Source organism: Deinococcus budaensis (assembly GCF_014201885.1).
In the GTDB taxonomy this organism is placed as follows: Bacteria; Deinococcota; Deinococci; order Deinococcales; family Deinococcaceae; genus Deinococcus; species Deinococcus budaensis.
The window spans coordinates 1-55,118 of the sequence record NZ_JACHFN010000014.1; the positions used below are offsets into that span (position 1 = coordinate 1).

At 71.6% G+C, this 55,118-nt stretch carries 50 protein-coding genes, 2 tRNA genes and 1 rRNA gene (1 of these 53 running past the window's edge); 25 read left to right on the forward strand and 28 right to left on the reverse strand.

The genetic code is table 11. The features are described from left to right. Positions 1-92 (forward strand): 16S ribosomal RNA (locus HNQ09_RS15000); the annotation flags it as partial. Positions 93-241: 149 nt separating this feature from the next. Here the strand turns inward: HNQ09_RS15000 and HNQ09_RS15005 are convergent. The 6 genes from HNQ09_RS15005 to HNQ09_RS15030 all read right to left on the reverse strand — a co-directional run bounded on the left by HNQ09_RS15005 (position 242) and on the right by HNQ09_RS15030 (position 5,768). Further along, positions 242-745 carry a CarD family transcriptional regulator gene (locus HNQ09_RS15005; protein ID WP_184030963.1) on the reverse strand — a complete coding sequence of 168 codons (504 nt, stop codon included), beginning with the start codon at positions 743-745 and terminating at the stop codon, positions 242-244. A 290-nt stretch (positions 746-1,035) separates the two neighbouring features. Continuing rightward, positions 1,036-1,803, reverse strand: a complete 768-nt coding sequence (locus HNQ09_RS15010) for an ABC transporter permease subunit (RefSeq protein ID WP_184030965.1) — start codon at positions 1,801-1,803, stop codon at positions 1,036-1,038. Beyond that, positions 1,800-2,732: an ABC transporter ATP-binding protein gene (locus HNQ09_RS15015; protein ID WP_184030967.1), complete on the reverse strand. Its 933-nt coding sequence runs from the start codon at positions 2,730-2,732 to the stop codon at positions 1,800-1,802. The genes HNQ09_RS15010 and HNQ09_RS15015 overlap by 4 nt, the downstream gene beginning before the upstream one ends. Continuing rightward, entirely contained in the window at positions 2,729-3,922 is a 1,194-nt protein-coding gene (locus HNQ09_RS15020; RefSeq protein ID WP_184030969.1) for an ABC transporter permease, read from the reverse strand. The genes HNQ09_RS15015 and HNQ09_RS15020 overlap by 4 nt, the downstream gene beginning before the upstream one ends. A 79-nt stretch (positions 3,923-4,001) precedes the next feature. Then, the gene (locus HNQ09_RS15025; RefSeq protein ID WP_184031181.1) at positions 4,002-4,904 is read right to left on the reverse strand and encodes an ABC transporter substrate-binding protein; all 903 of its coding nucleotides are present in this window, start codon (positions 4,902-4,904) and stop codon (positions 4,002-4,004) included. A gap of 99 nt (positions 4,905-5,003) precedes the next feature. Further along, on the reverse strand, positions 5,004-5,768 hold the full coding sequence (locus HNQ09_RS15030; protein ID WP_184030971.1) for a HesA/MoeB/ThiF family protein: 765 nt from the start codon (positions 5,766-5,768) through the stop codon (positions 5,004-5,006). Positions 5,769-5,844: 76 nt separating this feature from the next. Here HNQ09_RS15030 and HNQ09_RS15035 point away from each other — a divergent pair, with 76 nt between their 5' ends. From HNQ09_RS15035 to HNQ09_RS15045, 3 genes are all read left to right on the forward strand, one after another. Then, on the forward strand, positions 5,845-6,411 hold the full coding sequence (locus HNQ09_RS15035) for a glycerol-3-phosphate acyltransferase (protein ID WP_246363407.1): 567 nt from the start codon (positions 5,845-5,847) through the stop codon (positions 6,409-6,411). After that, on the forward strand, positions 6,408-8,558 hold the full coding sequence (locus tag HNQ09_RS15040) for a hypothetical protein (RefSeq protein WP_343057849.1): 2,151 nt from the start codon (positions 6,408-6,410) through the stop codon (positions 8,556-8,558). The genes HNQ09_RS15035 and HNQ09_RS15040 overlap by 4 nt, the downstream gene beginning before the upstream one ends. 117 nt (positions 8,559-8,675) lie before the next feature. Further along, a complete protein-coding gene (locus HNQ09_RS15045) occupies positions 8,676-10,439 on the forward strand; it encodes a copper amine oxidase N-terminal domain-containing protein (RefSeq protein WP_246363408.1) in 1,764 nt (587 codons plus the stop codon). Between the two features lie 21 nt (positions 10,440-10,460). Here HNQ09_RS15045 and HNQ09_RS15050 read toward each other — a convergent pair whose 3' ends face one another. From HNQ09_RS15050 to HNQ09_RS15060, 3 genes are read right to left on the reverse strand one after another with little or no spacing between them, the layout of a single operon-like run. Continuing rightward, positions 10,461-11,327, reverse strand: coding sequence for a 4-(cytidine 5'-diphospho)-2-C-methyl-D-erythritol kinase (locus HNQ09_RS15050; protein ID WP_184030976.1), 867 nt, complete (start codon positions 11,325-11,327; stop codon positions 10,461-10,463). Further along, on the reverse strand, positions 11,324-11,977 hold the full coding sequence (gene ispD / locus HNQ09_RS15055) for a 2-C-methyl-D-erythritol 4-phosphate cytidylyltransferase (protein WP_184030978.1): 654 nt from the start codon (positions 11,975-11,977) through the stop codon (positions 11,324-11,326). The genes HNQ09_RS15050 and ispD overlap by 4 nt, the downstream gene beginning before the upstream one ends. After that, a complete protein-coding gene (locus tag HNQ09_RS15060) occupies positions 11,974-12,561 on the reverse strand; it encodes a UbiX family flavin prenyltransferase (RefSeq protein ID WP_184030980.1) in 588 nt (195 codons plus the stop codon). Before HNQ09_RS15060 ends, ispD begins: the two co-directional genes overlap by 4 nt. A gap of 70 nt (positions 12,562-12,631) precedes the next feature. On the opposite strand from HNQ09_RS15060, the gene HNQ09_RS15065 reads away from it, so the two are divergent. The 5 genes from HNQ09_RS15065 (at position 12,632) to rpoZ (ending at position 14,917) form a co-directional block, all read left to right on the forward strand. Then, the gene (locus tag HNQ09_RS15065) at positions 12,632-13,237 is read left to right on the forward strand and encodes a single-stranded DNA-binding protein (protein ID WP_184030982.1); all 606 of its coding nucleotides are present in this window, start codon (positions 12,632-12,634) and stop codon (positions 13,235-13,237) included. Positions 13,238-13,242: 5 nt separating this feature from the next. Next, the gene (locus HNQ09_RS15070; protein ID WP_184030984.1) at positions 13,243-14,004 is read left to right on the forward strand and encodes a metallophosphoesterase; all 762 of its coding nucleotides are present in this window, start codon (positions 13,243-13,245) and stop codon (positions 14,002-14,004) included. A gap of 156 nt (positions 14,005-14,160) precedes the next feature. Continuing rightward, a tRNA-Asp gene (locus HNQ09_RS15075) sits at positions 14,161-14,236 on the forward strand. A 21-nt stretch (positions 14,237-14,257) separates the two neighbouring features. Then, positions 14,258-14,333: transfer RNA gene (locus HNQ09_RS15080), tRNA-Phe, on the forward strand. A 284-nt stretch (positions 14,334-14,617) separates the two neighbouring features. Further along, positions 14,618-14,917 (forward strand): DNA-directed RNA polymerase subunit omega, encoded by a 300-nt coding sequence (gene rpoZ, locus HNQ09_RS15085; RefSeq protein WP_184030986.1) that lies wholly within the window; start codon positions 14,618-14,620, stop codon positions 14,915-14,917. An 85-nt stretch (positions 14,918-15,002) separates the two neighbouring features. On the opposite strand, the gene HNQ09_RS15090 is transcribed toward rpoZ, so the two are convergent. Further along, on the reverse strand, positions 15,003-16,817 hold the full coding sequence (locus tag HNQ09_RS15090; RefSeq protein ID WP_184030988.1) for an N-acetylmuramoyl-L-alanine amidase: 1,815 nt from the start codon (positions 16,815-16,817) through the stop codon (positions 15,003-15,005). 281 nt (positions 16,818-17,098) lie between these two features. Here HNQ09_RS15090 and dnaE point away from each other — a divergent pair, with 281 nt between their 5' ends. Both dnaE and HNQ09_RS15100 read left to right on the forward strand, forming a co-directional pair. Further along, positions 17,099-21,103 carry a DNA polymerase III subunit alpha gene (gene dnaE, locus HNQ09_RS15095; protein ID WP_184030990.1) on the forward strand — a complete coding sequence of 1,335 codons (4,005 nt, stop codon included), beginning with the start codon at positions 17,099-17,101 and terminating at the stop codon, positions 21,101-21,103. Positions 21,104-21,165: 62 nt separating this feature from the next. After that, positions 21,166-22,209, forward strand: coding sequence for an HNH endonuclease signature motif containing protein (locus HNQ09_RS15100; protein WP_184030992.1), 1,044 nt, complete (start codon positions 21,166-21,168; stop codon positions 22,207-22,209). A 41-nt stretch (positions 22,210-22,250) separates the two neighbouring features. Here HNQ09_RS15100 and HNQ09_RS15105 read toward each other — a convergent pair whose 3' ends face one another. The 8 genes from HNQ09_RS15105 to HNQ09_RS15140 form a co-directional block, all read right to left on the reverse strand. Then, positions 22,251-22,436, reverse strand: coding sequence for a hypothetical protein (locus tag HNQ09_RS15105; RefSeq protein ID WP_184030994.1), 186 nt, complete (start codon positions 22,434-22,436; stop codon positions 22,251-22,253). Positions 22,437-22,526: 90 nt separating this feature from the next. Further along, complete coding sequence (locus tag HNQ09_RS15110; protein ID WP_184030996.1) at positions 22,527-23,606, reverse strand: PilT/PilU family type 4a pilus ATPase; 1,080 nt, start codon at positions 23,604-23,606, stop codon at positions 22,527-22,529. A 33-nt stretch (positions 23,607-23,639) separates the two neighbouring features. After that, positions 23,640-24,128: a DUF488 domain-containing protein gene (locus HNQ09_RS15115; RefSeq protein ID WP_184030998.1), complete on the reverse strand. Its 489-nt coding sequence runs from the start codon at positions 24,126-24,128 to the stop codon at positions 23,640-23,642. A 63-nt stretch (positions 24,129-24,191) separates the two neighbouring features. After that, a complete protein-coding gene (locus HNQ09_RS15120; protein WP_184031001.1) occupies positions 24,192-24,776 on the reverse strand; it encodes a DinB family protein in 585 nt (194 codons plus the stop codon). Between the two features lie 4 nt (positions 24,777-24,780). Next, positions 24,781-25,380 carry a 5-formyltetrahydrofolate cyclo-ligase gene (locus HNQ09_RS15125; protein ID WP_184031003.1) on the reverse strand — a complete coding sequence of 200 codons (600 nt, stop codon included), beginning with the start codon at positions 25,378-25,380 and terminating at the stop codon, positions 24,781-24,783. A gap of 6 nt (positions 25,381-25,386) precedes the next feature. After that, positions 25,387-26,271 carry an acyltransferase gene (locus HNQ09_RS15130; RefSeq protein ID WP_184031005.1) on the reverse strand — a complete coding sequence of 295 codons (885 nt, stop codon included), beginning with the start codon at positions 26,269-26,271 and terminating at the stop codon, positions 25,387-25,389. 151 nt (positions 26,272-26,422) lie between these two features. Next, the gene (locus tag HNQ09_RS15135; protein WP_184031007.1) at positions 26,423-26,866 is read right to left on the reverse strand and encodes an isochorismatase family protein; all 444 of its coding nucleotides are present in this window, start codon (positions 26,864-26,866) and stop codon (positions 26,423-26,425) included. Between the two features lie 74 nt (positions 26,867-26,940). Further along, positions 26,941-27,729: an enoyl-ACP reductase FabI gene (locus tag HNQ09_RS15140; RefSeq protein WP_184031009.1), complete on the reverse strand. Its 789-nt coding sequence runs from the start codon at positions 27,727-27,729 to the stop codon at positions 26,941-26,943. A 131-nt stretch (positions 27,730-27,860) separates the two neighbouring features. Between HNQ09_RS15140 and pgeF the strand changes: the two genes are divergently transcribed. The 4 genes from pgeF to HNQ09_RS15160 all read left to right on the forward strand — a co-directional run bounded on the left by pgeF (position 27,861) and on the right by HNQ09_RS15160 (position 33,161). Then, positions 27,861-28,628, forward strand: coding sequence for a peptidoglycan editing factor PgeF (gene pgeF, locus HNQ09_RS15145; RefSeq protein ID WP_184031011.1), 768 nt, complete (start codon positions 27,861-27,863; stop codon positions 28,626-28,628). Beyond that, a complete protein-coding gene (locus HNQ09_RS15150) occupies positions 28,625-29,125 on the forward strand; it encodes a YqeG family HAD IIIA-type phosphatase (protein WP_184031013.1) in 501 nt (166 codons plus the stop codon). The genes pgeF and HNQ09_RS15150 overlap by 4 nt, the downstream gene beginning before the upstream one ends. A gap of 42 nt (positions 29,126-29,167) precedes the next feature. After that, positions 29,168-31,840, forward strand: a complete 2,673-nt coding sequence (locus tag HNQ09_RS15155) for an ATPase, T2SS/T4P/T4SS family (protein ID WP_184031015.1) — start codon at positions 29,168-29,170, stop codon at positions 31,838-31,840. Between the two features lie 91 nt (positions 31,841-31,931). Continuing rightward, on the forward strand, positions 31,932-33,161 hold the full coding sequence (locus tag HNQ09_RS15160; protein ID WP_184031018.1) for a type IV pilus twitching motility protein PilT: 1,230 nt from the start codon (positions 31,932-31,934) through the stop codon (positions 33,159-33,161). A 93-nt stretch (positions 33,162-33,254) separates the two neighbouring features. Here the strand turns inward: HNQ09_RS15160 and HNQ09_RS15165 are convergent, their stop codons facing one another. Next, positions 33,255-34,631: a DUF4403 family protein gene (locus HNQ09_RS15165; RefSeq protein WP_184031019.1), complete on the reverse strand. Its 1,377-nt coding sequence runs from the start codon at positions 34,629-34,631 to the stop codon at positions 33,255-33,257. Between the two features lie 108 nt (positions 34,632-34,739). Here HNQ09_RS15165 and HNQ09_RS15170 point away from each other — a divergent pair, with 108 nt between their 5' ends. Continuing rightward, positions 34,740-35,174 (forward strand): secondary thiamine-phosphate synthase enzyme YjbQ, encoded by a 435-nt coding sequence (locus tag HNQ09_RS15170; protein ID WP_184031021.1) that lies wholly within the window; start codon positions 34,740-34,742, stop codon positions 35,172-35,174. Here the strand turns inward: HNQ09_RS15170 and HNQ09_RS15175 are convergent. Genes HNQ09_RS15175 through HNQ09_RS15185 form a run of 3 tightly spaced genes read right to left on the reverse strand, consistent with a single transcriptional unit; the run spans position 35,171 to position 39,962 of the window. Further along, positions 35,171-36,634 (reverse strand): alpha/beta hydrolase, encoded by a 1,464-nt coding sequence (locus HNQ09_RS15175; protein WP_184031023.1) that lies wholly within the window; start codon positions 36,632-36,634, stop codon positions 35,171-35,173. The two genes, HNQ09_RS15170 and HNQ09_RS15175, sit on opposite strands and share 4 nt — an antisense overlap. Before the next feature lie 52 nt (positions 36,635-36,686). After that, entirely contained in the window at positions 36,687-39,047 is a 2,361-nt protein-coding gene (locus HNQ09_RS15180; RefSeq protein WP_184031025.1) for a penicillin acylase family protein, read from the reverse strand. A gap of 21 nt (positions 39,048-39,068) precedes the next feature. Then, positions 39,069-39,962, reverse strand: a complete 894-nt coding sequence (locus HNQ09_RS15185) for a DMT family transporter (protein WP_184031027.1) — start codon at positions 39,960-39,962, stop codon at positions 39,069-39,071. Positions 39,963-40,060: 98 nt separating this feature from the next. On the opposite strand from HNQ09_RS15185, the gene priA reads away from it, so the two are divergent. Together priA and HNQ09_RS15195 are read left to right on the forward strand one after the other, a co-directional pair. Further along, positions 40,061-42,577: a replication restart helicase PriA gene (gene priA, locus HNQ09_RS15190; RefSeq protein WP_343057851.1), complete on the forward strand. Its 2,517-nt coding sequence runs from the start codon at positions 40,061-40,063 to the stop codon at positions 42,575-42,577. Positions 42,578-42,663: 86 nt separating this feature from the next. Next, positions 42,664-43,398, forward strand: coding sequence for a metallophosphoesterase family protein (locus HNQ09_RS15195; protein ID WP_184031029.1), 735 nt, complete (start codon positions 42,664-42,666; stop codon positions 43,396-43,398). Between the two features lie 81 nt (positions 43,399-43,479). Here HNQ09_RS15195 and HNQ09_RS15200 read toward each other — a convergent pair whose 3' ends face one another. Together HNQ09_RS15200 and HNQ09_RS15205 are read right to left on the reverse strand one after the other, a co-directional pair. Next, positions 43,480-44,283 carry a VC0807 family protein gene (locus HNQ09_RS15200; protein WP_184031031.1) on the reverse strand — a complete coding sequence of 268 codons (804 nt, stop codon included), beginning with the start codon at positions 44,281-44,283 and terminating at the stop codon, positions 43,480-43,482. 84 nt (positions 44,284-44,367) lie between these two features. Further along, entirely contained in the window at positions 44,368-45,786 is a 1,419-nt protein-coding gene (locus HNQ09_RS15205) for a DR2241 family protein (RefSeq protein WP_184031032.1), read from the reverse strand. A gap of 177 nt (positions 45,787-45,963) precedes the next feature. On the opposite strand from HNQ09_RS15205, the gene HNQ09_RS15210 reads away from it, so the two are divergent. From HNQ09_RS15210 to HNQ09_RS15220, 3 genes are all read left to right on the forward strand, one after another. Then, complete coding sequence (locus tag HNQ09_RS15210; protein WP_184031034.1) at positions 45,964-46,389, forward strand: EF-hand domain-containing protein; 426 nt, start codon at positions 45,964-45,966, stop codon at positions 46,387-46,389. Positions 46,390-46,564: 175 nt separating this feature from the next. Beyond that, a complete protein-coding gene (locus HNQ09_RS15215) occupies positions 46,565-47,650 on the forward strand; it encodes a M20/M25/M40 family metallo-hydrolase (RefSeq protein ID WP_184031037.1) in 1,086 nt (361 codons plus the stop codon). Positions 47,651-47,774: 124 nt separating this feature from the next. Beyond that, positions 47,775-49,178 (forward strand): S41 family peptidase, encoded by a 1,404-nt coding sequence (locus tag HNQ09_RS15220; protein ID WP_184031040.1) that lies wholly within the window; start codon positions 47,775-47,777, stop codon positions 49,176-49,178. A 98-nt stretch (positions 49,179-49,276) separates the two neighbouring features. Here the strand turns inward: HNQ09_RS15220 and HNQ09_RS15225 are convergent, their stop codons facing one another. Then, the gene (locus HNQ09_RS15225) at positions 49,277-49,675 is read right to left on the reverse strand and encodes a hypothetical protein (RefSeq protein ID WP_184031043.1); all 399 of its coding nucleotides are present in this window, start codon (positions 49,673-49,675) and stop codon (positions 49,277-49,279) included. A 264-nt stretch (positions 49,676-49,939) separates the two neighbouring features. On the opposite strand from HNQ09_RS15225, the gene HNQ09_RS15230 reads away from it, so the two are divergent. Beyond that, complete coding sequence (locus HNQ09_RS15230) at positions 49,940-50,470, forward strand: DUF4142 domain-containing protein (protein WP_184031045.1); 531 nt, start codon at positions 49,940-49,942, stop codon at positions 50,468-50,470. Positions 50,471-50,700: 230 nt separating this feature from the next. Here HNQ09_RS15230 and HNQ09_RS15235 read toward each other — a convergent pair whose 3' ends face one another. Continuing rightward, complete coding sequence (locus HNQ09_RS15235) at positions 50,701-51,912, reverse strand: MFS transporter (protein WP_184031049.1); 1,212 nt, start codon at positions 51,910-51,912, stop codon at positions 50,701-50,703. A gap of 71 nt (positions 51,913-51,983) precedes the next feature. Here HNQ09_RS15235 and HNQ09_RS15240 point away from each other — a divergent pair, with 71 nt between their 5' ends. Beyond that, positions 51,984-52,883 carry an MBL fold metallo-hydrolase gene (locus tag HNQ09_RS15240; RefSeq protein WP_184031052.1) on the forward strand — a complete coding sequence of 300 codons (900 nt, stop codon included), beginning with the start codon at positions 51,984-51,986 and terminating at the stop codon, positions 52,881-52,883. Positions 52,884-52,912: 29 nt separating this feature from the next. On the opposite strand, the gene HNQ09_RS15245 is transcribed toward HNQ09_RS15240, so the two are convergent. Continuing rightward, the gene (locus HNQ09_RS15245) at positions 52,913-53,371 is read right to left on the reverse strand and encodes a DUF6328 family protein (protein ID WP_184031055.1); all 459 of its coding nucleotides are present in this window, start codon (positions 53,369-53,371) and stop codon (positions 52,913-52,915) included. 87 nt (positions 53,372-53,458) lie between these two features. On the opposite strand from HNQ09_RS15245, the gene HNQ09_RS15250 reads away from it, so the two are divergent. Continuing rightward, positions 53,459-54,094 carry a Dps family protein gene (locus HNQ09_RS15250; RefSeq protein ID WP_184031058.1) on the forward strand — a complete coding sequence of 212 codons (636 nt, stop codon included), beginning with the start codon at positions 53,459-53,461 and terminating at the stop codon, positions 54,092-54,094. 69 nt (positions 54,095-54,163) lie between these two features. Beyond that, on the forward strand, positions 54,164-54,658 hold the full coding sequence (locus HNQ09_RS15255; RefSeq protein ID WP_184031061.1) for a DUF4385 domain-containing protein: 495 nt from the start codon (positions 54,164-54,166) through the stop codon (positions 54,656-54,658). A 138-nt stretch (positions 54,659-54,796) separates the two neighbouring features. Here the strand turns inward: HNQ09_RS15255 and HNQ09_RS15260 are convergent, their stop codons facing one another. Further along, positions 54,797-55,118: the 3' portion of a hypothetical protein gene (locus tag HNQ09_RS15260; RefSeq protein WP_184031064.1), read on the reverse strand. 173 nt of this gene lie beyond the right edge of the window; only the last 322 of its 495 coding nucleotides appear in the window; the start codon falls outside the window, past its right edge; the stop codon is at positions 54,797-54,799.

The following is a 55,118-nucleotide window of genomic DNA, read 5'->3' on the forward strand; positions in this document are numbered from 1 at the left end:
CCGCAAGGCAGGCGTCTAGACTGTGGTTCATGACTGGGGTGAAGTCGTAACAAGGTAACTGTACCGGAAGGTGCGGTTGGATCACCTCCTTTCTACTCGCTCCGCACTTCTTCCCATCGCCGCTTCTGCGGCCCTGCACGCATCTGCCCTGCACCCCCCACCTCCGTGGGGGGTGCGCGCTTTGTTGCTCCGAAGCGCTGCGACGCGGGAGGCCGGGCTGACAGCCTCCCGCACCGTTGCTTCAGTTGGGTGTCTCGTCCCAGGCGTGGCCGAGCAGCTTTTGCACGTCCTGGGCGCATTGGTCTTCCAGTCCCCGGACCTCTTGCTCAAGCAGACGGATGGCGCGGCGAAAGGCCTGACGGTCCAGATCGGGCAGGCCGCGTTCGATGTTCCAGCGGCGCAGCTCGCAGGTCAGGGTCGCGAGTTCGTAGGGGTCGGCGCCAACCAGAATCTCGGTCACGCGGCGGTGCCGGGCGGCCCACTGGCGCGGCAGATTCAGCTCCTGACCCACTTGAAGCCGCTTGAGCAGGTGGGGCATATCTGCTGTGGTCAGGGCGGCGCGCATCCCGGCCCCCTCGGGAGCGGCCACCGGCACGAAAGCGCGGCTGGCCGTGTTGGGGAACTCGATCTGGTAGTAGGCGTGGCTTTCCCCGGCGACGGGGCGCTGACAGGTGCCGCACACCACGCCGATACCGTAGGGGGGAAGAACGACGCGGTCGCCAGGCTGGAAGGAAGAACTTTTCACCGGGATCACCTCTGCTGCCAGAACGGAAAGAGCGGTGGAAGCAAGCGTGGCCGCCTGATACGGCCTCGGGTGGGCGGGTCGCCCTGGGTCCGGAATCCGAGGCTCCGCCTCCGAACGCCAGCGGCCCAGCACAAGGCTGGGCCGCAGAGGTTCAGGAGGAGAGGGGCGGAAAAGCCCTGGCGAGACGGGGAGCCTGCTTGAAGCACCTGTTTCGCATGATTCTCACTTTAGCAGCCTTGTGTGAGTGCTGTATCTCAAGGGCGCTGCGGGTGACGGGGGGTCGCGCCGCCTCAGAGACCAGGGTCAGTGGGGGAGGCCGCGGGAGGCGTGGGCGCGGCCAATCCCAGCCACGCGTCCAGGCTGAGGGCCAGCAACGCGGACAGGACGGCCCCGGCCAGAACCAGGCCGGTGTTCTGCTGCGACAGGCCATTGATGATCGGCTCGCCCAGCCCCCCTGCCCCCAGCGCTGCCCCCACGGTTGCGGTGCCCACGTTGTAGACGGCGCTGGTCCGGACGCCTGCCAGCAAGGCCGGCCGGGCCAGCGGCAGCTCGATGCGGCGCAGCCGCTGGGACGGGGTCATGCCCATGCCGCGCGCCGCGTCCAGCACGCCCCGGTCCACGGCCAGCAGGCCCGCGATCCCGCTGCTGACAACCGGCACCAGCCCGTAGGCCAGCAGCCCGAGCAGCGTGGGGGGCCAGCCGAAGCCCAGCACCGGCACCGCGAGCGCGAGCACCGCGAAGGTCGGGACCGTCTGTCCCAGGCCCACCAGGCTCTCGGTGAGGTGGCGCAGCGCCTCGCGGCCGGGCCGCGTGACGGCGACGGCGAGCGGCACGCCCAGCAGCGCGGCGCCCAGCGTGGCGGCGGCCACCAGACCCAGGTGGATGAGCGTGAGGCGCCACAGCGGGGGGTCAAAGCCCAGCAGCTCGCCCGCCGACAGTGGCTGCACCAGCCGGGGCAGCACGCCGGGCAGCAGGCAGACCAGCAGCAGCAGCGGCCACAGCAGGGCCTCCCAGGCCCGGGCGCGGGGCAGGAGACGCCCGGACAGGCGGGCGGTCACGCTCCGGCCTCGGCGGCGCGCAGGTCGGCCCAGCTCAGGACTCCCAGGGGGACCCCCTCCCGCGTCACGGCCAGGCGGTCACGGCCCTCGCGCAGCATCACGCCCAGGGCGCTGCGGGCGTCGAGACTGGCCTCGATGGTGGGCAGGCCCGCCGGGTCGCCGGGCCGCGCGAACTCGGCGGCCTGGCGTCCAGCAAGCTGGCGCAGCGCCGCGTCCTCGCCCAGGAACTGGCGCACGAACCCGCTGGCCGGGCGGTGGATCAGGTCGCCCGGTGTGCCGAACTGCGCGAGGCGGCCTCCTTGCATCAGCGCGATCCGGTCTCCGAGCCGCAGCGCCTCGTCGATGTCGTGGGTGACCAGCACGACCGTCTTGCCCAGCCGCCGCTGGATTTCCCGGAAGGCGTCTTGCAGCGCGTCGCGGGCCAGGGGATCAAGCGCTCCGAACGGTTCGTCCATCAGCAAGACGGGCGGGTCGGCGGCCAGGGCGCGGGCCACCCCCACCCGCTGCGCCTGCCCGCCCGACAGCTCGCCCGGCCGCTTGGCGCGGTAGAGGGCTGGGTCGAGGCCCACCAGTTCCAGCAGCTCGTCCACCCGCCGGGCGGTGTCGCGGCGGCCTTTGCCCAGCAGTTCGGGGACGGTCGCCACGTTCTGCGCCACCGTCAGGTGCGGAAAGAGGCCGATCTGCTGAATCACGTACCCGATGCCGCGCCGCAGCGTCTCGGGCCGCAGCGCGCGGGTGTCCTGGCCGCCCAGCAGAATGCGGCCCGCGCTCGGCTCGGTCAGGCGGTTGATCATCCGCAGGGTGGTCGTCTTGCCGCAGCCTGAGGGGCCGAGCAGCGCCGTGACCGCGCCCTCGGGAAAGGTCAGGTTGAGGTCCTGCACGGCGTAGGCCTCGCCGTAGCGCTTGTCCAGCCCCTGAAGTTCGATCATGCGGCCCTCCCCAGCCAGCGGCCCAGCAGCGTCTCCAGCCGGCGCAGCGCCGCGTCCACGCCCAGCGCCAGCAGCGCGGCGGGCACGGCGCCCAGCAAAATGAGGTCGCTGGCCGCGCTTTGCAGCCCCTTGAAGATGTAGCTGCCCAACCCGCCCGCTCCGATCAGCGCGGCGACGGCAGCCACCCCCACCAGCAGCACCGCCGCCTGCCGCACCCCGCTGAGCCACACCGGCAGCGCCAGCGGAAGCTGCACCCGCCAGAACAGCTGCCTCCGGGTCATACCCATGCCGCGCGCGGCGTCGAGCGCTCCCGGCGCCACGCCGTGCAGGGCCACCACGCCGTTGCGGACCACCGGCAACAGCGCGTAGAGCGTCATGGCGGTGAGGGCGGGAGCAGTCCCGATACCGCCCAGGCCCGCCGCGCGCAGCGCCGGGAAGGCGTCCGCCAGCGCCGAGAGCGGCGCGATCAGCAGCCCCAGCAGCGCGAGGCTGGGCAAAGTCTGGACCGCCGAGGCCAGCCCCAGCACCGCTCCCGCGACCCGCCGGCGCCCGGCGGCCCACACCGCCAGCGGCACACCCAGCGCCAGCGCCAGCCCCAGGGCGCCCCCCACCAGCCGCAGATGCTGCCCGAGTTCCTGCGCCCAGCGCGGTCCCTCGTTGCGGCCCTCGACGAGGACCGACCAGCGGTCCAGCCCCCCGGCCAGGAACAGGGCGAGGACGGCGGGCACCCAGGCCCAGGCCAGCCAGCGCTCCCGGCGGGGTCCTGCCAGCAGGCCGGCGCCGTAGACCGCCACCCCCGCCCCCAGCAGCCACAGCCACAGGCCGCTCGCCGCGCTTGCCCGCGCGATGGGGGGGGCGGCGCTGCCCGCCAGCGCCGCTCCGGTGCGGTCTCCCAGCAGCCAGAATCCCGCGAACACGGCCAGCGACGCCGCCAGCCCGGTCAGGCGCGGCGCGAGGCGAAAGCTCAGCAGCGGCAGCAGGGCCAGACCCAGCGCCAGGGCCAGCAGCGCCGGGGGCAGCCGCAGGAACTCGCCCGGCGCGAGGCGGTTGGGCCGCAGCAGCACCCACGGCAGCGCGGTCCCGGCCAGCAGCGGCAGGGTGGCGAGCGCCATCACCGTGCCCAGGCCGCCGGGGAGGGGGGGCCGGGACGCGGGCAGCGGCGGGGGGACGGAAGCCGCCGTGGCCTCCATCCCCCGCTTTCCGGAAGCCTTCACCGGTCGGGCTTGTTCCAGCGCGGAAAGAAGCCCGCCGGGGAGCCGCCCGCCGCGCTCACCTGATCAGGCCCTTGCCCTTCAGGTAGCTCTGCGCCACGTCGCGGGCGGCGCGGCCTTCCAGGGCGACCTGGGCGTTGAGGCCCTGCAAGGTGGCCTGGGTCAGCGTGGCGAAAGTCTTGTTCAGCAGCGCCTCGATCTGCGGGTTGGCCTTCAGGACCGCGCTGCGGATGATCGGCGCAGGCTGGTAGACGGCCTGGGCACCCTTCGGGTCTTTCAGCGCGACGAGCTTGAGGGCCGCGAGGCTGCCGTCGGTGCCGTAGGCCATCGCCGCGTTCACGCCGCTGGTGCCGCTGGCGGCGGCCTGCTGGGTCTGCGGGGGGGTCGCGCCTGCCAGCACCAGCTTCTGGTCGGGGCGCAGCTTGAAGCCGTAGGCGGCCTCGAAGGCGGGCATGGTGTCGGGCCGGTTGAAGAACTCCGGGCTGCCCGCGATCTTGAACTTACCGCCGCCCCTCAGGTAGCGGGCGAGGTCGGCCACGCTGCCCAGCTTTTGCGCCTGCGCGAGGGCCTGCGGCACGGCGATCACCCAGGTGTTGTTCACCTGCGCGGGCCTCAGCCAAGTCACGCCGTTTTTCAGGTCGAGCTGCCGGGCGTAGCCGTAGATCTTGCCGGGGTTCCCGGCCTCCTTGGCGCTGATCTTGGCCGCCGGGAACAGGTAGACCGCGTTGCCGGTGTACTCGGGATACACGTCGATCTCGCCCGCCAGGATCGCCTTGCGGTTGACCCCGGTGTCGCCCAGGTTGGTCTTGTCGGTGACCTCCAGCCCCGCGTTGCGCAGGGTGAGGACGATCATCTGGCCCAGGATCTGCGCCTCAGGGTCGAGTTTGCTGCCCACCACGATGGGTTTGGCGGCGGCGCTGCCCAGCAGCACGGCCACGGAGAGGGTCAGGACCTTGTTCATGATGAGCTTCACCGTACGCGCCCCCTCCCGGGGGCCGGGTAGGGTAGGTCACAAAGTAGGCCTGCCGGGCCGGGCGGGTCCCCCCGGCGGCGCGCCCCTTCAGGGGGTTTCGCTGGCGCGGGCCGCGGCCGCCGCGCCCAGCCGGATCACCCGGACCCGGCCCGTCAGCGCGTCGAAGGTCCACAGGCGGCCCCGCAGCACCTCGCCCACGCCCCCCAGCAGCTTGAGGGCTTCGAGCGCCATCACGCTGCCGACCACGTTGGGCAGGGGTCCCAGCACGCCCGCCTCGTCGCATGATTGGGCCTCGCCAGGGTCGGGAAACACGTCGCGCAGCCCCAGCTCCGGCCCGAACACGCTCGCCAGGCCGGAGGTTCCGCTCGCCGCGCCCCAGACCCACTCGCGGCCCGCGCGGGTGCAGGCGTCCGCGATCAGGTACCGCGCCTCGAAGTTGTCGGTCGCGTCCACGACCAGGGTGGCGCGGGTGACCTGGGCGTCAGCATTGGCCGGGCCGAGCGCGGGGGCCGTCCTGACCCGCACCTGGGGATTGAGGCCCTGCGCCCGCGCCGCCGCCACCTCGGCCTTGAGGCGCCCCACATCCGCCGTGCCGAACAGCGTCTGGCGGTGCAGGTTGCTGAGGCCCACCGTGTCCCCGTCCGCGATCACCAGTTCGCCCACGCCCGCCCCGGCCAGCTGCGCGATCACCGGCCCGCCCAGCCCCCCCGCCCCCACCACCAGCACCGAGGCCGAGCGCAGCCGCTCCTGCGCGCCCGCCTCCTGCCACTCGGGCACCAGCAGGGGCCGCGAGTAGCGCCGCAGCTCCGCGCGCGACAGGGGGGACCGGGGGGGGAAAGCGCCGGGGGTCATGCGGGAAGTCTAAGGCGGGCCGGGGCACCCCGCCGCCCGCGCGCCGGACCTCCGGGCCTCTAGAATGCCCGCTGACATGGTCCTCGCCGTCTTCTTCGTCTCGTACCTGCTGGGGTCACTGGTGGGGGGGGTGCTGTATTCGCGCGCGCGCGGCGAGGACATCCGGACGCGCGACCTGCCGGGCGGCAGCGGGACCTACCGCCAGTACGGGCCGGGGGCGGCGCTAGCCGTGACGCTGTTCGACGTGCTCAAGGGGGTTGCCGCCGCGCTGCTGGCGGGCGCGCTGCTGCCGGGGCAAACCTGGGTCGCGGCGCTGGGGGTGGTGCTTGGGCACTGCTATCCGGTGTGGTTCCGCTTTCGGGGCGGGGGGGGGATCGCCCCGCTGCTGGGCGCGCTCTTGGTGGCCGCCCCCGTGACGCTGGCCGGCATGCTGCTCAGCGCCCTGCTGGTCATCCCGCTGTACCGCGCCCGGCTCCAGGCGCGGGTGGGCCTGAACGCTGTGCCGGTCGCCACCGCCGTGGCCGTGCCGCTGGGCGCGCTGCTGGCCCTGCGCTTTGGCGGCCTGCCCGACCTGCTGGCCGGGGGCGCGGCGATGGCCGTGCGGGCCGCGCACCTGCTCGCCCAGGGAAAGCGGACGGCGTGAGGCGCCTTGCCCTGGTGGGCGCTCTCCGGCGGTGGAAGAACGCCCCGCTGCTGGTGCTGCTCGCCGCGCTGGGCGCTGGCCTGGGCGGCGGGGCGCGCGCGGAGGCCGTGCTGGAAGGCCGCACCCTGCGCTACGAGGACGGCCCGGCGCTGCGCTGGGCGCGCGCCTACCCCGCCGGGCTGGGCGACCTGACCTTGCCGGTGCAGCTGGGCGGCAGCGTGTACCTGGGCGCCGGGCCGGTCGTGTACGCGCTGAGTGCGCGCGACGGGACGCTGCTGGCCCGCTACGATCTGCCCGCCCCGGTCGCCTCGCTTGATCCGGGCGGCGGCACCCTGCGGGCGAGCACACGTGGGGACGGGTACGTGGAGCGTTTCACGCTGGGGCGCGCGGAGGACGGGGGCCGGGTGCAGGAGCGGGTGGTCTTTCCACCCGACCCGGAGGTCACCGGCTGGCTGGCCCGCGCGGCGAGCCTGGTCCCCGACGAGGACCTGGCGCGGGCGGCGCGCGAAGATCCCCTCAACCCCTTCCTGGCGCTGCGCGAGGCGCGGGCGGCGGGGCGCGACCGCTACGCGGCCCTGGGGGCGGTGCGCCGCGCGCTGGGGGGCGAACTGCCCTTTGCGGCCTGGGTGCAGCTCGCCGCCGGGCTGGACACCCTGGGGTATCCGGCGGCGGCCGACGTGGCCCTCGACCGCGCCCGCCGCGACGCCGCCGCGCGCGGCTACGACCCCGAGATCCGGGTCAGCCGCGCCGCGCTGGGCGCCTACGGGAATCCCAGCGGCTACCTGGGCACCCTGCTCGACCAGGGCCGCCTGGGCCGCGCGGAAGCCTGGATGCGCTACCTGCGCGAGCTGCATCCCCGCTTCGAGGGCGGCCCGGCGCTGTACGCCCGCTACGCCGACGTGCTCGACGCCCAGGGCCGGGGCGGCGAGGCCGAGGAGTGGCGGCAGTTTGCCCGCGAGCTGCGCGCCGGAAGCCTCTACAACCTGGGGGCGGAGGGTCCGGCGCGGGTCCAGGCCACCTTGCGGGCGCTCACGTTGGCGCTGGCGCTGGCGCTGGGGGCCGCGCTGCTCACCCTGACGGCGCGGGCCTGGCGGGTGCAGGGCGAGGACACCCGGCGGCTGGGGGGCCGCTGGCGCTCCTGGGGCCGCAGGCCCCTGTTCCGGGTGCGCCGCAGCGCCGTGCTGTATGCCGGGTGGGGCGAGCGGCTGGGGCTGACCGCGCTCGCTGCCGGGCTGGTCGTCAGTCTGGCCGGCTGGAGCTGGGCCAACACCACCTCGGCGCGGCTGCGCGCCCCGGCGCTGAACATCGGCACCTACGGGGGCGGCTGGTCGGCGGCGCGGCTGGCCGACCTGGAACTGCGCGCCACTCCCGACACGGCGCTGCTGACCGGACTGGCCGCGCAGCTTGACGGAGACGCCGCTGCGGCCCGCGCCCGCTACGCCCGAGCGGCGGGGGACCCCTGCGCGCTGAACAACCTCGCCGTGATCGCCCAGGAACGCGGCGACGTGGCCCAGGCCCGCCAGAGCTACCGGGCCGCTCTGGCCGCGCGGCCCGACCTGGCCGCCGCCGCCTTCAACCTGGGTCTGAATCCCGCCTCGCCCGGCACGGCCTTTCAGCGCGCCTACCGCTCCGGCGAACCCCGGCTGTGCTACCCGGGCGACCGCAGCCTGGCCCGCGCGGTCAGCGGCGACCTCAGCGTGACGCTGGGCGGCTTGCTGCGCGATCCGCTCTCGGCCCTGACCCCCGGCCCGGGCCGCAGCGCCCGGCTGGGCTGGGCCTTTCTGGGGGCGCTGGCGCTGCTGGCCGCGCTGGCGCTGAGCCTGCTGATCCCGCGTCCGGCGGGGGCCGAGCGGCAGGGGCGCCCCGCCGCCTACCGCCTCGCCGCGCTGCTGCTGCCCGGCGCCGCCCTGCTGGAGGGCGCCTGGGGGGGCGTGCTGCTGCTCGCCTGGGCCGCCGCCCTGGCCGCCCTGGCGCCGCTGACCGGGCTGACCCGTTTCGCCCCGCCGTTCGGCCCCGCCGAGCCGGGAGTGCGCGCGGCGCTGCTCACGCTGCTGGCCCTGACCTACGCCCTGAACACCGCCGCTTTTGTCGGCGCGGAGCTGAGGCACGTCCGGCAGCGGCGGCGGGAGGCCCGCGAGGACACCTGACCGCGCCGCCTGCGCTCCCGCGCGCGGTACGGCGCTCCTCACCTTCCCTTCACCCGGGAGGTGGGCCGGGCCACTTTCCGGCAGACAGCGGTCAGCCCCGGCCCGCATACTGTCCGGATGCCTGCGAAGTTCCGTCTTTCTTTTCCCCCGGTCCAGCCGGGCGTGCGCCGAAGGTCGCGGGCGCTGCTCGCGGCGCTGGCGCTGGGCCTGAGCGCCCCTACGGCGGCCGCGCTGGGGGCCGTGCAGCTCACCGTGACCACCGACCAGCCCCTGGCCTACCGCAACGGGGTCGCGACGCCCTACCCCGCGCCGCCCCGGCTGGTGAACGGCAAGACCATGCTGCCGCTGCGCGAGACTGCCGCGCTGCTGAATCAGACCCTCTCGGAGGTGGGCGGGCAGTGGCAGCTTGGCCGCCTGACGGTAGACCCCGCGCGGGGCAGCGCCTTTCTGGCGGGGGCCGCCCAGCCGCAGGGCAACGTCGCCAGCGTGGGCAGCACCCTCTATGTCAGCGTGCGGCTGCTGGCCGACGCCCTGAACGCCACCCTCAGCGTGGAGGAGGGCGGGCGCACCCTCACCCTGACCGCGCTGCGTGAGGGCGGCAATCCGCTGGCCCCGCAGGCGCGTTTCTCGACCGACAAGGCGACCTACGCGCCGGGCGAGCGGGTGGTCTTCACCGACTATCCCTTCGACCCCGACGGCGCCGACATCGTGAGCCGCAAGTGGACCGGGCGGCAAGACGTGTACTTCCAGCCGGGCAACTACACGGTCACCCTGCAAGTCACCAACAGCCGGGGCCTCCAGAGCGCGCCGTTTACCCGCACCCTGCGGGTCGAGGGCGCGCCGGTCGATTCGCCGCTCAGCTACGCCCTGAAGTACGCCGAACCCGGCGACCGCTTTCCCGACCCCGCCGTGCTGACCTACCCGGTCGCCCCGGTGCAGGCGGTTCCCGGCCCCAGTTATCCGCTGCTGTTCAGTGACAGCCCGGAGGCGCCCACCCAGAGCGGCGTGCTGTACCAAGACAGTCTCGCGGGCCGGGCGCGGCTGCTGGCCTACCACCTCAACGCGCTCAGCAAGCCTGCGCGGCTGTACGTGCTGGCGCGCAACCTGGAAGCCCGCCCGGTGGAGGTCCGCACCGAGCGCTCGGGCGAGACGGCGCCCACCCGCATCGAGGGCCTGCTGGGACAGGTCACGCTGCTGGACTATTTCGCCAGCGCGGGGGGCGCGGTGCTGAACCTCGCGCCCGGCCAGAGCGCCGCCGTGTACGCCAGCCCCACCCTCAACCCGGGCAGCGGCGTGAACCTGATGCAGGACCTCATGGCCTCGGGGCGGGTCGAGCTGACCTTCCTGATGCTGGAAGAGGGCCTGCCGCCCACCGCCCAGGTCGCCCAGCAGCTGCCCTACCTGCCGATGGACGGCAAGCACCAGCGCGGCACGTTTCCCAATGCCGTGCGCTCCTTGCGGGTGAACCTGGGCAGCCTGCCCGCGCGGCTGGTGATCGGGGACGGCCAGCTTGACCCGGCGATGACGGGCGTGGACCGGCTGACGGGCTTGCCGCAGCGCCTGGTGGGCAACTACGGGGTGCTGTACGACCTGGAAGTCACCGGGGCCGCCGGAACCGCCGTCGCCTTTAGCCCGCGCGGGGGCCTGTACCGGGGCGCCATGCAGGTGCAGGACGGCCCGATCGAGCAGACCATCAAGCTGCCGCGCACCGGCAACGCCCTGACCCCCGACCAGCCGGTGCTGCTGTGGCGCGCCCAGAGTGACCGCCTGAACATCGACTTCGTGCCCGCCAGCGGCAGCAACTTGCCGGTCAGCCTGGTGTTCTACCGCGCCCGGCCGCAGACAGGCTTCGGGGGCCTCTACAAGACCTACCAGCCCTGAGGTAGGGCCGGGGGAGAGGGGTCAGAGCGTGTGCGTCGCCTCCACCCACCACGCCGGATAGCGGGCGCGCAGCAGGCGGGCGGCGTCGTGGGCCGCGTCGTCGCTGGGGGCCAGGGCGAAGCAGGTGGCGCCGCTGCCGCTCATCAGCGGGGAGCGCAGGCCCACTGAGGCCAGGGCGGCCAGCGCCTCGCGCACCGGGGCGTGGCGGGCGGTGACGGGGCCTTGCAGGGCGTTGAAGTAAGGCGCAGGGCCGCTTCCGGTCAGCCCCGCCAGAAGGCCGTCCACGTCCAGTTCGGGGGTGAATTCCTCCTCCTCGTCGAGCCAGGCGTAGGCGTCGCGGGCGCTGACCTCCACCCCCGGGTTGACCAGCACCAGGGCTGTGCGCGGCACCGGCAGCGGCGTGAGCACCTCCCCGACCCCCTGCGCCAGCGCCGCCCGCCCCAGCAGAAAAAAGGGCACGTCGGCGCCCAGCGTCAGGGCCAGCCGCGCGAGGTCCACCCCCGCCGGGTACAGCCGCGCCAGCGCCATCAGGGTGGTCGCGGCGTCGCTGCTGCCCCCGCCCAGGCCCGAGGCCAGCGGCAACCGCTTGTGCAGGGTGATCGCGGCGCCCCCCGGCGTCCCCGCCGCGTCCAGGTACGCCCGCGCCGCCCGGTAGACCAGATTGCGCCCGTCGGCGGGCAGCTCGGCCCCCTGCACCCGCAGGCTCAGGGCCGGGGCCGGGGTGATCTCCAGCTCGTCGCCCACCGCCAGCGGCACCATCACGGTGTGCAGCTCGTGGTAGCCCCCCTGGCGCAGGCCGCGCACGCTCAGGCCCAGGTTCACCTTGGCGGGCGCGAGATAGGTCGAGGTGACGGGACTCGGAAAGGGCGGCGCAGGCTGGCCTGTCATCGCTCTCCAGCATCCCACAGCCGCGCGACCGCGTGGGCCAGGGCGAGGTCACCGGGGGCCGTGACCTTGAACAGCCGGGGGTCGCCGGGGACCAGCGTGACCGCCCCGCCCTGCCAGGCGATCAAGCCCGCGTCGTCGGTGGCGGCGTAGCCCTGCTCGCAGGCGGCCCGGTGCGCCCGCAGCAGCTCCCCGCGCGCGAAGGCCTGCGGCGTCTGCACCGCCCAGAGGCCCTCGCGCGGCACGGCGCCCTGCCACTGTCCCCCCTCGCCCCGCACCAGCGTGTCGGCCACCGGCAACGCGGCGGTCGCGGCCCCGGTCTCGGCCACCGCCGAGAGCAGCGCCCCCACCACCCCGGCCGGCAGAAAGGGCCGCGCCGCGTCGTGGACGAGCACGATCCCGGCCGAGGTCGCTTCCAGCAGCCGCAGCACGCTTTCTTGCCGGGTCTCGCCGCCGGAAATCGCCCGCGCCCGGAGTCCGGCGGGCAGGTCCATGCCCGCCGGCAGCGCGACCAGCACCTCGCCCACGTGCGGGGCCAGCGCCGCCACGCTGCGCGCGAGCAGGCTCTGGCCCGCGACCTCCACGAAAGCTTTCGGCCCGCGCCCCAGGCGGGTGCCGGAGCCGGCGGCGGGAATCAGGGCGGCGACCGTCACGCCGGATCCGTCTCCTTCCAGCGCCGGAAGCCCGGCACGTCCAGCCCGAACTGGTCGAGCACCCGCGCGGTCACGAAATGCAGCAGCTCGTCCACGTCGCGCGGCGCGTGGTAGAAGCCCGGAGAGGCGGTCATCACGGTGGCCCCCGCGTCGAAGGCCGCGAGCATGTTCGTCAGCATCGGGCGCGGGAGGGGGTCTTCGCGCAGCACCAGCACCAGCGGGCGGCGCTCCTTGAGGGTGACGTGCGCCGCCCGCGAGAGCAGGTTGTCGGCGAAGCCCCCCGCCACCTTGGCGAGGGTGCCCGCGCTGCACGGCACGATCAGCATGCCGCCCGTGCGAAAAGACCCGCTGGCGACGGACGCCCCCAGGTCGCGGTCGTCGTGGGTGACGCTCGCCAGCGCGGTGAGGTCAGCCAGGGTCGGCCCGCCCCCCTCGGCGGCCATCACCCGCTTGGCGCCGCTGGTCACGATCAGGTGCGTCTCGACTTCCAGGTCGTGCAGGGCCTGCAACACCGCCCGCGCGTAGGGAATCCCGCTTCCACCGCTCACCCCGACGACCAGCCGCCCCCCGCCCGCAACAGACATGGGAGGCAGCGTAGCAGGCAGGCACGAACCCGTGCCGGAGGTCCCCCGCGCCCGCTAGACTCTGCCCCATATGGCCGACCTTGACCGTGTTCGTGAGGCCCTGCGCGCGAGTCTCACCGCCTGGGCGGTGGCCGAGGTGCGCGGCGACCAGGCCCGCGTGACCCTCTCGCCCTCTCCCGACGCCCTCGCGCAGCAGCTCGGCGCGGTGGACCCGGCGTGGTCGCTGGGCTGGCACTGCGATCATGTGGCGCCTCCGGTCGTGCGCGCCCGCCTGAGTGTCCTGGGCATGACCCGCGAGGGGCTGGCGGCGGGGCAGACCCTTCAGGACGCCAAGCTGCGCGCCCTGGCCGACGCCGTCCGCTTTTTCGGGGTGCCGGTGCCCACCGAGGCCCAGTGGGTGGAGTACGACCCCGAGGAGGGCGCCAACACCTCGGACCTCGACGCGGAGACCGAAGCCGCCGCGTCCCCGGCCCGCCGCGCCGCGCCGCTGCCTCCCGAGCCGCCCCGCGATCCCCAGATGGACAAGGCCCGGCGCCACATCGACGACCTGATGGAGCAGATCCGGGCGGCGGGCAAGGGCCGGGAGGTCGCCCACCTGACGCTGCGCGGCTACGGCGAGAGCGTGGAGGAGAGCCGCGCGATCTACAAGGAACTTCAGGCGATCTTGCGGGGCTGAGGGGGGTGTTCAAGTTCATCGCGGTGGGAGATGTCCACGCCGACTGGGCCGGGCTGTGGGCGGCCCTGCGCGCGGCGAGCTGCGTGACCCCCGGCGGCCTGCCCACGCCGCCCGTACAGGCGGGGGTGTATCAGGTCGTGCTGCTGGGCGACCTGGTGCATCCCAAAAACGAGCGCGATTACGCCCGCCTGATCGGCACGGCGCGCTTCGACCCTGGCGACCCGGATCACCTGGCGCGGGCGGCGCGCGCGCAGGTGACGCAGCTTGAGCGGCTGCGCGCCTACCAGCTCGCCGCGCCCCACGCCGTGCATGTGCTGCTGGGCAACCACGACGACGCGGTGCTCAACCTGACCCACCTGCTGGGCACGGGCAGCGGCCTGGTGCATGTGGAGTTCGACCCGGACCACGGCGGCGTGCCGCTGCCCGGGCACCTGCGCGCCTGGATGCAGACCTTTCCACGCGAGCTGCGCGTCGGCAGCGTGCACTTCGCCCACGTCTCGCCGCTGCCCGCCCATACCCACTACGACGACTTCTTCTATGCCGACGCTGGGGCCAAACGCTGGTTTCGCGACACGCCGGACTACGTGCGGATGGCGGGCCTGAGCTTCGGCGTGTACGGGCATACCCAGCTGGGGGGCGGCATCCTGCTCGATGAGGCGTCGGGCTTCGCGATGATCGACGCCCTCGCGGACCGCGAGTATCTCGAACTGCTGCTCGATCCTGCGCGTCCCCAGCCGCTGCAAGGCGTGCGGGCACTGCCCTTCTGACGGCCGGAACCACGGGAAGCGGCGCTTGAAGTGGCGTTGGCGGGGGTGCCTTGCTTCCGTCAACGGTCCGGACTGGCCGGTGAAGTGTGGCCGTGTTGACAAGGCCCGGAGCCGCCGCTATCCTTAACCCCGCTGCTTTTTGCGGCGAGCGCGGATGGTCCGGTAGTGTAGCGGTTAGCATAACTGCCTGTCACGCAGTAGGTCGCGGGTTCAAATCCCGTCCGGACCGCCAAGGTTCCCCCAGCGGGAACGCGGCTAGGTAGCTCAGCTGGTAGAGCAAACGACTGAAAATCGTTGGGTCGCCGGTTCAAGTCCGGCCCTGGCCACCAAGAGGAACCCCGTCCACGTGCGGGGTTCTTTCTCTTTGGACCCGGCGTGGCCGCCTCTGCCTCGGTGTGCCTCTGCGGCGCGTCCTGCCATATCCGGGTCGCTGTTGAGGCGGAACCGTGCTCGGGAGCGACCTCTTCTCAAGTGGGAGCGCGCAGACCAGCAAAAGAAAGACAGGGCTGGCGCGCTCCCCGGCGGCGAGCTAGACTGAACGGCTGAATGCGCCCGGCGCCTCTGTGCCTGTGGTTGAGGGACAGGAGCGCGACGGACGAAAAGGGGTTTTACCATGGCCGAAAAGGATATCGACAAGTTGCTTTCCCTGACCGACAGCAAGTACCGCCTGTCGGTGGTCACTGCCAAGCGCGCCCTGCAACTGCGCTCGGGAGCGCCCAGCGTGTTGCCGGTCGAGCAGCGCGTCCGCACCCACAACCTCGTCACCCAGGCCATGCGCGAGCTGGCGACCGGCAAGCTCACCGTGGGCACCGAGCTGATGGACGAGGGCCGTTTTCATCAGGATTACGTGCGCCAGAAGCAGGCGCAGCTGCAAGCGCAGCTCAACGCCGAGCGTGAGCGCGAACGCGACTGAGCTTCCCTGAGCGCGCGACAGGAGGGACACCGCGAACTTCGGCGGTGTCCCTCTCTGTGTCGGCGCGGGCTTTGGCCCTTCCCGTCTACTTGGCCGCGTCGCCCAGCAGACTGCTGGCCGTGACGCCGCTGACCAGCGCCTCGCGGATGCCCTGCGCGATGCCCAGCGCGACCCGGTCGAGGTAGTTGGCGTCTTTGAGGTTCAGGCCGTCGACCGGGTGGCTGGCGTAGCCGATCTCGACCAGGGCAGCGGGAATGCGGCTGTTGCGCAGCACGGCCAGCGAGCGGTTGCTGCGCAGGCCGCGCGAGAACGCGCCCGTGGTCTCCACCATGTTCTTTTGCAGCAGCCCGGCGAGGGTGCTCGACAGCGGGTGGTTGGGGTTCCACCAGGTTTCCACCCCGTAACCGCGCAGGGCCGTGCTGGCGTCCATCGCGTTGACGTGGATGCTCACGAACAGCTGGGTGCCGGGCGTGCCCATCCCGGCGCGCAGTTCCAGATCGGTGTTCTTGCTGGGATGCAGCTCGCGGTCGCTGTCGCGGGTCAGCACCGCGTCCACGCCCGCCGCCTTCAGCAGGTTGCGCACCCGCAGCGCCACGTCGAGGTTGACCTGCTTCTCGGTCACTGCGGCCACGGCGCCGGGGTCTTTGCCGCCGTGCCCCGGGTCGATCACCACGCGCGGCTGCACCAGGTTCGCGCTGAAGGCCAGAATCGCCGTGCCGCGCGTGACGGGGGTGGGCGGCACTGCCGCCAGCGTGCGCTCGCGCGCGGTCAGCGGCGTGAGGTCGGCCAGCGCGGGCGAGAGGTCAATGGCGAGGCGCGACAGGCGGCTTCCCTCCAGCGGAGGCACCAGCAGGGCGCGCCAGCCGCTGCGCTCGGTCAGCGGCGTGCCGGTCAGCAGGGTGACGTTGACGCCCGTGGCGGTCGGCTCGTAGCGCCACCCGCGCACCTCCGGGCTGACGTTTTGGGCGTTCAGGGCGCTGGCGGTCACGCCGCTCAGCTCCACCCGCAGGCCGATCCCGCCGGGAACCAGCCGGTAGCTGGCGCCCGGCGGCAGGTCCAGCACCAGGCGCGTCAGGCCGGGATTCTTGCCCACCCGGGGCGCGCCCAGCGGCGCGGCGCCCTGGGCCGGTCCCGCGGCGCGGCCCGCCAGCGCGCTGGGCTTGTTGGTGTCCTGCCCGGGCAGCGCCGGAGCCGGGGGCGGCAGCGTCCCCCGGGCCGCCGGGGCCACCGTGTCTCCCGGCGGCAGGTGGTCCCCGGCCAGCGCGGGGGCGGCGGGCGCCGGGGCGCTGGGGGCGGCGCTGGCCGCCACTCGGGGCGCCGCAGGAGCCGCCGCCACGCTGGGGGTCGAGAGGGTCCGCACCAGCGCCCGCAGCGAGGCGCTCGCGCCGCCCGAGAGTGTCGGACCGAACTCCACGATCAGCACCCGCGTTCCCGAGGCCAGGGTCGCCTCGCTGGCCCGCCAGCCCTCGGTCAGAGACAGCGGAAAGGGGGTCACCAGCGTCACGCTGCCCCCCCCCGCCCGGTACTCGCTGACGCTGGCCCCCAGCCGCGAGGTCACCGCCGGAAGCACCCGCGCCCCCCGCACGTCCAGCCGCAGGCCCCCAAACGTCGGCGTGAGGGTGTAGGTCACGCCCGTGGGCAGGTCGAACACCACCCGCGTCTGGCTGCCGTCGCTGCTGCTGCGCGGCGAGCCGAACGCCGCGCTCGACACGCCCGTCAGGCTGTTGAGGCTGGCGGCCGGAGCTGGGGCCGCTGCCTGAGGCGCCACCGCCGGGCCACGCAGGCTGGGCCGCGTCTGGGCTGGGGCCGCCCGCTGAAAGGGATCACTCTGGGCAGAGGCGCCGGAACCCGCCCCACCGCATAGCAGGATGGATGAGAGCAAGATGACATGCGGCTTCATTTGGGTCCATAGTGTACCGATTCCGTGTGAGAAAGGCACTGTTCGGCTCATGAGTTCAGCTCCGGAAGATAGGCAGATGGGGCCAATCGGCAAAGGGCGAGCAAGGATGCATGAGATATACCCGGTCCCTATGACAAGAGTCTTACAGACAAGCAGAAGGGCATGGTTGTACGGCAGAGGCCGCGACTGTTGAGCTGTGGGAGTGGCCCGGCCGGGGAACCTGCCCCCGTCAAGGCCCGGCGCCACTGACCCGCACCCAGCCCCCGGCCTAGACTCTGGGCATGACCGCGTCCGCCGACCCTGCCCCCCATATTCATCTGCCGGACGGCTCGTGCTGCGCGCCCAGTGCCGATAACAAGCCCAGATTCGCGCACCTGCACCAGCACACCCAGTACAGCCTCCTCGACGGCGCGGCGAAGCTCAAGGACCTCCTGAAGTGGGTCAAGGAGGTCACGCCGAATGACCCCGCCTGCGCCATGACCGACCACGGCAACATGCATGGGGCGGTCCACTTCTACAACTACGCCCAGGCAGCGGGCGTCAAGCCGATCCTGGGCTACGAGGCGTATGTCGTTCCCGGCCAGGGCACGAGGCGCGACAAGAAGCCCGGCGTCAGCGGCGAGAAGGGCATCTTCCACCTGACGCTGCTGGCCCGCGACTTCGAGGGCTACCAGAACCTCTGCCGCCTGAGTTCGCGCGGGTACACCGAGGGGTACTACTACAAGCCCCGCATCGACCACGAACTCTTGCAGGAGCACCACAAAGGGGTCATCGCCTTTTCCGGCTGCCTGGGGTCGGAGGTGCAGCAGCTTCTGCTCCAGGGCCGCGAGGACGACGCCAAGCAGCGCCTGCTGTGGTACCGCGACCTCTTCGGCGAGAACTACTTCATCGAGATTCAGGACCACGGCCTGCCCGAGCAGCGGAAGAACAACCCCATCCTGAAGGCGTGGGCGCAGGAACTCGGCATCGGGATGGTCGCCACGAACGACGGGCACTACGTCAAGAAGACCGACGCGACCGCCCACGAGACGCTGCTCGCCATCCAGACCAAGGCCACCCTGGCCGACGAGAACCGCTTCAAGTTCCCCTGCGACGAGTTCTACGTGAAGGGCCTGGACGAGATGCAGGCGGCCCTTCCGGTGAGCGAGTGGGGCGAGGAGCCGTTCGACAACACGGCCCATATCGCGTCCATCTGCAACGTGGACCTGCCCGTCGGCAAGAAGCGCGTCTACCAGATGCCCGCCCTGCCCATCCCGGAAGGGCGCACGATGGCCGAGGAACTGCGGGTGCATACGTACCGGGGGACGGTCAAACGCTACCCGGCACACGCGACGGAAAGCCTGCTGCGCGACTATGCCCAGCGGTCGCTGGAGGCGCTGGGTGCGGAGGACAAGGCCAAGGTCCTCTCCAGGGTCAAAGGCTGCGACGCCACCACCTGCGACCTCGAAACGCTCCTCACCCTTCTCGCCTTCATGGGGAGCGAGTGGGAGGCGCGCGGCAAGGCGGCGGGGGAGAAATACACCAAGTACCCGGCGCTGGAGGTCATGGAAGCGCAGGCCGAGGCAGGCCAGCTGCCCCCCTACGCCCACGAGGACTGCCGCAAGGCCCGCCAGGGGGACAGCGACACCGCCATCGAACTCGACCCCACGGCGGACGGCGAGGAGACGACCAAGGCCCACCACACCCACGCCCTCGTCATCCTGCGCCGCGCCGAGTATGAACTCTCGGTCATCAACAACATGGGTTTTCCCGACTACTTCCTGATCGTCGCCGACTACATCAACTGGGCGAAGGACCAGGGCATCAGCGTGGGGCCGGGGCGCGGGTCGGGCGCCGGGTCGCTCGTCGCCTACGCGATTCGCATCACCAACCTCGACCCCCTGGAATTCGAGCTGCTGTTCGAGCGCTTCCTGAACCCCGACCGCATCTCGATGCCCGACTTCGACATCGACTTCAACGACGCCCGGCGCGGCGAGGTCATCGGCTACGTGCAGCAGAAGTACGGCGACGACAAGGTCGCGCAGATCGCCACCTTCGGGACGATGGCGAGCAAGGCGTGCCTCAAGGACGTGGCGCGCGTGATGGGCCTGGAATACGCCAAGGTGGACAAGGTCTCCAAGCTGATCCCGATCAAGTTCGGCAAGTCCTACTCGCTGGAGCAGGCCCGCGACGCGGTGCCCGACATCCAGCAGATGCTGGCGGAAGACGCGCAGCTTCTGGAGGCCTACGAGTTCGCGCAGAAGCTCGAAGGCCTGACCCGGCACGCCTCCGTCCACGCGGCGGGGGTGGTGATCGGCCGCGACCAGCTCACCGACCTCGTGCCCGTCATGCGCGACACCTCCGGCGAGGGCATGGTCTGCCAGTACGACATGAAGGCCGTGGAGGACATCGGCCTGATCAAGATGGACTTCCTGGGGCTGCGGACCCTGTCTTTTCTCGACGAGGCCAAGCGGATCATGCGCGAGTCGCAGAAGATCGAGATCGACTTCGACGCGATCCCCTTCGACGACGCCCGGACCTACGAGTTGATGAGCCGGGGCGACACCAAAGGCGTTTTCCAGCTCGAAGGCGCGGGCATCGCGGACGCCTCCCGCCGCCTCAAGCCCCGCCGATTGGCCGACATCATCGCCCTCTCGGCCCTCTACCGCCCCGGCCCGATGGAGAACATCCCCACCTACGTGCGCCGCCACCACGGGGTCGAGGAAGTCGATTACGTCAAGGACGGCTTTTCCAACTCGGCGCAGTGGCTGGAAAAGATCCTGGCCGAAACCTACGGCATCCCCGTCTATCAGGAGCAGATCATGCAGATCGCCTCCGAGGTGGCCGGGTTTAGCTTGGGCGGCGCCGACCTCTTGCGGCGGGCGATGGGGAAAAAAGACGCGCAGGAGATGCAGCGTCAGCGGCAGATTTTCGTGGACGGGGCCGAAAAGAACGGGGTGCCGCAGGATGAGGGCAACAGACTCTTTGATTTGCTGGATGCCTTTGCAAATTACGGATTTAATAAATCACATTCAGCCGCATATGGTGTAATTACATATCAAACCGCGTGGCTAAAAGCAAACTATCCAGTCGAATTTATGGCGGCACTTTTAACTGTAGAGCGCCGCGACTCCGACAAGGTGGCCGAGTACGTCAGTGACGCCCGCAAGATGGACGTGCGGGTGTTGCCGCCCGACATCAACCGTTCCGCCGCCGACTTCGCGGTGCAGGGCGAGGAAATCCTCTTCGGGCTGTACGCGATCAAGGGGCTGGGCGAAGCGGCGGTGCAAAAAATTCTGGAGGAACGTCAGCGGGCCGGAGAGTTCCGGTCGCTGGCCGACTTCTGCTCGCGCCTGGGCAACAAGGTCTGCAACCGCAAGGCGATGGAGTCCCTCATCAAGTCGGGGGCCTTTGACCGCTTCGGCGAGCGGCGGCAACTGATGGAGAGCCTGGAGGACGCCGTGGAGGACGCCGCCGGAGCCGCCGAGATCAATGCCCGCGCCCAGAGCGGCATGAGCATGATGTTCGGCGTGGACGAGGTGAAAAAGGAACGTCCCCTGCGCGCGGGAGTCGACCCCTACACCGACCTTCAGCGCCTCGCCATCGAGAAAGAATCGCTGGGCCTCTACATCTCCGGGCACCCGCTGGAGCAGCACGAGGGTCTGCGCGAGGCCGCGAGCTGCCGCATTTCCGACCTGGACGCCTGGTTCACGACCCAGAACGTCGCGCCGGGCAAGCGGGTCAAGGCGGTGCTCGCGGGCATGATCGAGAGCGTGGTCAAAAAGCCCACCAAGTCGGGGGGCATGATGGCCCGCTTCATCCTAGCGGACGAGTCGGGGCAGACCGAACTGGTCGCCTTTTCCCGCGCCTACGACCGCATTCAGGAGAAGCTGGTCAACGACACGCCCGCGCTGGTGATCGTCGAGCTGGAATCCGAGGACGGCGGCCTGCGCGCGATCGCCGAGGAAGTGGTCAGCGTCGAGCAACTGGGCGAGGTGCCCAAGGTCATGTACGTGACCATCGACCTGGAGACGGCCAGCCCCGACGCCGTGGGCGAGTTCCAGAGCGTGCTGGACGAACACGCCGGGTCCATGCCCACCTACCTGCGGCTGGAGACGCCCGAGCAGTTCGTGCTGTACCAGCTCGACCACAACATGGGCAGCCCCGACGCCATCCGCGCCCTGAACAGCACCTTCCCCTGGGCCGACGCCTACCTCGCCTACGACCAGGGCACCATCCTGAGCCGCTTCGCACCCAAGCCGCCCGCGTGGATGAATAAGCAGGGGGGGCGGGGGATGCAGGCGTAAAGGAGTCGTTTAGAGTGGCGAGTACAAATAAATTTGGACTCAGTAGATATATACCTGCTGAAGTGGAAAGAGAAGTCAGGAAACGCTCTGGTTTCGGATGCATAATATGTGGAAGAATTTTCTGTGACTATCACCACCTCGAAGAATTTTCTACCGTAACAGAGCATGATCCAAGTAAAATAGTATTGTTATGCAAAGAGCATCACGGTGATGTCACTAATTCGAATCCGGCTAACAGGAGAATATCCAATGAGACTCTTGAGAAATATATTCGCTCACCGTATGGAATCACAAAAGGACATAATAGATGGGAGAGCGTAACAGACATAAAAGGTTTGCGTTTGGGCAATTTCTTTTTTGAGAATACTAAAATAATACTGAGAATAGATGGCAGGAACATAATCTCGATTTGCGGAGCAGACGATTTTTTTCCTTCTGCAAGCTTAAACGCAATATTTTTTGATCATGAGGGGAGAGAAGTATTAAGAGTGGAGAGGAATTTGATAAAGGGCAATACGGACTCTTGGGACTTTCAGAGCACTGGAAACCTAATCACTATTAATAACAGCTCCAAAGATATCGCGCTATCCGTAAGATTTGGCAGTGACGGTGTGGCAGTTGTTGAAAGATTAAAGATGCGTTACATGGATAGTATAATAGAGATTACGCCAAATGGTTCTATGATTGCCAAGTTTGGATGTGAAGCTTCCGCGTCCATAACTTTAGTAAGTGAAGCTAAAGTAACTGGAGCCGATGTTGCAGTTGAAGTAAAAGAAGGGTCTATGATGATCGGGAGATCTGAAAGAACATTGTATGCCAAAGGAGCCTCTAGGGTTGGTTTTAGGCCCGCTGGAACGAGGAGGCAGACATCTGACGCCGGTATTGAAAAAGAACCTATCAATCATAGCCGTCAAAAAGAACCGAATAGACTAGATTTCAAAGGCATGTCTGGCGGATTAAAAATTGATATAGAGGGTCTAGAATATTCTAGGGGTATGACACCTATAAAGCTTGACAAAAAATCTGTTCAGATAGGTGTTCCTACTAGGAGCGAGCACGGAAATAATAGTATGTACGTAAAGAAATTAGAGATCTCTGGAGAATAATATTTAGGTTCATAACGTCCAGGTGAAGACGCGCGGATTTTTTACGCCCTCTTCCCACCCGTCAAAGGATTCCGCCCCAGCACCGCCGTCACCAGCACCAGCCCGGCGAAGCCCCCGATAATCACTTTCTGGGCTGGTTTGCCGTAGAAGAAGGCGAAGAAGCCCACCATCGCTCCGACAAAGCCTGCCACCAGCCGTTCCTCGGGTTTCATCTGCTCATGTGTCATGGCCGCATTCGACCTGTCCAGCGCTGCGGCGAACGCGCCCCCGCTCACTGTGTGGGGACGCGCTCAAGGGGGAAGGGCTTTTTCCCGGTGCTAGGCGAACTGCCGCTTCATCAGCATGATCTTGAGTTCGTGGGGGCTGGTGGCCGACTGGAGGGCGTCTTCCTCGGTCATCAGGTCGTCTTCGACAAGTTGGGCGAGGTGCTGGTCGAAGGTGTGCATGCCGCGCGCGCCGCCTTCTTGCAGGGCCTGTTTGATCTCGTCGGTGCGCTCGGGGTCCTTGACGCACTCGCGGACGGTGGGCGTGCCCAGCAGGATTTCCATGCCCAGCACCCGGCCCCCGCCCTTGCGCGGCAGCAGACGCTGGCTGACCACGCCGACCAGACTTTCCGAGAGGCCCAGGCGAATCTGGTCGCGCTCGTGTGGGGCGAAGAAATCGATGATGCGGTTGACCGTGCGGATCGCGTCCTGGGTGTGCAGGGTGGAAAAGACGAGGTGGCCCGTCTGCGCGGCGGAGAGGGCGGCTTCCACCGTCTCCTTGTCGCGCATCTCGCCGATCAATATCACGTCGGGGTCCTGGCGCATGGACGCCCGCAGACCGGCGGCGAAAGTCAGGGTGTCGGTGCCCAGTTCGCGCTGCGAGATCATGGCGGTCTTGTCGCGGTGCAGGATCTCGATGGGGTCTTCGAGGGTCACGATGTTGACCGGACTGGTCGCGTTGATGTGGTCGAGCAGGGAAGCCAGCGTGGTCGTCTTGCCCGAGCCGGTGGGGCCGGTGACCAGGACCAGCCCGCGCTCGTGGGCGGCGAGCGCCCCGAAGGTGGAGACCGGCAGGCCCAGGTCGGCAAAGGACGGAATGGGCTTGTCCTCGATCACGCGCATGATCAGCCCGACGGTGCCGCGCTGGTGGTAGGCGTTGACCCGGAAGCGGGCGACGCCCGGCACCCCGTAGGCAAAGTCGGCGTCGCGGCGCTGGGCGAAATCCTCCCACAACCCGGGGCGGGTCATCATCTCGCGGGCGAACAGCTCGACGTGCTCGGGATTCAGGCGGTCTTCCCCGAAGCGGACGATGTCGCCGTTGACCCGCGCGGCGGGGGCGCTGCCCGCCCGCAGGTGAATGTCACTGGCTCCCGACTGCACCATCACGCCCAGCAGGGCCTGTAAGACGCTCATGCCCGCGACTCTAGGGGCGGGCCTCTTACAGATTTACTGCCGGGTGCCCGGCGCCCCCATGACCGGCGCCCCCGGCACCCGCAGATGCACGGTCTCGCCCACCAGCCCCAGCGCCTGCAAACGCGCGGCGATCAATGAGCGGTGGCACGTCTCCGGGTCGGCCTCGTAACACAGCAGGCAGGTCCGCTCCTGCGCCGCGAGGGCGCCGAGCTGCTCCAGCGCTTCGCCCTGGGCGGCGAGGTGCGCGTGGTAGCCGCGCTCCAGCAGCGCGAAATCGTGCTCCAGCCGGTACGCCTTGCGCAGGCTGGGTGGCGTGCCCAGCGGCCGCAGGTGCGTGTAGCCGATGCCCTGCTCCTCCAGCGCCCGGCTCAGGGCGGTCTTGCTGTAGCCCGGGCGGCGGCTCTGGGCGCGCTCGCGGGTGTCCACCAGCCGGGTCACGCCCGCCGCGCGCAGGGTGTTCAGAAAGTCGGCCAGCTGGGCACCTTCGTAGCCGACGGTCAGCAGGGCAGGGGGGGAGATCATGCGGGTCAGGGTAAGGGCAGGCCGCCGCGCGGAAGGTGGCCGCCTGCCCTTCCCCGCCCGGGTCTACTCGCCCAGCGCCTTCACGTCCTTGGCACCGCGCAGCCGGCGGCTTTCGAGGTCGGCGTGCTGGGTGAGGTAGCGCAGCCAGGCTTTGGGGGTCAGCTCGCCCAGGCCGTTGTGTTCGACCGTCAGGCCGTCTTGGGGGGGCGCGGCGGCGAGTTGCCGGGCGAGGTCCACCGTCTGCGACCGCGTCTGCGAGAGCAGGTCCTGAAGCTCGCGCAGGGTCGTGCCCGCGCCCGGCTTGTAGGGGTGGTGCTCGTCGCGGACGAACCCGCGCTGCCCCAGCGCCACCCGCAGCCGCTGCTGGCCCCAGCGCTCCAGCCCGATGATGTGGGTCAGCACGCCCCGGTTGGCGTCGGTGTCGGCGGCGCGGGCGGCGCGCTGCGCGAGCAGGAGGCCGCCGCGCTCCAGCCCCTGCCCCAGCTCGGGGTAGCTCAGGCGGGCGGCGGGGCGCTCCAGCGCCTGCGCCACGAACAGGTCTTTCACGTCGTCCTTGCGGTAACGCGCCACGTAGGCGGCCCCGGCGGCCACCCCGACGGTCGCCACCGTGACGACGGCGGGCACGAACACTCGGTTGCGTCTGGTCATGAACTCAGTCTAAAGCGTGTCCAGCAGCCCGGCGCGGAACTTCCACCACGCCCCCCGGCAGGCCGATCAAGCTCACCCACGAGTCGGGCGGGCAGGGCAAGGTCTCCAGCAGCATCAGCGGGTGGGCCAGGGTGTACTCGGGCACGCCGAGCTTCAGCCCCTGCGCCCCCCAGCCGAAACCCTTGCCCAGCCGCCCCCCCGCGCGGTCGGCGGCGACGCAGGCGAGGACGGCGGCCTGGGCGCCCTGCGGCCTCAGGCGGGGTTCGCCCACCTGCGGCATCGCTTTCAGGACCGCGCCCGCCGGGTCGCGCAGCTGCCAGTACCAGCCTGCCTTGTGCTGGTGGGGGACATAGAGGGTGACCCCGGCTTGCAGGGCCAGCCGCCGCAGCGGCTGGAGGGCGCGCTCGGGGCCGACGATCAGCGTCCGCAGCGCGGCGACCTCCGGGTGGGCCCGCAAGGCGGCGGCGGCCTCCCGCGCTCCTGTGAAGTGGGGATGGTGCCCGTGCGGCGGCAGCGGATACGCGCAGGCCCGCGCCCGCAGCAGCGCCGTCCAGACCGCGTCGCGCTGGGCGCCGGGCGAGGTGGGCGGCGGGGTCCCGGTCAAGGCGGCTCAGCCTTCTCCCATCTCCTCCAGGGTGGGTTTACGGGTCTGGTTGGGGGTGGGGCCGGGAAAGCGCGGGTTGGCCTTGCGGCCCTCGTCGTGGGGATAGACGCGGGCGTCCACCCGGGTCTCCTGGGGGTCACGCAGCTTGTAGCGGGTGACCCTGGCAGGCAGACCCATCGCGATGCCGTGGGGCGGGATGTCGCCGCGCAGCAGGGCGTGGGTGGCGAGCATCGCGTCGTCACTGATCACGCTGCCCGCCAGCACGGTCGAGTGGTAGGTCACGCGGGCGCCGCGCCCGATCACCGTGCGGCGCAGGGTCACGTCGGGGCCGTCCAGGACCGAGTGGGTGTGGCTGTAGATGTTCACGTAGTCGCTGACCGACGCCCCGTCGTGCAGCTCGATGCCGCCGATGTCGTCCAGCAGCACGTGGCGGTGAACCACGACGTTGTCCCCGACCTCCATGTTGTAGCCCACCGAGAACTCCACGTTCTGCCAGCACTTGAAGTCGCGCCCCACCCGCCGGAAGATCCGCTCCGCGAGCAGGCGCCGCACCGGGATCCCGGTGACCGGGTTTTGCCCGACCGGGGTCAGGTCGAGGTTTTTCCACAGCCACAGCAGCGGCTTGACCGGGGCGAACTGCGCCGGGTCGGTCGCCAAGTAGTACTCGGCCTCAAAGGTCACGTTGCGCGCGTCGAGGTTCAGGGCGGCCAGCGGCGCGTCTGCCAGCAGTTGCCCGTACTCGCGCCCGTAGATCGCCTGCGCCAGCACCTCGCGGGCCAGCACGTTCCGGTCGGTCGCGGGGTCCGCGAGCCTCGCTTCCAGGTCCCGCAAAAAGTCGTTGTACGCGGCCTGCGCGTTCTCGTCGATGCTCACCGGCTTCAGCCACGTCACGTCCGCCACTGTAGCGCGCGGCCCCGCCGCCGCCATAGAGTTTAAAGCGGTTTTGGAAAACGTCTGGGACCGCCTCCCCCCACAGCGCCCGGAAACCCGCGTGCTGGCGCGGGCGCGGCGCGGCAAGATGCCCTAGACAGGGACGCGCGGCTCAGAGGGGAGACGAGGCGGCGGCCCCGGCTTCCGCATGGCCCTCCAGCACCTGCACCGCGTAGCCCAGGGCGCGGGCGGCGCGTTCGGTGGTCGGCAGCGCCGCCGCGCCGGGCAGCGCCAGCAGGTGCAGTTCGCGCACGGCGCGGCCCCGCAGCTCGGCGTCCAGGGCGGTGCGGGCAAAGGCGTCCGGCCCGGCGGCCCGCAGCGGCAGGTCGCCCGCCTCCGCGCGGAAGTCGGGGTGGTGGACCCACCCGCGCGAGAAGGTCTCGCCGGGTGTGCCTGCCGCCCCGTCCCACTGCACGTGCACGATCAGCTGTCCTGCCGCCCGCGCCGCCTCGACCCGCGCCTGCCAGCGCCGCGACACGGCCTGCTCGTCGGGCCGCCCTTCCAGGTGGTGGCGCTGGGCGGTGAGCAGGACCAGGGCCACGGGCGTGAGGGTCATGGCAAAGAGGATAGCGGGAGCAGGGGAGGCGGGGCGTGGGAGAGCCGGGTCCCCCCCGGTCCTCGGCTTCTTTCTCAGCCCGGAAGCGGCATGGTCATCACGCTGGCGCCCGCGTCCACATACACCGTCTGCCCGGTCACGCCGCTGCCCAGGTCCGAGAGCAGGAAGAGGGCCAGCTTGCCGACCTCCTCGGGGGTGGCGTGGCGGCCCAGGGCGGCGCGGCGCCCGGCCTCGTCGTACAGGCCGCTGAAGCCGGGAATCGAGCGGGCGGCGACCGTGCGCATCGCCCCGGCGCTGATGGTGTTGACGCGCACGCCCGCCGCGCCCAGGTCGGCGGCGAGGTAGCGGGTGGCGGCCTCCAGCGCAGCCTTGGCCACCCCCATCACGTTGTACTTGGGCACGACCTGCCGGGAAGCGTGGTAGGTCAGGCTCACGACGCTGCCGCCGTCTCTGAGCAGCCCCTCGGCGTGGCGGGCCGCGCTGACCAGCGTGTAGGCGCTGACGTTCAGCGCGGTGTTCCAGTCGTCGGAGGTGGTGCTGATAAAGCGGCCCTCCATCGCCGGGCGCGGCGCGTAGGCGATGGAATGCACCAGGTAGTCGAGGTGGCCGAACTCCTCGCGCACCCGGGCAAACAGCGCCGCGAGGTCTTCTTCGCGGGTGGCGTCGGCCTGCTGGGACCACACGCCCGCATGGCCCGCCAGCAGCTTGTCGAGTTCGCCCTTGAGCCGCTCGCCCTGGTAGGAAAAGCCCACCCGGCACCCGGCGGCGAGCAGCGGCTCCGCGATGGCCCAGCCCAGGCTGCGTGCGTTGGCGACACCCATCACCAGGGCGGTCTTGCCGGAAAGGTCAACGGTCAGACTCATGGAGGCGACTGTAGCAATGTGGCGGGGGCAGGGGTTGGAGTGGGTGCAAGAAGGGAGACCGGCCCCCCGGCTGCCGCGCTCACCCGCGTCTGTCCCCGCCGGGGGTCCCAACCGTCAGACTTCGGTGAGACATGCGACCCGATACTGACGCCCTGATGCTGCTGCGCTCGCCCCTGCTGGCCCTGCCCCACGCGTTTACCACGCGCGCGGGCGGCGTGTCGCAGGGCGCCTACCGGGGGCTGAACCTCGACGACCGCGAGGACGACCCGCAGGCCGTGGCGGAAAACCGCCGCCGCCTGGTGGAGGCGCTGGGCTTCGGCCCTGGGCAGGTGGCCCGGCTGAACCAGGTCCACGGCACCGACGTGCGGGGGGCCCGCCCCGGCGTGCAGCAGGGTGACGCGCTGGTGAGCCGCGAGCCGGGGCTGCTGCTCGCCATCGGCACGGCGGACTGTTACCCGCTGCTGCTGGCCGACCCGCAGGCGGGCGTGGTCGGCGCGGCCCACGCGGGCTGGCGCGGCACCGTGGGCAAAATCGCGGCGCGCACCCTGGAGGCGATGGTGGCGCGCGGCGCCGACCCCGCGAACGTCCGCGCGGCGGTCGGCCCCGGCATCTGCGGCGAGCGCTACCCGGTGGGGGAGGACGTGGCCCGGCAGTTCGGGGAGGCGGGGCTGGGAGACCATGTGCAGACGCGGGGGGGCCGCCCCCACCTCGACCTCGCGGGGGCCAACCGGGCGGTGCTGCTCGCGGCGGGCCTCAAGCCCGGGCACGTCTGGGTCAGCGGGCGCTGCTCGACCCAGGACGACTTCTACTCCTACCGCCGCGACGGGGGCCGCACCGGGCGGATGTGGGCCGTGATCGGGCTGCCGGACGCGGCCCCCGCGCGGGGGGTGGAGGCGTGAGCCTGCTGCGCCCCCGCGACGTGCTGGCGCATGTCCACGACATCACGCCCGAGTTTCTGGCGGCGCGCGGGCTGCGCGGGCTGCTGCTCGACCTCGACAACACCCTGATTCCCTACGGCAGCTACGAGGAACGCGCCGACGTGATGGCCTGGGCGGCCGACCTGCGCCGCAGCGGCATCCGGCTGTACCTGCTGAGCAACGCGACCGGCAAGCGCGCCCGCTTCTGGATCGACAAGCTGGGCTTCGAGGGGGTCGGCATGGCCGGAAAACCCAATCCCCGCGCCTTTCGCCAGGGCCTGCGCCAGCTCGGGCTACCCGCCCATCAGGTCGGCATGGTGGGCGATCAGGTGTTCACCGACGTGCTGGGCGGCAACCTGGCCGGGATGCACACCATCCTGGTGCATCCGCTGGTGGACAACGCCCTGCCGCACACCCGGGTGACCCGGCGGCTGGAGCGGGCGGTGCTGCGGCGCTACGGGCACGACTGGCGGGCCTGATGGGGCCGGGCCGCATCCCCCCCACACACATGAGGAGACACAGTGGCACTTTCTATCGGTGACCGGCGGCTGGGGGCGATCCTGCTCGAACAGGGATACGTCAGCGACACGGAACTTCAAAAGGCGCTGGTGCGCCACGCCGAGGTCGGCGGGCGGCTGGCCGACATCCTGATCGACTCGGGGCAGGTGGGCGAGAAACGCATCGCCCGCGCCATCGAAGAGGCGCTGGGGATTCCGCTGGTCAACCTGCTGGTCGTCACGCCCGAGGCGGCGGCGGTCGGGGCGGTGCAGGCGGCGACCGCCCAGGCGGTGCAGGCCTTTCCCTTTGCCCGTGAGGAGGGCACCCTGCGCGTCGCGCTGGTCGATCCGCTGTCCAGCGTGGCGATCGAGGCGCTGGAAGACGACTCGGGCCTGAACATTGAGCCGTATCAGGCGCTGCGCGAGCAGGTCATGTGGTCGCTGGCGACCTACTACCCCGAACTCGGCCTGACGCCGCTGCTGCCCAGCGGCCCCGAGGAAGACCGGGGCAGCGACCGGCTGGGCGAGCGCCTGATTGCCCAGGGCCTGCTCAGCGACGCGCAGCTTCAGGTGGCGCTCGACGTGCAGCAGCAGACGGGCGAGGCGCTGGGCGCGGTCTTGCTGTCGCGGGGCCTGCTCAGCGAAGACCAGCTGTACGGGGTGCTGGCCGAGCAGGCGGGCGTGCCCTACCAGCCCGACCCGGGCGCCTATCAGCCGGCCGAGCATGTGCTGGGCGCCCTGCTGCGCGCCGACGCCCTGCGGCTCTCGGCGGTGCCGGTCGAGGAGGACGCGCGCGGCCTGACGGTGCTCACCACCGACCCCCGGCGCCGCGAGGAGCTGGAAACGCTGATCGGGCGCCCGGTCACGCTGGTGCTCGCCAAGCCGCGCGACGTGGACGCCCTGATCGAGCGCTGCTATCCCCAGCGCGGGCGGCTGGGCGAGCAGATGGTGCAGCAGGGCACCCTGTCGCGCTCGCAACTGCGCGAGGCGCTTCAGGTCCAGGCGCGCGGCGGCAAGGTCAAGCCGCTGGGCGAGGTCCTCGTCGAACTGGGTTTTGCCGCGCCCGAGGACATCACCGCCGCGCTGCACAAGCAGAACGCGGGCGGGGGCCGCCTGGAAGACACCCTGGTGCAGTCGGGCAAACTCAGCCCCGAGATGCTGGCGCGCTCCCTGGCCGCGCAACTCGGCTACGAGTACCTCGATCCCGCGCAGAATCCGCCCGACCCCAAGGTGGCCCTCTTGATTCCCGAGGGCACCGCCCGGCGCTACGGGGTGGTCCCGGTGCGGCTCCAGGGCGACTCGCTCGTCGTGGCGATGAAAGACCCGCGCAACGTCTTCGCGCTCGACGACCTGAAGCTGATCAGCGGGCGCGACATCGTTCCGGCGGTGATGGCGGAAAAGGACATCACCCGCCTGATCGAGCGCTACTTCGGCAACCAGGACATGGCGGACCTGGGCAAGCGCCTGGTCGCCGAGAGCAAGGCCCGCGAGGTCAAAAAAGAAAGCGACGTGGACCTCTCGGCGGGGCTGGACGACAACGCCGTGGTGCGCGTCGTGGACAACCTGATCCGGGAAGCGGCGTTGCAGGAGGCCAGTGATATTCACATCGAGCCGACCGCCACCTCGCTGCGGGTGCGCTACCGCATCGACGGGGTGCTGCGCGAGCAAAACGAGCTGCCCCGGGGCAGCGCCCAGAGCATCCTGGCGCGCATCAAGATCATGGGGCAGCTGGACATCTCCGAGCGCCGCATTCCGCAAGACGGCCGGGTGCGCTTCAAGAAGGGCAGCATCGACATCGACCTCCGGCTCTCGACCCTGCCCACCGTCTACGGCGAGAAGGCCGTGATGCGCCTGCTGCAAAAGGCCGAGAACATCCCGGAAGTCGAGCAGCTGGGTTTTTCCGAGCACAACTACCAGCGCTACCTCGACGTGATCGAAAAGCCCAACGGTATCTTTCTGGTCACCGGCCCCACGGGGTCGGGCAAGTCCTTTACCAGTTTCTCGACCCTCAAGCGCATCGCGCGGCCCGAGAAAAACACCACGACCATCGAGGACCCCATCGAGTACGAGATTCCGGGGATCGTGCAGTCGCAGGTCAACATGGCCGCCGGGATGACCTTCGCCCGCGCCCTGCGCGCCTTTCTGCGCCAGGACCCCGACATCATCTTTGTGGGCGAGATCCGCGACACCGAGACCGCCAAGATCGCCACCGAGGCCGCGCTGACCGGCCACCTGGTGCTGGCGACCCTGCACACCAACGACGCGCCGGGCGCGATCACCCGCCTCGACGAGATGGGCGTGGAACCCTTCAACATCTCCGCCTCGGTGGTGGGCGTGCTCGCGCAGCGGCTGGTGCGCCGGGTCTGCGGCGAGTGCGCCCAGCCCACCAACGCCGACCCCGACGTGCTGCGCCGCCTGGGCCTGCCGGAGAGCGAGGTGCGGGGCGCCAACCTGCGCCGCGGCGCCGGGTGCGCCCGCTGCGGCGGCACCGGCTACAAGGGCCGCATGGGCATCCACGAGCTGATGATCATCGACGACCCCCTCCGCCGCGCCATCGGGGCCGGACAGACGGCCGCCGAGCTGCGCGACGTGGCCCTGGGCGAGAGCGGCATGAGGACGCTGCGCCAGGACGGCATCGAAAAGGCGCTCGCGGGCCTGACCACCCTCGACGAGGTGCTGGCGGTGACGAGCAGCTAGGCGGGGCCAGCTTCCAGCCGCCAGCGATCAGCCCCCCTTCCCCTCTGTTTCCACTCCCCACGGACCACTCCCTGCTCACCGAGGTTCCCCCATGACCCAGCCTCCCGCCGACATCACCGACATCCTGCGTTTTGCCGCCGAGAAGGGCGCCTCCGACGTGATCCTGACCGTCGGACTGCCGCCGCAGTTCAAGCTCAGCGGCGTGTACGAGGCGCACGGCTTTGCCGAACTCGCCGCGACCGAGACCCGCAAGCTGATGTACTCGATGATGAACGAGCGCCAGCAACGCACCTTCGAGGAAAAGCGCGAGCTGGACTTTTCCTTCGCGCTCGGCGAAAAGGCCCGCTTCCGCGTGAACGCCTTTATGCAGCGCGGTTTCGTGGGCGGCGTGCTGCGCCTGATTCCCACGACGATCCGCAGCGCCCAGGAGATGGGGCTGCCGCAGAACATCATCGACCTGGCGGCCTCGCCGCGCGGGCTGGTGCTGGTCACCGGGCCGACCGGGTCGGGCAAATCGACCACCCTGGCCGCGATGATCGACCACATCAACTCCACCCGCAAGCTGCATATCGTGACCATTGAGGACCCCATCGAGTTCATGCACATGCACAAGCGCAGCGTGGTGAACCAGCGCGAGGTCGGCTCGGACACCCTGGGCTTCAACGAGGCCCTGCGCGCCGCCCTGCGCCAGGCGCCCGACGTGATCCTGGTGGGCGAGATGCGCGACTACGAGACCATCAAGGCCGCCGTCACGGCCGCCGAGACCGGGCACCTGGTGATGGGCACTCTGCACACCAACTCGGCGCCCGAAAGCATCGACCGCATCGTGGACGTGTTTCCCGAAGAGCAGCAGGAGCAGATCCGGGTGCAGCTCGCCAACAACCTCGTCGCGGTGATGACCCAGCAGCTGCTCCCGCGTGCCGACGGGCCGGGCCGGGTGCTGGCCTACGAACTGCTGATCGCCAACCCCGCCGTGAGATCGCTGATTCGCGAGGGCAAGACCTACCAGATCGTGTCCACCATGCAGACCGGCGCCCGCGAGGGCATGGTCACGATGGACGCCTTCCTGGCGAATCTCTACCGCCGCCGGGTGATCTCCTACGACACCGGGGTCGAGCGCGCGGTGGACCCCAAGGAGTTCGCCCGCCTCGCCAACGACCCCACGGCGGGCACCGGGGGCGCGGCCAACTTCGCCACGCCGGGGGGCTTCACGCCGCCTCCTGCCGCCCCGGCGGCGCCCGGCGGCCGCGCGGGCGAGGTGGGGCGCACGGCGGTGGGCACGGCGCCCGCAGCGAGCAGCACGTCCTTCGGGCGGCGGTAGGGGGAGTCAGCCCGCTTCCTGGCGACTGGAAGCAGGCTTCAGCTCATGCTGGGACCTTCCTGCTGGCGATGGGGGGGGGTCACTGGCGACCCCCTACCGCCCCTGCCCCACGTCTACCGCCGCCGCCAGCGTGCCCCCGGCGGCGGCGGTGACCACCAGGGCGTCCGGGGTGACCTGTAGGCCGCTGAGCCGCAGCGCCCCCACGGTGCCCGAGAGGGTCACGCCGGGCGCGGGCGAGAAGGGCAGCCGGGCCTGGACCTGCCCCCGCACCTGCCCGAGCCGGGACGCGAGGTCGAAGCGGGCGGCCTCCCGCAGGTACGCCTGCGCGCGGGCGTCGGCCAGCCAGCCGATCACCCGCCCGGTCAGGCCCTCGCGCCGGGTGGTGACGGTCACGTCGCTCAGGGTGACGGCCTGCCCCGAGGGGTTGAGCGTCGGCGTTCCGGCCACGTCGGCGGTCGCGCGCACCCGCAGGCCCAGCGGACCGGAGACGCGGACGGTCACGGCGGCGCTCAGCCGTGAGCCGCGCGGGGTGACGGTTACGCGCTCGACGCTCAGGGTGGGGGAGAGGGGCACCGGCAGCGCGAAGGTGCGCCGGGCCGCCTCGCGGGTCGCGGCCTGCGACAGCTCGGGGTAGGGCAGGCGCACCGGCACCCGCAGGTCCACCCCGGAGGCGGGCGGCGCGGCCACCTTCAGCGCGGGCAGCGGGGTGGGCGCCTGCGCCGGGGCGCGGCCCAGCCCGGCGGCGAGGTCGAAGGTCGCCCCCACCGTCAGCTTCAGCGCCTCCGGGGTGAAGCGGAAGGGACCCACGCTGAGGCTGCGCGGCGTCACCCGGGCGTAGGCGGGGTCGGGGGTGGGCAGCGTCCAGGGCTGGCCCGCCCGCGCCCACAGCGCCCCGGCCCGCGCCCGCAGGTCCGCTCCCTCGCGGATGGCCCGCGAGACCTCCGCCGCCACCCGGTCCAGCTGCGCCCGCACCTGCGGGTCCACCAGCGCCTGCACGCTGACCCGCACGCCCGGGGTCAGGTCCACGCCCAGCGGATCGGTCCAGGTGTAGTCCCCCGTCACCTTCGCGCCCGCCTGCCAGTCGGAGGTCACGAAGGGCTGGACGCGCAGGCTGACGGTCGCCGCCCCGCCGAAATCGCGCGCGAGGAACGATCCCAGTCCCGCCGGTTCGGCCCGAAAGCTCGCGCGGATGGGCACGCTGACGATCAAAGCGTCACCCTCCGGCGCGGGCCTGACGCTGACGTGCCCGGCGCGCGTGACGGTGCCCTGAAGCCGCACGCTCAGCAGCCCGCCCGCGAACTCGCGCGACTCGTCCACCCGCGCGAACTCGGCGGGTACCCGGGCATTGGCGGCCCCCTGCACCCCCGAGAGCGGCACCGTGACGGGCAGCGTCAGCGAGGAGAGGGCGGCGGCGGGCGCGGCGGTGGTCATCAGCGGAGTCAACAGCATCGGAATGAGAAGGCGTCGCATGGGTCGCCGCCCAGGCTACGCGCAGGCGATGAGGGGGAAAGCAGGGCGCGGCGCGCGGAGAAGCGCAAAGAGAACAACCGCGCGCCGCCTCCCGCGTACCCTCTCTACATGTGGACCCAGCACGACCTGCGCCTCGCGCCCCGCCCGCGCGGCTTTCATCTCATCACCCGCGAGGTGGTCGCGGCCGTGCCCGAACTCACGCGGGTGCGCGCGGGGCTGCTGCACCTGTTTCTCCAGCACACGTCGGCCAGCCTCGCGCTGAACGAGAATGCCTCGCCCGACGTGCGGCGCGACTTCGAGCGCTATTTCAACCACCTTGTCCCCGACGGCTGGGGGGAGTTCGAGCACACGCTGGAAGGGCCAGACGACATGGCCGCGCACATCAAGGCGAGCCTGCTGGGGCCTGCGCTGACGCTGCCGGTGCGGGACGGGCGGCTCGCGCTGGGTACCTGGCAGGGCGTGTACCTGTGCGAGCACCGCGACGACGGCGGCGCGCGGCGGCTGGTGCTGACGCTTCAGGGGGAGGATGGGAGGGCGGATTAGTCCGCGCGCTGGGCGGCGCAGCCCGCGTCCAGCGGCTGGCCGGGCCGCTGCCAGAAGGCCCGTAGCAGTCGGCTGGCGCATTCGCCTCCCTGCCACAGCTGTCCGTGTCCGTTCCAGCGGAAATTCACCCACTGCGACCTCGGTAGCGCCGCGCTCAGCAGGGGCGCATAGTCGGGCGGCGTGACCGGGTCGAGTTCGCCGGTCAGGATCAGCGTGGGCGTCTGCGAGCGGACCGGCTGCCGCAACGCCGCGTCCCCGGCGGGCGGCCAGGCCGCGCAGATGGCCTCCGCTATCCCCAGAGACAGCACCGCCCGGGTCCCCGAGTTGGCACCCACTCCGGGCAGCCCCCGGGTTTCCGGGCAGCCGATGGCGTAACTGGCCAGATTAATGCTGGCCGAGGTTCCCTCGCGGGACAGCAGGGTGCCCAGGTCGGCGGTGTTGCCGTTCCACAGGGCGTTCACCAGCCCGGGAATCCAGGAGGGCGAGCCGCCCCTGTACATCAGGGTGAACAGCAGGCGCTGCACGTCGCGGCTCCGCACCTCGACCTCGTAGCTCTCCCCGCTGGCCTGGCTGAGGTAGGTCACGGCCAGCGGTTCGCGGTCCAGCCGCGTGAGCAGTTCGCTGTAACGTGCCCGGATGTCCGGGTAGGTCGCGGCGCATACCGGATCGTCGGCGCACGCCTGGAGCCGCGCCGCCACCGCCCGGTCCAGAAAGGCGTCGAGACCGGCCCAGTAGTTTCGCCCGGCGGCGACCGGACTGTCGAGCACCATGCTGCGGACCGTGCCGGGAAAGCGGCGCAGCACCTCCTGCGCCAGCCGGGTGCCGTAGGAGACGCCGTAGAGGTTGATCCGCGCGGCCCCCAGCGCCCGGCGCAGGGCGTCCACGTCCCCGGCGCTCTCGGCGCTGGTGTAGGCGGTGAGGTCGAGGCCCTGGCGGGTCAGGGCATCGCGGCAAGCCAGCACGTCCCCGGCCTCCTCGGGCGCGAAGAGGCCGCGCGCGCGTGAGGCCGCGACCTGCTGCGCCTCGCTGCGGGGGTGCGGGCAGGCCAGCGCCGGGCGCGACGCCCCGCTGCCGCGCTGGTCGAACAGCACGAGGTCGCGGTCCGCACTCAGCCCCTGAAGCTCCAGGCGGGTCATGCTCCGGGCCTCGCCCTCGATGGTGCCGCCCGGCCCCCCGTGCAGGTAGACCACCGGGTCGGGCTGGGGTGCCGGGCGGTCACTGCGGACGATCATCACGAACAGCGAAAGACTCCTGCCCCCGGGCCGGGCGTGCCGTTCGGGCACCCGCAGCCGCGCGCACTGCACCCGGCGGGCTTGCAGCGTGTCCGAGAGGGGATAGGCGCAGGGCGCGGGCGTCAGTGCCCCGGTGAGCGGGGGAGGAGGGCCGCCGCCTCCCGCCAGCGCCGAGGAGGCGAGACCGAGGGCCAGCAGCAGACTGCCTGTCAAACGGAGGAGGGTCATCCTCCTGATTCTGGCGTCCCCGGGACTCCGGCACGCGCGAAGTTGCCGTGCCTCACGGCGCGGGCGTGAGCGTCAGCGTGCGGGTGCGCCCCCAGTCGGCCTCGTCGGTGCTCATGGGGAGGTACTCGCCCGAGGCCCACTTCGCCTGCTGGTCGCTGACGTGGTTCCCGAAGGGGCTGCCGCTCTGGCCCAGGCTGCCCACGTACACGCTGCGGTTCATGTCCGCCAGATCGATGATGTGGCGGTAGCTGGGGCCGTGGGTCTGGCGCAGGGTCTCGGGGTGGGGGCGGGCCACGTTCACCGTGTTCGTGCCGCCGGGCGTGGGCGCAGAGTGGTTGAACAGCCACGCCAGCGCGCCCACCTTGCCAAAGGCGCTGTGGTTGCTGGCGACGGTGTGGACCCGGCCATAGGTCCATTCGTCGGGGTCGGGGCCGAGGCGGGCGGCGAGGGTGTCCACCGCTCTGTTCAGGCTGGCGCGCAGGGCGTCGGCGCAGGACCCGAGGCGGGCGGTCTCGTCACGGCAGAGTGCGCCGTCCTCACGCAGCTGCTGGCGCACCGCGAGGCTGGTCAGGCGCGTCTCGTCCCCCAGCTCGTCTTGCGCCACCTTCTGCAACTCGGCCAGCCACGCCTCGAAAATGGTGCTGGGCACGCTGTCCACCGTCTGGTTCCCGTCCCAGGGGCGCAGCAATTCCAGGGCGCGGGCGCTGAGGTCGCTGCCGGGCCGGGTGGCGAGCAGCAGCGGCCTCAGGTCCTGCCACACCAGACTGACCGTGTCGAGCTGAACGCGCTGCACGTCCGCCAGGGTCAGGCCGCCGGATTGGGCGCTCAGCAAGTCGGTGATGCGCCCGGCGCGGTACGGCTCGGCCCAGTTGCGGACGTTGGCGAGCCTGTCGGCGCCGCCCGGCAGCACCTTGTTGTTGGCGGTCACGACCAGGCCGTCGGCGGGGTTGTAGGTGTGGGGCAGCTTCTCAAAGGGGATGAAGCCCCGCCACTCGCGCGAGCCGTCGCCGGGCACCGGGCGCGAGCCGTCCCAGCCGCCGCGAACCGGGATGCGGCCCGGCGCGTAGTAGCCGGTATTGCCGTCCACGTCGGCGTAGACGAAGCTCTGGCTGGGCGCCACGTAGGCGCGCAGCGCCGCGCGGAAGTCGTCCCAGTCCTGCGCGTAGTTCAGGCCCAGGAAGGCGTCGAGGGTGGTGTCGCCGGGCGCCAGCGCGGTCCATTTCAGCGCCACGCGCGGCCCCGCCTCGCCCGCCCCGACCTCCGAGATGACCGGCCCGTGCCGACTCTCGCGGACGGTGAGGCGCACGTCCTCCCCTCCCTTGACTTTGATGACCTCGGTCCGGCTGGTCAGCCTCGCGCCCTCCGGCTCGACATAGAGGTCCTGCACGTCGGGATTGACGTTGGTGACCCCCCAGGCCACCCGGTCGTTGCGCCCGATCACGATGCTGGGCAGGCCCGGAATGCTGGCCCCGATCACCCGCAGCGCCGGCCCCCGCAGGTCGGCGAGGTACCACAGCATCGGGCTGCTCAGGGCGAGGTGCGGGTCGTCGGCCAGGATCGGCTTGCCGGTCGCGGTGCGGCTGCCGGCGATCACCCAGTTGTTGCTGCCCTTGCCCGGCACGCGCTCCATCCCCAGCGAGCGGGCGGCGTCCAGATGGGCTTGCAGGGCTGCCAGGGTGGATGCGGGGAGGGTGGCCCCCGCGTGGCCGGAGCCGCCGGGGGTCGCTCCCTCCTGCCCGACCTCCTCCGCGCTCAGGATGGTGGGCGCGTTCGCCGGGTAGGGGGGCAGCACCGCGTCCAGCCCAGCCTCGCCCAGCCGCCGCACCACGCGCGCGGTCAGCAGTTCCTCGTCCCAGTTGCCGCCCAGGTCGTAGGCCATCAGCTTGCTCCAGGCGATGGAGTCCACATCGGTCCAGGGTTCGGGCGTGTAGCCCAGGATGCGGAACTCGGGGGCGGGTTTGCCCTGCGCCAGTCCCGCATTCACCCCCGCCGTGTAGGCCCGCACCATCCGCCGTGAGCGCGGGGAGAGGGCGGGCAGGGCGGACTGCGCCGCCCGGTAAAAGCCCCAGGTCCGCAAGAAGCGGTCTTGCGAGAGGGCCGCCTCACCCAGCACCTCGGAAAGCCGCCCCTGGGTGACCCGGCGCTGAAAGTCCATCTGCCAGGCCCGGTCCTGCGCGTGCACGAAGCCCAGCGCGAAGACGGCGTCCTCGTCCGAAGCCTGGGCGCGGATGTGCGGCACCCCCCATTCGTCGCGCGTGACCGTGACCGGCCCCGAGAGGCCCGCCAGCGTCACCGTGCCGCCCGTGCGCGGGGTGGAGGTCGCCCTCAGCCACAGCACCGCCGCCAGCAGCAGCGTCAGCACGATCAAGATGATCCACAGCAGGCCCCGGCCCACCCGTCCCATTAAGCGCATCCTGCCTCCTTTTGTGTGCGGTCAGGATAGGGGAGACGGGGCGGGGGCGGGGGCTGGACGCGCTTCGCCCCCAGGCCCCTGCGCCAGCGCCGCGCCCGCCAGGATCAGCGCCCCGCCCAGCAGCATGGCGGGCCGCAGGGGTTCCCCCAGCACGAGAAAGGCCAGCGCCACCGTGAACAGCGGCTCCAGCGTTCCCAGCAGGCTGGCCCGCGCCGCGCCCAGCCGGGAGACCGCCCCGTACAGGGCGGGCACGGCGATCAGGGTGGGCAGCGCGGCCATGCCCAGGATCACGCCCCACTGCGCGGCGCCCTCCGGCATGCCCAGCTCGCCCCGCGCCGCCGCCAGCGCCCCGAAGGCGGCGGCCCCCACCAGCGCGAGGTGCCCGGTCGCGGCGAGCGGGGGGACGCCCCGCAGCCAGCGCTCGGAGGCCAGCAGGTAGGCCGCGTAGAGCGCCCCCGCCCCGGCTCCCAGCGCCAGCCCGAGGGGATCGCGGTCGCCGGCCCCCGGCACCCCCACCACCAGGCCCAGGCCCAGCGCCGCCAGCGCCACCGCCCCCAGCCGCGCCGCGCCCGGCCGCTGCCCCGCCAGCCACCCGAACAGGATCACGAAGGCGGGCGCGAGGTAGAGCAGCAGCCCGGTCGCCCCCGCCGTGACGCGCCCCAGCGCCCCGAAATAGCAGAACGTCGCCAGCACGTAGACCACCCCGGCCCCCAGCAGCGGCCCCCGCTGGGGCCAGCTCAGTCCCCGGCCCACCAGCGGCAGCAGCGCGGCGGCCACCAGCCCGAAGCGCCACGCGAGCACCTGATACGTGCCCAGTCCCACCTCCCCCGCCAGCTTGCCCCAGATGCCCAGCGTGGCGAAACTCAGCGCGGCGACGAGGGCCAGGAGCAAACCGGTGCGGACGGGGGTGGGCATGGAGGGCAGCGTAACGCGCCCCACACCCCCCCCGCAGCGGGGTTGTCTGCGACCCGCCCCACCCCGCCGCCCGCCCCGCTTGCGCTAGCGTCGGGGGTGTGACGCCGCCCGCCCCGCCCCGCCCGCCCGCGCCCTGGCAGGTGGTGGTTGCCCTTCCCATTCCCGCGCTCGATTTTGCTGCCCCACATGGGTATGGGGGCGCCGTGCCGCTGGGCTGCCGGGTGCTGGTGCCCTGGCGCGGCGACCTGGCCGTGGGGCTGGTCGTGAGCGAGGGGGAGGGGGGCGCGGGCACCCACCGCCTGCGCGAGGCCGTCCATATCCTCGACGACGAGGAAGGCCCCTGGGTGCCCCCCGCCACCGTGCGGGCGGTCACCGCCTGGGCGCAGGACGCGCGCCTGCCCGCCGGGCTGGTGTGGGGCGACCTGCTGGGCGTGGGCTGGGAGGCCGACCTCGACCACCGGGTGCGGGCGGTGGCGGGGGCGGACCTGGGCGCTTTCGGCGCGCGGGCGCCGACGCGGGCCTGGGCCGACGCGGCGGCCTTTGCCCCGGGCCTGCTCGACGCGGTGCGCGAACAGGGCCTGCTGGAAGAAGCCTTCCGGCCCCGGCCCCGCACCCGCCCGGTGGTCCGCGCCCGCCCGCTGGCCGAGGTGCCCGCCGGGGCCCGCCGCGTGACCGTGCTGCGCGCCGCGCCCCAGGCCCCCGCCACGCTGACCCCGAAAGGCCGGGTCGCCTGGAGCTGGCTGGCGCAGCACGGCCCGCAACCCACCCTCAGCGCCTGGGCGCGCGGCGCGGGCGTGGGCGCCGGGGTGGTCTCGGGGGTGCTGAACGCGGGCGGGGCGGGGTACGCCCTCGAGGACGCTCCCCCGCCCCCCGCCTGGACCTGGCTGCGCGAGGTCGGCCCCGCCGAGTCGCTGAGCGCCTGGGCTGCGGGCGCCTCGGCAGACGGGGTGGCGCTGACCCCCACCATGGCAGGCACGCTGGCGGCGCGCGGCTGGGCCGACACCGTGCCGGTGCCCGCCTCGCCCCCTGCCCTGCCCGCCCCGGAGGCCGCCTGGACCACCCCCGATCCCGACCGCCTGCCGGAAGCCCCCGCGTGGCGGCTGCACGGGGGCCGCCCCCTGGGCCGCTTCCGGACGCTGGCGCCGCGCGTGCTGCGGCTGCTCGCCGAGGAGCGCGGCGTGTTGGTCCTCGCGCCCGACCACGCCACCCTGCGCCGGGCCTGGGAGGGCCTTTCCGGCCTCGCCACGGCGGCGGGCACCCGCGCGGTGCAGGTGAGCGGCGCGCTGTCCGGCGTGGAGCGCGAGCACAGCTGGCAGCTGATCCGGTCGGGCGGCGCCGGGCTGGTCGTCGGCAGCTACCTCGCCCTCACCGCGCCGCTGCCCGACCTCGCCCTGGTCGTGGTGCTGGAGGAGGGCAGCGACGCCTACAAGCTCCAGTCGGGGTCGCGCGCCTTTGTCCCCGACGTGGCCGCGCGGGTGGCCGCCGCGCACGGGGCCGAACTGGCGCTGGTGGGCGGCGCCCCCGCCGCCGAGAGCGTGCCGCTGCCGGGGGCCGTGCTGCCGCCCCCGCGCGCCCGGGTGCATGTGGTGGACTACGCCAATCCGCCCGAGCAGCCCGAACTCGGCCCCCTCAGCGGCGTGCACCTCACCCCCGGCGACCTGGGCTACCCGATCAGCCACGACCTCGCCCGGCTGCTGCGGCAGGTGCAGGAACGCGGGCGGCAGGCGGCGCTGCTGGCGCCCCGCCGGGGCTACTCGGCCCTGCTGCGCTGCCCCTCGTGCGAGCACACCCCGGGCTGCCGCAACTGCGACGTGCCGCTGCGGTTTCACCAGACCACCCGCCAGCTCACCTGCCACCAGTGCGGCTACCACGAGTCCGTCCCCGACCGCTGCGAACAGTGCGGCGAGCGGATGTGGAAGGCGCGCGGTCCCGGCACCGAGTGGATCGCCGCCGAGGTCGCCAAGCTCGCGCCGGGCCTCCCGGTCTACCGCTGCGACCGCGACCGCCAAGACGACCTCGCCCCCCTGCACGCGGGCGAGAGCGGCGTGGTGGTGGGCACCCAGCTGCTGCTCTCGGGGCAGGCGCCGCCCAACCTCGCGCTGATCGGGGTGACCCTGGCCGACACCTGGCTCAACGTGTCCGACTTCCGCGCCTCCGAGCGCTACCACCGTCTGCTGCGCCAACTGGCCGAGTGGCACCCCGAGCGCGCGCCATTGATCGTCGTGCAGACCTTCCAGGCCGAGCACCCCGCCCTGCGGGTGATGGTGGAGGGCAAAGACGCCCTGGCCTACCCCGCCGCCGAGGAACGCGCCCGCCAGGCCCTGGGCTACCCCCCGCACGCCCGGCTGGCGCAGGTCGAGGTCGCCGCCCGCGACGCGGGCAAGGCGCAGGTCGCCGCCCAGGACATCTTCGACGCCCTGCACGGGGCCGGGGCCACCGCCGGGGAGGTCCTGGGTCCGGCGCCCAGCCCGGTCGCCCGGCTGCGCGGCGTGTACCCCTACCACCTGCTGCTGCGCGCCCGCGACGACGCCCGGCTGGCCCAGCTGCTGGGCAGCCTCGACCGGCCCTGGAAGGCACGGGTGCGGGTGGACGTGAATCCGCGCGGGGGCCTGTAGGGGGAGGGGTGACCCTGCTCTCCTTCTCCCGGATTCCTTCAGTTTCTCCCGGCCCGCCCCGGCGGCTGGGCTAGACTGCCGCGCATATGATCCGTCTCGCCGTCCTCTCGGACCTGCACGCCAACCTGGAGGCGACGCTGGCGGTCCACGCGGACATTCAGCGGCGCGGCATCACCGAGCTGTGGGTGCTGGGCGACCTGGTGGGCAAGGGGCCGCGCCCGCGCGAGGTCGTCGAGTGGACGCGCGAGCACGCCACCCGCGTCATCCAGGGCAACTGGGACGCCCGGGTCGCGGGGGCCACCAACCGCCCGCAGGACCTCTGGCCGCGCGCCCGGCTCACGCCCGATCAGCTCGCGTACCTCGCGGGATTGCCCTACGGCATCGAGGAGCAGTTTGGCGGCGCGTGGTGGCGCTTTGTCCACGCCTCCAGCAAGGGCCTCTTTCACCGCCTGTACCCGCACTCCAGCCTCGCCGAACAGCTCGACGCCTACCTGCCCAACCCGCAGTTCGCCCTTCGCCAGCATGCCGACGCGCTGGTCTACGCCGACGTGCACGAGACGCTGATGCTGGACGTGGAGGGCCGCCCCCTGATCAACACCGGCTCGGTGGGCAATCCGCTCGACAGCACCCTGCCCAGCTACCTGATCCTGGAGTTCGACCCGAACAGCCCCGCCCACAGCGCCACCTTCGTGCGGCTGACCTACAACCGCGACGCGGAGATCACGGCCGCCGAGGCCAGCGGGATGCCCTTTACCCGCGAGTACATCGCGGAACTGCTGACCGGGGCGTACCAGAAGCGGCGGGCCAGAACCGGGGAGTAGGGAGGGGGGTGTGGGAAAAGCAGGACCCCGCACGCGGCGGGGCTGGCTTCTCCACAAGTTCTCCACGCGGCGCGCCGCCCACTACGCGCCGATCTCCCCGCGTTCGCGCATCTTCTCGGCCAGCTTGGAGGGTTCCAGCAGGCTGGCTTCTGCGCCGTAGCGGCGTTTCACCGCGCGCTGAACCAGGTAGATCGCCAGGGCCACGCCCAGCAGGCTGATCACCAGGCCCGGCACGCGCATGATGGCGTTCACCTCGGCCACCTGGGCGTTGAAGGCGTCGCTGCCGAACTTCGCGGTCACCCGGGCGTAGTTCACGGCGCTGTTCACCACGCCGCCGATCAGGTCCACCACCGCGAAGGTGACGGTGCCCGCGACCAGCCCCCGGTGGACGGCAGGGTCGCGCATGGCCTGCTGGGTGGCCGCGCGGTCCTGCGCCTTTTCCCCGATGCTGGCCGCGTCCAGAAAGACCCGGAACAGCGGCACCCGCGTGCCCGCGCTGATCAGGAAAAAGAGGCCCACCAGATACGACCGCGCGCTGTCTTTGACCGCGTACCAGAAGCCGTCCACGTACCAGAAGGCCAGCGCCCCCGAGAAGATCGCCCCTGCCCCGCCGATGAGGGCCACCGGGCTGACGTTGCGGTTCACGAAAAGGTCGGTCAGCACGTAGGCGACCGGAATCAGGGCCGCCAGCAGGTAGGCCCGGATATTTCCAGTGGTGCCGCCGCCGAACACGTTCTCCGAGAAGCTGAAGCCGCTGGTCAGGAGGTTGGGACTCAGGATCAGGATCGGGATCACCAGGGTGAACACCAGATCCCAGACGGTCTTGGGCACGCCCCCCTGGGAGCGGGCGGGTGCGGCGGGACGCGGCGTTTGCGGGGCGGTCATGGGGGGCATTGTCTCACCCGGCGGTGAGGAGGAGGCGGGGCGCAGACGCAGGGGACTTGCCCGCTTCCCGCGCCCTGCCTTCCCTCAGTGGTCGTGCGAGTGCCCCCCCGCCCCCCCGCGCTTGCCGCTGACCTCCTCGCGCATCTCGGCCACGAAGTAGGTGCAGGCTTCCGGGCAGGGAATGGCGCCGGGGACGCCCGCAAAGAAGGTGCAGCCCAGCTTTTCTCCCGCCCACAGCCGGGTCTTGAGGCAGCGGCTGCACACGTCCCTGGCGACCTCCTCGACCTGCTCGGGGGTGGCGCGGGTCACGCGGGCATAGATGCCGGTCTGGCGCCGGGCGGTGGTGGGCCAGGGGGTCGCGCGCAGGCTGTGGGTGTGGTGCGCGTACCCCTCCTCGACCACGGCGGGGTAGAGGTTGTGCATGGCGCGCGGCAGGTCCTCTTCCGACACGACCGCCCGCCAGCCGCGCGGCAGGGTGCGGAAGGTGTGGACCGGGCGGTGGTGCCCGCCCTCGTCGAAGCGCGCGAGGTCGCGCAGGCCCTCGGGGGTCACCACGGTGGTGAGGTCGGGCGCGGGGCGGCCCTCGTCGAGCGCGTGGCGCAGCTCGAACATCCCGGCCTGCGGAAAGACCAGCGCCTCGCCCACCCGGGTGCCCCGGCGGGCCAGCTCCAGAAAGGCGGCCCAGGCCTGGGCGTGCCCGCGGTCCTCGTCGCCGCCGTGGGGAGAAGCCCCGCGCGCCTCCTCGGCGAGGTGCAGCACCACGTCCGCGACCGCCGCGTGGGTGCCCACCGGCTTGGCGTAGTACACCGTCTGCGGGCCGCCCGGATTCCCGGGAAACTCGGTCACGTCGCCCGTCAGGCCCATGTCCTCGGGAATCGTCTCCAGGGTGTGCCAGCCTTCCGAGGCGAAAAAGGGCACGACGACCACGCGCGGGGCCGTCACGACCTGCGGCCAGGTGCCCACCTTGGGGTCCTCGTCCAGAAAGAGGGCCTCGACCTGGGCAAACTGGCCCGAGGCGCGCAGGCGCTCGGCGTTCTGGTAGATCACCCGGTTGGAGTTCTCGTTGCGGGTGGTGCCGTGGCCCAGCACGATCAAGGCGGTGTCGGCGGGGTTCAGGTCCGGCAGGGCTTCGCGGGCGCGCGCCAGGATCACGTCGCTCATGCCCGGATGCACCCCGTAGGGCAGGGTGTAGCGCACCGTCTTGCCGCCCAGCACGCGGGCGACGCCCTCCGGCGCCACCGGCCCCTGGTGGCCCAGCCCCAGCTCACGCGGAATCACCGTCTCGGTGAAGTAGCCTTCCGAGATGAACATCGGAATCACCGTCACGTCGGTGCTGCGGGTGGTTTTCAGCACCTGGCGCAGCGAGGGTTCTTCCTTCCAGTAGCCCTCCACCACCTCGTCGTACAGGCCGCGCCCACGAATCAGTTCCGCGTAACGGTAGACCGCGCCCGCCGACTCGCCGTTGAGGTGGGAGCCGTGACCGATGAGCACCAGAGAACGCATATGGCGCGCACTCTAGCAGCGCGCCTGGCGCGCGAATGTCCCTCCGGCTCAACTTCGGAGTGGTCCCCCGGCGGCCCCGGGCCATGAACCCCCCTACAGTGTGCCCTCACGCACGCTGCGGGCCAGCTGTCTAGGGTGGGGGAGCATTCGGCAGTTCCTTTTCCCAGGAGGTAAGACATGTTTTTCCAGCAACGTGACCGCCACGAGCAGATGGCCCGCCTCGACCCCCGCGACACCAACATGGACGGCACCGTCAGCCCGCAGGAGGCCGCCGCCTACATCCAGGACTACCTGCAAAACGCCTCGCCCGAGGAGCGCCAGCAGATCATGCGCGAGTACTTCTCGCAGATGTCCCCGCAGGAGCGCCAGCAGATGGGCGAGGCGATTGTCCGCAGCCCCGCCAACCCGGTCCAGAACGTCCGCTACGACGACGACAACGACCTGCTGGACGCCTATACCCGCACCGCGCAGGCGCCCATGCAAGACGGCCGCAGCCCGCTGGAAGCCGCCTTCTCGCAGGGCGGCGCCCTGAGCAACCCGATGGTCAAGGCGGGCCTGGTGGGCCTGGCCGCGATGATCGGCTCCAAGATGCTGCGCCGCTGAGGCCCCTCTGCGACCCTGCGCCCCCGGCTTCGCGGCCTGGGGCGCGTTGTTCGTGGGGCGGCTCCGGGCGCGGGGAGGGGCAGGGGGAGGGTGGGGCGGGGGCGCCGCCCCTAAGCGCTGGGTGAAGGCCGGGCAGGCGTCCGGCGTCCCTCCGGTCCCGCTAGAATCGCCCGCAATGCCCCTCTCGTACCTCACGCGCATCGCGCAGACGCCTGCTCCCACCTTCGACGAGGGAGAGCGCGCGGCGTTGATGGCGGCGCTGTGGGAGGAGCTGGGCTACGTCACCGAGCGCGACGAGGTCGGCAACGTGCTGACCCGCCTGACCCCGCCCGGCACCGAGGGGCGCCCCGCGCTGCTGCTCGCGGCGCATCTCGACACCGTGTTCGCGCGCGGCACCGACGTGACGGTGCGCGAGGAACGCGGGCGGCTGGTCGGCCCCGGCGTGGGCGACAACAGCGCCAGCCTCGCGGTGCTCACGGCCCTGCTGCGCGACCTGCGCGGAGAAACGGGCCTGCTGCGCCGTCCGCTGTGGGTCGCCGCCAACGTGGCCGAAGAAGGCCTGGGCGATCTGCGCGGGGCCAAGCACCTGCTGGCCCGCCACCGCGCGGAGCTGGGCGCCTTTGTCGCGGTGGACGGGTACCTGGGCGTGGCAGTCACCCGGGCGGTGGGCGTGCGGCGGTACCGGGCCAGCTTCCTGGGACCCGGCGGGCACTCCTGGGGGGACCAGGCCCCCAGCGCCCTGCACGCCCTGGGGGTGGCGGTGGCCTCGCTGTATGCGCTGCACCGCCCGGCCACGCCGCGCACCACCCTGAACGTGGGACTGGCCTCGGGCGGGACCAGCGTGAACTCCATCGCGGGCAGCGCCGAACTGCTGCTCGACCTGCGCTCGCTCGATCCGGGCCTGCTGGCCGACCTCGACCAGCGGGCGCAGGCTGCCCTGCACGCCGCCGCCCGCGAGGTGGGGGTCAGCCTGCGGCTGGAGCGCGTCGGGGACCGTCCCGGCGGGGACCTGAGGTCGGGCGCCCTGCTGGACCTCGCCCGCGAGGCCGCCCGCGAGGGCCGCACCGACCTGCGGCTGGCCTCCAGCAGCACCGACGCCAACGCCGCCGCGCCGCACGGCCTCCCCGCCATCGCCCTGGGGGTCTACCGGGGCGGCCACGCCCACCGCGAGGACGAGTGGGTGCAGGCCAGCAGCCTCGGCCCTGGCCTGAGGTTCTTGCACCGGGTCGTCGAGCTGTACCAGCGCCGCCCGGTGGCGTAGCCGGGCCGAGCTGCGGGCGGTGCCCGGCTGGAAATTGTGCCCGCCAGTACGGGTTTTTGGTAACCGGGTCGGGGTTTATAGCCCACCATTCTCCCATCTGCCCGGAGCAGAATGGGGGGTACCCATGAACGTGACCCCGCGCCGGACCCCGGCCTCTGGCCTGTCGGTGTTTCTCGTTGCCGCCTCTTTGCTGGGGTCGGGCCTGCTGGGGTCCGGAACGCTGGCCCAGTCGGTGTCCTCGCCGTTTCAAGCGCCGCTCGCCCCGCCCTCAGCCGCCCCGGCTTCGCCCGCCCAGCAGGCCTTCGATCAGGTCAACCGCCTGCTGCAAGGCGAGTACGGCGGCCTGTCCACCGTGGACCGCGCGGCGCTGGCCCGCGAGTACCAGGCGCGGCTCGACGCGGTCTGCGCGCCTGCGCCCACAACCTGTCCGGAAGCCCGCGCGTACCCGGTGATCGAGGCCGAGTTGACGGCGCTGGGCGACGAGCACAGCTTCTTTCAGACGCCCGAGGACTTCGCGGAGTTCGTGGCGAGCGCCACCGGCGGCAACCGGCGGCAGTTCGGCGTGAAGCTCGCCCCGCTCGACGGCCAGAACCGGGTGGTGCTGGAGGTCGTGCCCCAGAGCGCCGCCGAGGAGGCGGGCCTGACGCGCGGCGACGTGCTGCTGACCCTCGACGGTCAGCCCTACACCTACGAGGCCCTGCGCGCGGCGCGGCTGGCGGGCCGGGCGATCACCCTGGGCGTGCAGCGCGCCGGACAGCCCGCCGCGCCGCCGCTGACGGTCACCCTCACCTCGCGCGACAGCAGCACCCGTGACCTGCCGCGCCTGAGTTTCACCGGGGCGCCCGCGCCGGGAGCAGCGGTGGCCGCCCCGGCCCCGGCAGGCAACGTGGCCGTGCTGCGCATCCCGACCTTCCTGTCGGGCGGCGGCATCGCCCAGCGGGTCCACGAGCTGGTGGCCGAAGCCCGGCTGCGCGGCGCCCAGGGCCTCATCGTGGACCTGCGCGGCAACACGGGCGGCAGCCTGGCCGAGTGCGACAGCTCGGTCAGCGCCTTTGTTCCCAGCTTCACGCGGGTGGCGCGCAGCGCGGAGGGCAACTCGCGCACGCTGGTGAGCCGCGGCTCGCGCCTGGAAGACGGCCGCAGCGTGGGCAGCGTCCGCAATCCGCAGCTGTGGACCGGGCCGCTGGCCGTGCTGGTGGACAAGGGCAGCGCCTCGTGCAGCGAGTTTTTTGCCTACGAGGTGCAGTACGCGCGGCGCGGCCCGGTGATTGGAGAGAGCACGGCGGGCGTGGGCAACACCGCCACCCGCATCTTTCCGGTGGGGGACGCCGCCCTGCAACTCACCATCCTGAACTACATCAAGCCCGACGGCCAGCCTTACCCCGAGCGCGTCCAGCCTGACCAGCAGCGCGACCAGACCGAAGAAGACCTGCGCTCGCTCACGCGCGGCCAGGACACCCTGCTGGCTCTGGGCGTGCAGGCCCTGGTCACCGCCCCCACGATCACCCAGGACCGCGCCCGGCCCTGAGCGCAGGTGGGAATTAGGCGGCGGGGACACGGAGGGGAAGCCTTCCCGGTGTCCCCGCCGCCCGTTCATCAGGGCGAGTCTGGCGGCGCCCGGCGGGGCTACACCCGCCGCGAGGCCCGGCGCCGCCCCGTCAGCCAGCCCAGCGCCAGCCCCAGCAGCGCGGGCAGGGTAAACAGCAGCAAGAAGCCCAGCGCGTCGCTGTCACCGATCATGCCGCCCAAGGGGCGCCCCAGCGCGGCGTTCAGGGGGCTGCCCAGCCACGCCAGGGCGGTCCAGAACCAGCCGTCCAGACCGCGCGCCTCGGCGGTGTTCTCCAGCCAGCGCACGCCCAGCAGGCCCAGCGTTTGCAGCGCCAGCGCGGGCAGCAAGATCAGCACGGCGCGCGGTCCCCGTTCGGCGCGCCCCGCCAGGAAGCCCAGCGCCAGCGGCCCCAGCAGCGGCACCCAGCCGATCAGCACCGCGACCAGCAGCAGCATCAGGACATTGATCCAGAGCATGGGGCGAGTTTACGCCCCCGGCGGACCACCCCCATCCGGCTGGCGGTGGGGACGCCAGCATCCGGCCTGCCCCGGGGCCAGCGGGGCTGAAGAGGCCTTGAGCCTTTTCGCAGGTGGCCCTGAGAAACGGCTCACGCGGCCTTGAGGGGTCTGCCACAGGCCCGGGCCACCCGCGGCTCAGACTGAGGCCTGACGGGGGCGGGGTCGCCGGGCCGAGCCGCCCGGAAGTGACGTCCGTGCCGTGCCCCGCTGGAGGAATCCCCTATGCCCAGACGCTCTGCCCTGATCCTGCTGCCCCTCGCCCTCGGTTCCTGCACCCTGATGGCCCCCAACGCCGGAACGGCCGACGGCCTCTTCCTGCAAGCGGCGACCGGCAGCAACCTCTTCGAGATCCAGTCGTCGCAACTCGCGCTGAGCAAGTCGAACACGGCGGCGATCCGCGCTTTCGCCCAGCAGATGATCACCGACCACACCACGGCCCAGAACCAGGTGAATACCCTGGCCGCCGCGCGCAACGTGCCGCTGCCCAAGGTGCTCCCCCCCGAGCTGCAACTCAAGATCACCACCCTGAACACCCTCAGCGGCGCGGCCTTCGACGCCGCCTACGCCCGCGAGCAGGTGCTGGGCCACCAGCTCAGCATCAGCCTGCACCAGAACCAGCAGACGGCAGGCCGCGACCCGGCGGTGGTCGCCTACGCCGCCGAGAAACTGCCGGTCATCACGGGGCACCTCCAGCAGGCCCAGGCGCTTCTCACGGCCACCCCCGCCGCTCCTGCCACACCCAGCGCCCCGTAATCTCCAATCCACACAACACGCCCCACGGCCAGCGAAAGGACGTGGGGCGTGTCATGTGGTCGGGCCGCAGGGATGGCTGCCCTGCGAACTTCGCCCTTCCCCACGGCTCTACCGCACCGCGAGACGGTGGGCGCAACCGGAGCGCACCAGGATCAAGCGTTGCGGCCCAAGGCCGTGTCCCCTGCGCCGCTCCTCTGCCAAACGCAGCGTTCCTCCCCAGCGCCCTCCCCTCACCCCTGCGCCGCCTCCCGCGTCGGCACCTCCCGCAGCGCCCAGCGCAGCCCCAGCGCCGTGAGCAGCCCCACCGCCATCAGGCTCAGCCAGGGCAGCAGCGGCAGCCCGATCCGCGCGCCCGCGTCAATCAGCAGGCCGCCGACCACGTTGCCCACCGCGCCCCCCAATCCCAGGCTGATCGCGGAGAACCCGAAATAGCTGCCCGTCAGCCCCGGCGGGGCCAGCCGCGCGGTGAGCGTCTGCTGGGTGGGGTAGACCAGCATGGTGCCCAGGCTGTAAAGCGCCACGCAGGCGAGCAGTTGCCCGAAGGTCGCGGCAAAGCCCATCAGGCCCAGGCTGAGGGCGACTGTCAGCACCGCCGCCACCAGCGCGACCCGCGTCCGCACCCGCCGCTCGACGAACCTGAGCAGCGGGTATTGCAGCACGACCGCCAGCCCCGCCGACAGGCCGTACAGCGGCCCCGTGGCTCCCGGCCCGGCCAGCGCCACCGCCTTGAGGGTGACCGCCACGTTGAGCTGGGTGCTGAGCAGGAAGTAGCCCACCAGCACCAGTGTGAAGCGCCGGAAACGGCGGTCCAGGGCGGCTGTCTTCAGGCCGTCCAGCCCGCCTCCGGTCACGGCGGCGGGGCGAAAATGCGGCAGGGTCGCGGCCAGCACCGCGCAGGCCAGCAGGTACACGCTGCCCGCCGCCAGCGCCGCCGTGCGGAAGCCCAGCCCCAGCAGCGCGGCCCCGATGAGTGGCCCGGTGACCATGCCGAGGTTGCCCGAGATGCTGGTCAGGCTGAACATGCGGGTGCGGTGCTCCGGCGCCGTGACGGCCGTGATCGCCGCGTTCTTGGGCGCGTCGAAGAGGCCGCCGCCTATCCCCGCCAGCAGCGCCGCCGCCAGCAAGACCGGCAGCGTCTCGGCAAAGCCCATCCAGGCGAAGCCCAGCGTGCGAATCAGGCAGCCGGCCAGGATCAGCGGCTTGGGGCCGATGCGGTCGGCCCAGGCCCCGCCGAACACCGTCAGCCCCTGCTGGGTGAGCTGCCGCAGCCCCAGCACCAGCCCCACGCTGGCGGCCGCCCAGCCCAGCTCGTCGACGAAATGCACCGTGACCAGCGGGATCACCGCAAAAAACCCGCCCCACATCAAAAAGTTCGCCGCGATCAAGCCCAGCTGCGCGCCCGACAGGCGAAAGGGGGGAGCGGTGGGGGCGGGCGCAGTCACGGGGGAGAGGCTACACCCCCAGGCACCCGGAGACCCCGGGGCCACCCGGCAGGACCGGGTACGCTGCGGCCATGGCGCCCCAGCTTCTGCCCCTCGCCCCCCGCGTGCAATACCTGCCCGGCGCCGTCAACAGCCTGGTGCTGGAAGACGGCCAGGGCGGCGCGCTGCTGGTGGACACCGGCCTGGACGATAGCCACGCGCGCGGGTTACTGCGGGCGCTCGCGGCCGCCGGGCTGACCCCCACGGCGATCCTGAACACCCACAGCCACGCCGACCACCACGGCGGCAACGCCTTTATCCTGGGCCGCTTTCCGGGGCTGGAGGTTTTCGCGCCCTCCCTGGAAGCCGCGATCATCCGGCATCCGGTCCTCGAACCGCTCTCGCTGTGGGGCGCCTGGCCGCCGCCCGGGTTGCAGAGCAAGTTTCTCCTCGCCCCGGCCAGCCCGGCCCAGCCGGTGGAGACCGGGGCGGTGCGGCTGGGCGGCGTGGAGGTCGAATTGCTGGACGTGCCCGGCCACGCCGCCGAGATGGTCGCCGTGCGCGCCGGAGACGTGCTGTACGCCGCCGACGCCCTCTTCGGCCCGGCGGCGCTCGTCAAGCATCCGCTGACCTTTTGCGCCGACTCGGGCCACCAGAAGGCGTCAGCGGCCCGGCTGGGCACCCTCTCCGGGGTGCGGGTGGTCCTGCCCGGCCACGGCGACCCCACCCCTGACCTGTCCGGGCTGGTCGCCGCCAACCTCGCCGCCTACGCCCGCACCACCCAGGCGGTGCTGGAGGCGGTGGCGGAGGGCGCGGCGAGCGTGGACGACCTGCTCGCCCGCGTCTGCCTGCGCCTGGGCGTGACCATGAGAGACCCCGGCGCGGTGGTCCTGAACCGCGCGGTGGTGAGCGCCCACCTGACCGAGCTGCTGGAGGCGGGCGCCGTGGAGTGGGCGGTGGAGGCGGGCCGCTTGACCTTCCGGCCCGCCTGAGGCGGGGGGCTGGAGCGGGCCGGGCAGCGTCAGGACTTCGGCCCGCCGTAGGCCCGGCGCTCGTGGCGCAGCGGCACCAGCCACCACACCCACAGCAGCAGCAGGGCCAGCCCGCCCGGCATGATCCAGGCCAGCGGGCCGGGCACGACCTGGGCCGCGACCAGCCGCGTCGCCAGCACCAGCGCCAGCGTCATGAACACGGCGCCCGCCCGGACCAGCCGGGTCGCGGTGCCCTTGAACTCCTCGGGGTGACGCATCGGGCGGCGCAGGTAATGGTGCAGGGCGGGCGCGCTGAGCAGCACCAGGCTGAGCAGCGAGCACAGGAAAGTCGCCGTGTAGACCCAGCGCTCCGGGGCCGCCACGTCGCGGAAACTGGCGTTGAAGGGCAGAATGATCAGGAAGCTGGTCAGCACCTGCGCGCCCTGAAGCAAGATCCGCAGCTCAGCCAGCAGATCGGCCAGCGTGTCGGTGTCGGGCACCTGGGTCATGGGAGAGACCAGCATACGGCCCGGGCCGCCGCAAGCGTGAAGAAACCCCGTATGGGAGCGCTCCGGGAGGCGTCGTAGCGTGAGGCCATGACCAAGAAGACCGCCGCGACCCCCCGAGCCAGCCGTGCCAAGGTCGGCGCGTCCACTCCGGCCGAGCAGGCGAACGGGACCCCGGGCGTGCCTGCCCAGGGCGAGGCCAAGGCCGACGCCGCGCACCTCGACACCGTGCACAACCGCCTGGTCGACCACGGCTACCTCTCCGAAGAAGAGTTCGGCACTGTCAGCGAGGCCTTGCAGCGCAACCTCGCCACCACCATCAGCCTGTACCTGAAGTTCAAGAAGTACCATTGGGACATCCGGGGCCGCTTCTTCCGCGACCTGCACCTCGCCTACGACGAGTTTATCGACGAGTTTTTCCCGTCTATCGACGAGCAGGCCGAGCGGCTGGTCGCGCTGGGCGGCAGTCCCGTCGCCGCGCCTGCCGACCTGGCGCGTTTCAGCGCCGTGGCGGTCCCCACCGAGACCGTCCGCGACGCCCGCAGCCAGGTGGCCGACTTGGTGGGCGACCTGACCCGCGTCAGCAAGAGCTACCGCGACGACGCGCAGACAGTGGACGAGGCCAACGACCCCGTCACCGCTGACCTGTTCACCGGCTACGCGGCCACCCTGGACAAGATTCGCTGGATGCTCCAAGCGATGATGGACGACGACCGCATGAACTGACGCACCGGCGGCGCAGCGGAGAAGCCGAGAGACCACCGGGCCGCCCCGGTGGTTTTCTGATGGAGGCCCATGAGCAAGAAGTTCGACTATTCCCTCGATTACGCCCAGCTCGACCTGCGCGCGCACCCCGAACTGTACCGGGTGGGGGTGGGCGAGCAGGGGGTCTTGCTGGTGCAGCCGTACAAGGCCGAGCTGCTGCCGCACTGGCGCTTTGCCACGCCGGAGGCGGCCCGCGCCAGCAGCGAGCGAATCTACGCGATGTTCCTGGAGTATCTGCGCGCCGGGGACTTCGTGGGGGCCGACATGGCGCGCAAGTTTCTCCAGATGGGCTTTACCCGCTCCCGGCGCTATGCCAACCACCGGGGCGGCAAGAAGTACGGCGGCCCGGTGCCCGCCGACAAGAAGGGTCAGAGCGGTGCCCACGGCCGCGCCGAGCTGCCCCGCACCCCGGAAGACCCTGTCAAGGCCGAGTCGGCCCGCATCTTCAAGGCCCGCTGGGACCAGGCCGAGGCCAACGAGGACTACGCCCGCCTTAAGCGCGAACATAAAGCGCGGTACGGGTAACCTGGTGTCCGAGAGGGAAAAAATCGCCCTGCATCTCTTGACGCCAGACGCATACGGCGCTATCTTCAAGAAATCAAGGCGGCCCACGGGTCGCCTTTTTGCGTGTCCGGCCCAGGCAGGGTGCGGGCCGCCGGGGGGTCAGCGGTCCGCGAACCGCTCGGCGTAGAGGCCCGCCAGAAAGATCGTCTGGTAGGTGGCGTTCATGGTGTCGAGCACCTTGCCGCTGTATTCGAAGGCCCACTCGCCCGCACGGGTCTGCCACCAGACCCCCAGCAGCACGGCGTGGTCTTCGAGCTGCATGGAGACGCTGGTCTCGAACCCCGGCGCCCGGGCTTGCAGCACCATGCCGTCCAGAAACTGGAGCGAGCGCGGCATGCTGTGGATGCTGACCGCGTACAGGTGGCCGACCTGGTCGCCCTGGCGCCGCTTCAATTCTCCGAGGTCCACCTGAAACTCGCGG

What these genes read in the sequence shown, in the direction of transcription:
- HNQ09_RS15140 (WP_184031009.1), bottom strand. Translation starts at nt 27,729, where the DNA reads ATGAGTCTGACCGTTGACCTTTCCGGCAAGACCGCCCTGGTGATGGGT.
- HNQ09_RS15065 (WP_184030982.1), top strand. Translation starts at nt 12,632, where the DNA reads ATGGCCGACCTTGACCGTGTTCGTGAGGCCCTGCGCGCGAGTCTCACC.
- HNQ09_RS15030 (WP_184030971.1), bottom strand. Translation starts at nt 5,768, where the DNA reads ATGACCCCCGGCGCTTTCCCCCCCCGGTCCCCCCTGTCGCGCGCGGAG.
- HNQ09_RS15110 (WP_184030996.1), bottom strand. Translation starts at nt 23,606, where the DNA reads ATGAGCGTCTTACAGGCCCTGCTGGGCGTGATGGTGCAGTCGGGAGCC.
- HNQ09_RS15025 (WP_184031181.1), bottom strand. Translation starts at nt 4,904, where the DNA reads ATGAACAAGGTCCTGACCCTCTCCGTGGCCGTGCTGCTGGGCAGCGCC.
- HNQ09_RS15170 (WP_184031021.1), top strand. Translation starts at nt 34,740, where the DNA reads ATGTGGACCCAGCACGACCTGCGCCTCGCGCCCCGCCCGCGCGGCTTT.
- HNQ09_RS15135 (WP_184031007.1), bottom strand. Translation starts at nt 26,866, where the DNA reads ATGACCCTCACGCCCGTGGCCCTGGTCCTGCTCACCGCCCAGCGCCAC.
- rpoZ (WP_184030986.1), top strand. Translation starts at nt 14,618, where the DNA reads ATGGCCGAAAAGGATATCGACAAGTTGCTTTCCCTGACCGACAGCAAG.
- HNQ09_RS15215 (WP_184031037.1), top strand. Translation starts at nt 46,565, where the DNA reads ATGCCCCTCTCGTACCTCACGCGCATCGCGCAGACGCCTGCTCCCACC.
- HNQ09_RS15105 (WP_184030994.1), bottom strand. Translation starts at nt 22,436, where the DNA reads ATGACACATGAGCAGATGAAACCCGAGGAACGGCTGGTGGCAGGCTTT.
- HNQ09_RS15120 (WP_184031001.1), bottom strand. Translation starts at nt 24,776, where the DNA reads ATGACCAGACGCAACCGAGTGTTCGTGCCCGCCGTCGTCACGGTGGCG.
- HNQ09_RS15225 (WP_184031043.1), bottom strand. Translation starts at nt 49,675, where the DNA reads ATGCTCTGGATCAATGTCCTGATGCTGCTGCTGGTCGCGGTGCTGATC.
- HNQ09_RS15160 (WP_184031018.1), top strand. Translation starts at nt 31,932, where the DNA reads ATGACCCAGCCTCCCGCCGACATCACCGACATCCTGCGTTTTGCCGCC.
- HNQ09_RS15200 (WP_184031031.1), bottom strand. Translation starts at nt 44,283, where the DNA reads ATGACCGCCCCGCAAACGCCGCGTCCCGCCGCACCCGCCCGCTCCCAG.
- HNQ09_RS15230 (WP_184031045.1), top strand. Translation starts at nt 49,940, where the DNA reads ATGCCCAGACGCTCTGCCCTGATCCTGCTGCCCCTCGCCCTCGGTTCC.
- HNQ09_RS15250 (WP_184031058.1), top strand. Translation starts at nt 53,459, where the DNA reads ATGACCAAGAAGACCGCCGCGACCCCCCGAGCCAGCCGTGCCAAGGTC.
- pgeF (WP_184031011.1), top strand. Translation starts at nt 27,861, where the DNA reads ATGCGACCCGATACTGACGCCCTGATGCTGCTGCGCTCGCCCCTGCTG.
- HNQ09_RS15245 (WP_184031055.1), bottom strand. Translation starts at nt 53,371, where the DNA reads ATGACCCAGGTGCCCGACACCGACACGCTGGCCGATCTGCTGGCTGAG.
- HNQ09_RS15045 (WP_246363408.1), top strand. Translation starts at nt 8,676, where the DNA reads ATGCCTGCGAAGTTCCGTCTTTCTTTTCCCCCGGTCCAGCCGGGCGTG.
- HNQ09_RS15090 (WP_184030988.1), bottom strand. Translation starts at nt 16,817, where the DNA reads ATGAAGCCGCATGTCATCTTGCTCTCATCCATCCTGCTATGCGGTGGG.
- HNQ09_RS15165 (WP_184031019.1), bottom strand. Translation starts at nt 34,631, where the DNA reads ATGCGACGCCTTCTCATTCCGATGCTGTTGACTCCGCTGATGACCACC.
- HNQ09_RS15175 (WP_184031023.1), bottom strand. Translation starts at nt 36,634, where the DNA reads ATGACCCTCCTCCGTTTGACAGGCAGTCTGCTGCTGGCCCTCGGTCTC.
- HNQ09_RS15060 (WP_184030980.1), bottom strand. Translation starts at nt 12,561, where the DNA reads ATGTCTGTTGCGGGCGGGGGGCGGCTGGTCGTCGGGGTGAGCGGTGGA.
- HNQ09_RS15220 (WP_184031040.1), top strand. Translation starts at nt 47,775, where the DNA reads ATGAACGTGACCCCGCGCCGGACCCCGGCCTCTGGCCTGTCGGTGTTT.
- HNQ09_RS15195 (WP_184031029.1), top strand. Translation starts at nt 42,664, where the DNA reads ATGATCCGTCTCGCCGTCCTCTCGGACCTGCACGCCAACCTGGAGGCG.
- HNQ09_RS15115 (WP_184030998.1), bottom strand. Translation starts at nt 24,128, where the DNA reads ATGATCTCCCCCCCTGCCCTGCTGACCGTCGGCTACGAAGGTGCCCAG.
- HNQ09_RS15210 (WP_184031034.1), top strand. Translation starts at nt 45,964, where the DNA reads ATGTTTTTCCAGCAACGTGACCGCCACGAGCAGATGGCCCGCCTCGAC.
- HNQ09_RS15015 (WP_184030967.1), bottom strand. Translation starts at nt 2,732, where the DNA reads ATGATCGAACTTCAGGGGCTGGACAAGCGCTACGGCGAGGCCTACGCC.
- HNQ09_RS15050 (WP_184030976.1), bottom strand. Translation starts at nt 11,327, where the DNA reads ATGACAGGCCAGCCTGCGCCGCCCTTTCCGAGTCCCGTCACCTCGACC.
- HNQ09_RS15035 (WP_246363407.1), top strand. Translation starts at nt 5,845, where the DNA reads ATGGTCCTCGCCGTCTTCTTCGTCTCGTACCTGCTGGGGTCACTGGTG.
- HNQ09_RS15205 (WP_184031032.1), bottom strand. Translation starts at nt 45,786, where the DNA reads ATGCGTTCTCTGGTGCTCATCGGTCACGGCTCCCACCTCAACGGCGAG.
- HNQ09_RS15185 (WP_184031027.1), bottom strand. Translation starts at nt 39,962, where the DNA reads ATGCCCACCCCCGTCCGCACCGGTTTGCTCCTGGCCCTCGTCGCCGCG.
- dnaE (WP_184030990.1), top strand. Translation starts at nt 17,099, where the DNA reads ATGACCGCGTCCGCCGACCCTGCCCCCCATATTCATCTGCCGGACGGC.
- HNQ09_RS15020 (WP_184030969.1), bottom strand. Translation starts at nt 3,922, where the DNA reads ATGGAGGCCACGGCGGCTTCCGTCCCCCCGCCGCTGCCCGCGTCCCGG.
- HNQ09_RS15180 (WP_184031025.1), bottom strand. Translation starts at nt 39,047, where the DNA reads ATGCGCTTAATGGGACGGGTGGGCCGGGGCCTGCTGTGGATCATCTTG.
- HNQ09_RS15240 (WP_184031052.1), top strand. Translation starts at nt 51,984, where the DNA reads ATGGCGCCCCAGCTTCTGCCCCTCGCCCCCCGCGTGCAATACCTGCCC.
- HNQ09_RS15255 (WP_184031061.1), top strand. Translation starts at nt 54,164, where the DNA reads ATGAGCAAGAAGTTCGACTATTCCCTCGATTACGCCCAGCTCGACCTG.